The sequence below is a fragment of the Shewanella carassii genome, assembly GCF_019670705.1.
GTDB lineage: Bacteria > Pseudomonadota > Gammaproteobacteria > Enterobacterales > Shewanellaceae > Shewanella > Shewanella carassii.
In genome coordinates this window covers 4,405,590-4,454,556 of record NZ_AP024618.1, presented here as the reverse complement: position 1 = coordinate 4,454,556, position 48,967 = coordinate 4,405,590, and the positions used below count along the sequence as shown (strand labels likewise).

The following is a 48,967-nucleotide window of genomic DNA, read 5'->3' as shown; positions in this document are numbered from 1 at the left end:
GTACTTATCCCCAAAAGATCGCCTCGAAAGGAGGGTATTCTATAGCGAGATCTGAATAATCGCTATCCTTTAAGTGTAATTATCCCCAGGCAGATCCCAATCACTGGATCCTCCTGATCCGGATCGATCGAACCGGATCAGCTATTTGCACACCCGGTTAAAATCCCGCTTTATAAAGCGATCTACCCTGATCTATAATCAGCGACCGCCGATCTGCAAAGAGATCCATGGATCCACAAGATATAGTGTCCGTACACAGAGTTATCCACATCTTGTGGTGACCTCAACTCAGCAGATCGCGAAAATGCTGAGAGAAATTACCTTGAGAGGGGCTGCACGTGTTGACTGCCCTGACTAAAGTGATTACAATTCGGCCTCTTTTTTGCCCTTACCTCACTCCAGAGATAAGGTAAATTCACTAACAAAGACGGATTGCCATCATGAGTAAACGTACTTTTCAACCTAGCAACCTGAAGCGCAAGCGTTCTCACGGCTTCCGCGCTCGTATGGCTACAGCGAACGGCCGTAAGGTACTGGCTCGTCGCCGTGCCAAAGGTCGCGCTCGTCTGTCAGCTTAATTGCGAGTAGACAACTAGGTGACTCGTTACACCTTTACGCGGGAGTTACGCTTGCTAACTCCCGCGCAATTCAAAACCGTATTTACCAACCCCATTAAAGCCTCCTCAGCTGAAATAACCCTGCTTGCTGTACCCAATGAGATGCAACATCCGCGTCTGGGACTCACTGTGGCCAAACGCCACGTAAAGAGAGCCAATCAACGCAATCGTATCAAGCGGGTGATCCGGGATAGCTTCCGCCTAAATCAACATGATTTACCACCACTGGACATAGTGGTGCTGGTTCGCGGCGGTGTGCTGGATATGGATAATGAACAGCTCAGAAAGCTGGTAGAAAAGTTATGGCGCAAGCTCAGTCGCCGTTTCAATGGCTGATAATCAAGGCTATCAGAGCCTATCAACTCCTTATCAGCCCTCTGCTGGGGCCTCGCTGTCGCTTTAATCCAACCTGCTCTCACTACGCCATAGAAGCGGTGCGAGTGCACGGAACGATTAAAGGGAGTTGGTTTGCAATCAAACGCATATTAAAATGTCACCCTTTACATCCGGGCGGCAGTGATCCCGTCCCCCCTAAAAATGACAGGTGTAATAAATAGGCTATGGAATCTCAACGCAATTTACTGCTTATCGGCCTGCTGTTTGTCAGCTTTCTGCTGTGGCAACAGTGGCAAACCGATAAAGCACCCAAACCCGCTGTAACTGAAACAACAGTTGCCACTTCCGTTCAAGAGACAACTCACAGCGCTGACGTTCCGGTCGCCGATTCAGGCATGCCAGAAGAAACAGCAGTGGCGTCCAAAGATCTTATCAGAGTCACCACAGATCAACTGGATGTGCTGATCAATCCTGTCGGTGGTGACATAGTGCATGCCGCTTTGGTTGCTCACAAACTGGAGCTGAACAAAGACGAGCCTTTCGTTCTGTTGGAACAGAAACCTGGTTTCGTATACATAGCCCAGAGTGGCCTGATGGGCAGCGGCGGCACTGACAGTACCAAGGGGCGTGCCACCTACTCAGCCAACGCCAAGGAATTTACCCTGGCTGCAGGCGAAGATACTCTGACAGTACCTTTGAGCTACACAGCAGCAAACGGTGCCAAGTACACTAAGATCTACACCTTCCACAAAGGTCAGTTTGCCGTAGACGTTGAGTACAAGATTGACAACACCACATCTGAGCCACTGCAGGTTCAGATGTACGGTCAGATAAAACAGACCATCAAACCTTCAGACAGCAGCATGATGATGCCAACTTATCGTGGTGCCGCCTTCTCGACTGCCGATATCCGCTACGAAAAGTATAACTTTGAAGATATCCAGGAAAAGGATCTGGAGAAGAAGACTGAAGGTGGCTGGGCCGCCATGCTGCAACACTACTTTGTGTCAGCCTGGGTTCCGCCAAAAAATGAAACCAACATCATATTCACCAGAGATAGCTCAGGTACCGCCAACATTGGCTTCATGGGCGAGAAAAAGACAGTAGCCCCGGGCACTGAAATGACCCTGAGCGCCGACTTCTACGTAGGTCCAAAGGATCAAGCCGCCCTGTCCGAGCTGTCTGACACCCTTAACCTGGTTGTGGATTATGGCTTCCTCTGGTGGCTGGCAGTGCCTATCTACAAGCTGCTGATGTTCTTCCAATCCATCGTGGGTAACTGGGGTGTGGCCATCATACTAATCACCCTGACGGTGCGCGGTATTCTGTTCCCGCTGACCAAGGCGCAATACACCTCTATGGCCAAGATGCGAAACCTGCAACCTAAATTGCAGGAGCTGAAGGACAGATTCGGTGATGATCGCCAGAAGATGGGCCAAGCCATGATGGAGCTGTACAAGAAGGAAAAAGTGAACCCTATGGGTGGCTGTCTGCCTATCTTGCTGCAAATGCCTATCTTTATTGCCCTTTACTGGGTACTGATGGAAGGCGTGGAACTGCGTCATGCGCCATTCATGCTGTGGATTGACGATCTGTCGGTACAGGATCCTTACTACATTCTGCCGCTGCTGATGGGTGTCTCCATGTTCCTGATGCAAAAAATGCAGCCAATGGCACCGACCATGGATCCTATGCAACAGAAGATGATGCAATGGATGCCAGTAATCTTTACCGTATTCTTCCTCTGGTTCCCATCCGGTCTGGTACTCTACTGGTTGGTGGGTAACATAGTTGCCATTATCCAGCAGAAGATTATCTATGCCGGCCTGGAGAAAAAAGGCTTAAAATAAGCCGATTTCGGGTCAAATGATCAAGGGCGGCCTAAGGGTCGCCTTTTGTTTTTTATAAATACGTTTTCAAGGGTTAATGCAGTGACAACAGATACTATCGTGGCGCAGGCCACCGCTCCAGGCCGCGGTGGTGTAGGCATAGTCAGAGTTTCGGGGCCCAAGGCCCAAGCCGTTGCACAGGCATTGCTGGGCCATCAGCCCAAGCCAAGATATGCCGATTACTGTGACTTCAAGGGAAGTCAGGGAGAAGTGCTGGATCAGGGTATCGCCCTGTTCTTCAAAGGCCCCAATTCTTTTACCGGTGAAGATGTGCTGGAACTTCAGGGCCATGGTGGTCAAATCGTCATGGACATGCTGATCAAACGAGTCCTGGAAGTCGAAGGACTCCGCTTGGCACGCCCGGGGGAATTCAGCGAACAGGCCTTTATGAATGACAAGCTGGATCTGACTCAGGCTGAAGCGATAGCCGATCTCATCGATGCCACCAGCGAACAGGCCGCCAAGAGCGCCCTGCAATCACTTCAGGGCGAGTTTTCCCGGGAAGTGCATGAGCTGGTGGAACAGGTTACCAACCTGCGCCTCTATGTCGAGGCCGCCATCGACTTTCCCGATGAAGAGGTGGATTTTCTCTCCGACGGTAAGATTGCCAATGCCCTTTATCGCATCATAGATAAACTGGACTTGGTACAGGCCAGTGCCAAACAGGGCGCCATCATCCGCGAAGGGATGAAAGTGGTGATAGCCGGCCGCCCCAACGCCGGTAAGTCCAGTCTGCTCAACGCCCTGGCGGGAAAAGAGTCGGCGATTGTCACCGAAATAGCCGGCACCACAAGAGATGTATTGCGGGAGCATATCCACTTGGATGGCATGCCGCTGCATGTCATAGACACCGCCGGCCTGCGCGACACCACTGACACAGTAGAACAGATAGGCATAGAAAGAGCTTGGGCCGAAATCGCTACCGCCGACAGAGTGTTATTTATGGTCGATGGCACAGAAACCCAAGCCGTTGACCCTCATGAAATCTGGCCTGACTTTATTGATCGCCTGCCGGAAAACCTCGGCGTCACTGTGGTACGCAATAAGGCGGATCTGACCGGTGAATCGCTGAGCCCCAGCGAAGAGAAAGGCTATGACGTCTTTAGGATCTCAGCCAAAACCGGGCTCGGGGTCGATGCGCTGAAACAGCACCTCAAAAACTTGATGGGCTATCAGAGTAACCTGGAAGGCGGTTTTATCGCCCGTCGCCGTCACCTGGAAGCCTTGGAAGTCGCCGGAGAACATCTACAGCAGGGCAAAGTACAGCTGGAAGTCTATCAGGCAGGTGAGCTGCTGGCCGAAGAACTGCGCATGACTCAACAGGCTCTGGCCGAAATCACCGGCCAATTCACCTCGGACGATCTGCTGGGAAGAATTTTTTCCAGTTTCTGTATCGGAAAGTAAAGCGGGCAAATAACGGAAAACAACAGCAAACGATAGCAGATAACCAACTGATTTTATTAGTTCGTCATTTTCCGTTTGTTGCCAAATCTAGTCCCAGTTGGGCCCCATGACATGCTACTCGCACTGATTGGGGCCCAAGTAGAGTCTAAATAGAAAAAAATCACGACGTCCCCCAAACACCCACCCAGCGCCAACACAACAAAGAACATATGCTTCTCGCCGAAACCATTAAGAGTAAACGACTGGTTGAGTGGCAATCCCAAAAGAATATATTTGAGAATAGAACCAAGGACTTTCACCTGAATCGTCAAACTGAAATTTTCACCGAACACTGTGAAAATGCATCTCCAACATATTTACCGAAAACAACCTTAAAGGGTTAATTCAACTGAGGCCGCCATACCAATCACCTAATCTTTCAGGGTGTAATTCCTAGGCTATTTTATTCTCAGGAGCAATTGAATCATTGAAGGATTGATCTAATAATGACCGCAAAATGATTATCAATAGCTTCAAGTGGTTTAAGCTATATACCACGAAATTTTTACGTTCACGGTATGACTTGGTATATCGAAATTGTTGCTCTAATTGCCATTGCTGCCAAATCAACAAACCGTGAGGCAGAGCACTGCCGAGGCCGGAGGCTTGAACGATTACAACAAGACGGCTTTAAAGGCCTGTACTCATAAGTAACCTGCACAAGCAAGGATAAAGGGCATTGTTATAAATGGCCTATTCCTGTTTAGGGATAAAATAACTTAGTTCTTCAGGGAGGTAGAATGTCATTTCACTTAATGCCATCGATTTTAAATTCAGCTTGCGCCAGCGTTACACTCTGTATCTTCCTTATAGGAACTCCCTCCATTTTGATGGCAAACGAGAGTGGCGAACCAGCGCAATTGCTGATGGACAGGTTCCCAAAGCCGCATGAAATTGAACTGGCGCGCAAAGGTATAGCCGAAACAAATATCGATAAGCCTTGGGACAGATCTTGCCCCTATCGAGAGCTAACAGGCACTGCTGAGGCTGAGGACGAGTATTTCTTTCGCTGCCAACGTTGGGACGACTGTGTGTCTGCGGGCGCTTCGGCCAGCATCTACAGCGAGGCGTTCTTCCATAATCATCAACGACGACCTAACGATCAGATGCCCTGGGAGTCTTACAGGGATGGCAGCATATTTCTTCTCGAACCATCCGATTTTGAGAGGGTCACAGGTCACTTGAGACAGTATGCCCTGAAATCTGCGGAGGAAAATTGGCACTTATTTGAGGGGCGGGAGGCAGCAGAGGCAAGCGACTTGGTTGAGAAGAAATTCTGGCAATGGTGCTCTGCCGAACCTTTGACTTTGTGGAAGGCAGAATATCAGTAGCCGACGTACCTACTCACACCCAAACAACAAATTTAATTTGAATAAAGGCTAAGAATTTAAGCATAGCCGTCGACTTTTCCATGCACTCGATATCGGAAGAGTTAACGACGAGCACCACTTGAAGGACAAACCACGACCAAGGATTGAGCCATGCAAGTGTTCTATCGCTACCTGTTATACAGAATCGCCGCAAAAGCGAATTTAAGTAGGTTATCTCAGCAGCAGACTGGGTATGCCAGTGTTCTTTTTCTGGCGATATTTGCCGCAATTGGTTTGGCGGTATTTTCTTTGTATGACTCTGGTGTGGTCGCAACAGAAGTGGAGCAATACTGAGGCATTTATGTCTTTGATGAACCCACCGCTGACCTGAATATGACCGATGTAGAGTAGCTGCTTGAGCTGTTTACCTTACTCGCAGATCAAGGAAAAACAGTGATAATCATCGAGCATATTCTTCAGATGACAGTCATGCCGCCCACTTACTAGTAATGGGCCCGGGTGCCGGAGATGTGGCGAAAAAAACAATCTGCCAGGGCCCTCCGTTAAGTATGCTGACTTCGGTCACAGGCCCTTTGTTGCGGTACAGGAGTCAGGGAAACATGAGTGACCTAAGGCCTAGCGCTCGGCAATCACAAAGTTGGCGATAATGGGATTGTGATCAGACACTTCAGTTTCCGGTACATACAGCTCTTTGGGTTTCAGTCCCCGATAAAAGAGATGATCTAGGGGATATCCCAGCACTCTCACCCTGTTATCCTCAACAAAATGAGCTTCTTTCAACCCTAAAGAAGACACCAATCGAGCCAGCAGTTGGCTGCGCTCTTCACTCCAGGTGTTGAAATCACCTGCCAGAATAATGGGATCTGTGATCTTTTCCCCGGCTAGCGCTTCGGTTAACGATTTGAGTTGCTGTCGATATTCCTCAATCCCAACGCTGAAATTAATTCCGTGAACATTGACCACCGTCAGGGAGGTGCCATTGGACAAAAGATATTTGGCAACCAAAGCCGTCTTAGGCAACCGCAACCAGGGCTCAAGGGTACGGTAACCACAACTGCTCAAGGGAGCACTGCGGGAGAGGTTCATCACCCCAGCAGGGGTATCCAATACGCTAAAAGCATTGACGAAACGCCAGAACCACTTTGCTGAGATCAAATAATGGTACATGCCGGGATCCAGGCTGGCTTCTTGCAATAATACCAACTGCCGAGCTTCAGCAAACTCATCGAGACGAGAACGCCACAGGCCATTCTGCTGCTTCTGAATATTCCAGATCAACACGCCAAACTCGCCATGCTTATCCAGTGCCCTTGTCGTCGACGTCTGGATACAGGTAACGTTGGAATCGGCGTTAACCCTGTCAGATTGCAATTGAACATTTGTCGGGACAGTAAACAACCAATGCCATCCCCCGAGTAACACCAGCAAAGAAAGCAACGGGAAGATCAGCAACCACTTCAGTTTCATATCAGCCTCAAGCGCAGAAAGAGCCTACAACAGGATCAATGCAATAGTACTCAAACTCAGGTTACCCAAGGCTGTCTGTCACCGCAAATTGGATTAATATGGGCCATTGAAATAAAGGCGCCAGGCGCTCACTAACAGAGGATTATTCATGGCAAAAGTCGAAGTATTGGTCGGAACCACCTTGGGGGGCGCTGAATATGTTGCCGAAGAACTCATCAATAAGCTTGAACAAAACGGCCACCAGACAAACCTGTATTTGAACCCACAGTTGGATCAACTGGATCCCAAAGCCCTTTGGTTGATCGTTTCTTCCACCCATGGGGCCGGCGATCTTCCGGACAACTTACAGCCTTTCTATCAGGAGTTACTCCTGTCAGAACTCAATTTACAGGATTGCCGGTATGCTTTATGTGCGATCGGTGACTCGAGTTACGATACCTTCTGCCAAGGACCGGAGAAGCTGTTGCAACAACTGATCGCAAAAGGTGCCAAACCCTATGTGGATAAGATCCAGATCGATGTTCAGTATGATCCAATTCCGGAAGATCCTGCCACAGCTTGGCTTGATGAATGGTTGGACGATCTCGAAAACTCATTTCAACCTGAATAAAGCATAAAATACTCACAATCTAGATCTAACTTACCCACAGAGTGTGTTTTAAAAAGATAAGTCTGTGGATAATACTTTATTTTGATCTGATCAAACTTTGCATGAATCAGATCTCCCATTGGTGTTAGATCCTCCTTGTGGATAAGATCGCGATCTATCCCCAGCTTTAATGGAGTTAGATCGCTAACAGATCACAGGATCGCTTTACCGCAACATGTTGTTTATATTGAATTATATCCATTACCCACAGAAAAACACGATCCTAATAGTAAACATAATAAGAAGATCTATATAAAGATCTTAAGATCTATAAGTCCGATCCTCTACGATCCATCAGCATAAAATAGAGCATTCACCTGCATCCATACAGGTGCTAAAATGATCGGCTGATATTCCTTTTTCATCCCTTACCCAGCCAAAGGTAAATCTATGCGTTTTCATGAACGGTTTGATGTAATTGTTGTAGGTGGTGGTCATGCCGGAACTGAAGCCGCATTGGCTGCTGCCAGAATGGGAGTCAAGACCTTACTCCTGACCCATAATATTGACACTTTGGGTCAGATGTCCTGCAATCCAGCTATTGGTGGAATAGGTAAAGGACATCTAGTTAAAGAGATTGATGCCTTGGGTGGTGCCATGGCCGTAGCAACCGACTATGCGGGGATCCAGTTCAGGACTTTGAATTCAAGTAAAGGACCTGCGGTAAGAGCAACCCGAGCTCAAGCGGATCGCGCCTTGTATAGGCAAAAGATCCAACAGATATTGCAAAACCAACCTAACTTAAAGATCTTTCAACAGGCCGTTGACGATTTGGTTGTTGAAAATAACAGAGTCATAGGTGTCGTTACCCAAATGGGACTGGCTTTTGAAGCTCCAACAGTGGTGTTGACAGCCGGCACTTTCCTGGGAGGCAAGATCCATATCGGATTGGAAAATTACAGTGGTGGGCGTGCTGGCGATCCTCCAGCGATCGCTTTAGCTCATAGACTCAGAGAGTTGCCTATTCGAGTTGGCCGCCTCAAAACGGGTACACCACCACGTATCGATGCCCGCAGTGTCGACTTCCAACAGATGACAGAACAGCAAGGAGATAATCCTCTTCCTGTGATGTCTTTTATTGGTGATGTAAGCCAACATCCACAGCAAATTTCTTGCTATATCACTCATACTAATGAGAAAACCCATGAAATTATTCGTGGTGGCTTGGATAGAAGCCCTATGTATTCTGGCGTTATCGAAGGCATAGGTCCGAGATACTGTCCGTCAATTGAAGACAAGATCCATCGTTTTGCCGATAAGAGTTCGCATCAGATCTTTATTGAACCCGAGGGGCTAAATACCAATGAGTTATACCCCAACGGTATCTCAACTAGTCTGCCATTCGATGTACAAATTGCCTTGGTCCGCTCGATAAAAGGGATGGAGAATGCCGAGATCATGCGTCCTGGTTATGCCATCGAATATGATTACTTCGATCCCAGAGATCTGAAAAACTCACTGGAAACCAAAACCATAAATGGGTTGTTCTTTGCAGGTCAAATCAACGGCACCACAGGTTATGAAGAGGCCGGGGCTCAAGGCCTGTTGGCCGGTATGAACGCGGCCTTACAGGTGCAAGGTAAAGACGCTTGGGCGCCTAGAAGGGATCAGGCTTATCTTGGCGTGCTGGTGGATGATCTGTCGACGTTAGGCACTAAAGAGCCCTATCGTATGTTTACCAGCCGCGCCGAATATCGCTTGTTGCTGCGCGAAGACAATGCCGATCTGCGCCTGACCGAGAAAGGCCGCGAGCTGGGATTGGTTGATGATCAGCGCTGGGCCAAGTTCTCAGCCAAGGTTGAGGCGATAGAATCTGAACTGCAACGCCTGCGCAGTCAGTGGATCCATGTGAATTCCCCTCTGGTTGAAGCGCTGAATCCGCATCTCAATACGCCAATATCTCGTGAAGCTTCGTTTGAAGAGTTGCTGCGTCGCCCTGAGTTGGATTATGACAAGCTTATGGGGATCGAAGGTTTTGGACCGGGTCTCGAGGATCGTCAAGCGGCCGAACAGGTGCAGATCCAGGTTAAATATGCCGGTTATATTCAGCGTCAGCAGGAAGAGATTGCCAAGGCGCAGCGCAACGAAAATACTGGCCTGCCGCTGGAGCTCGATTATAACGAAGTGCCTGGCTTGTCCAACGAGGTGATTGCCAAGCTCAATGCCCATAAACCGGAAACCATAGGCCAGGCCTCCAGGATCTCCGGGGTGACACCTGCGGCCATCTCCATTTTGCTGGTGCATCTGAAAAAACGGGGATTACTGCGCCGTACGGCCTGATACAGTAAACCATTCCAGAGCCGGGGAAGCTGTAGATGCTTCCCTTGGCCGTTTTGGGGCCGCATAATAGCCCCGCAGTATCTTTCTGGGGAGAATACCCGTGCTTGCAGCACAGTTAAAAACATATTTGGCAGAGACAGGTCTCAATGCATCAGATGAGCAACAGCAACAACTGCTCGGTTTTGTCGCTATGCTCAACAAATGGAACAAAGCCTATAACCTGACCTCGGTGCGTGAACCTGAGCAGATGCTTATCCGGCATATCATGGATAGTCTGGTCGTCTCTCCTCATCTCACGGGGCAGCGTTTTATTGACGTGGGCACCGGCCCTGGATTGCCCGGTATCCCGCTGGCGATTTTGAATCCGGAAAAAGAGTTTGTGTTGCTCGATAGCCTTGGCAAGCGGATCCGTTTTCAAAAACAGGTTCAGATTGAACTCAAATTGCAAAATATACAGTCGGTAGAAAGCCGAGTGGAAGCCTTTCAGGATCCACAAGGGTTTGATGGCGTGCTTAGCCGCGCCTTTGCCTCAGTAGCCGACATGTTAAGCTGGTGTCAGCATCTACCGGCGAAAAATGGGGTATTCTATGCCCTCAAAGGACAGTTGAATCCAGAGGAGTTGACCGGGATCCCTGAGGGATACAGCATCAGGGAATCTATTGAACTCAAGGTTCCTCAATTGGATGAACAGAGACATCTGCTGATTATCGCCCCCCAGGTTTGAATGCCTTGCAATTGGCTGGCGTATCAAGCAACTTGATGCAAACGGAACCGGGCATCAATAACAAAATTGACAGACAAGGTGACAGTGTGGCGAGAATTATTGCCGTAGCCAACCAGAAAGGTGGCGTTGGAAAAACAACAACTTGCGTTAATTTGGCTGCCTCTTTGGCGGCTACCAAGCGGCGGGTGCTGTTGATCGATCTGGATCCCCAGGGCAATGCCACCATGGGGAGTGGTGTCGACAAGTACGAAGTTGAAAACACCGCCTATGAATTGTTGGTGGAAGAAAAGAGTTTTGACGAAGTCGTCGTGCGGAACACCGCTGGGAAATATGATCTCATTGCCGCCAACGGTGACGTAACCGCCGCCGAAATCAAATTGATGGAGTTCTTTGCCAGGGAGATTCGCTTGCGTAACGCCTTGGCAAAGGTGCAGGATGAGTATGACTTCATCTTTATCGATTGCCCTCCTTCGCTGAATATGTTGACGGTGAATGCCATGTCGGCGGCCGACTCAGTGCTGGTTCCCATGCAGTGTGAATACTATGCCCTGGAAGGTTTGACTGCGCTGATGGACACTATTTCCAAATTAGCGGCCATGGTTAATCCCAAACTCGGGATCGAGGGGATACTCAGAACCATGTACGATCCCCGCAACCGCTTGGCTAACGATGTTTCCGATCAGCTTAAGCAGCACTTTGGGGACAAGGTTTATCGCACTGTGATCCCAAGAAATATTCGCTTGGCCGAGGCCCCGAGTTTTGGCGCACCGGCTATGTACTACGACAAGAGCAGCGCTGGTGCCAAGGCCTATCTGGCTTTAGCTGGCGAAATTATTCGTCGCTCCGAGCAGAATCAGCAAGCGAAACTGGCATAAAGGAATGAGCATGACATTGAAAAAACGGGGTCTGGGCAAGGGCCTGGACGCACTTTTGAGTACCAGCCATGCGGCGAGCAAGAAGCGTGATGATGCCGAGCAATCCAAGGTTGATGCCGGCGAAACCCTGCTGACTCTGGATGTGGATCTGCTGCAGCCAGGCAAGTATCAACCCCGTAAAGACATGTCGCCCGAGGCTCTGGAAGAACTGGCTGAATCCATCAAGGCTCAAGGAGTCATTCAACCCATAGTGGTACGTAAGATCAGCGATGACAAGTACGAAATCATCGCCGGTGAACGTCGCTGGCGTGCCGCACAGTTGGCCAAGCTGGATAAGGTACCCTGCATAGTCAAACAGGTTGCTGACGAGGCGGCTGTGGCTATTGCCCTGATAGAAAACATTCAGCGGGAAGATCTCAATGCCATGGAAGAAGCCATTGCGCTTAACCGCTTGATCGAAGAATTTGATCTTACTCACCAACAAATAGCTGATGCTGTGGGAAAATCTAGGGCTACTGTTTCGAACCTACTGCGACTCAATGGTCTGAATGAACCGGTAAAACGCTTGTTGGAGTACGGTGATATCGAAATGGGTCATGCTCGAGCCTTGCTGGCCTTGCAAGGCGAAGAACAAACTTCGGTTGCCCGATTGGTGGTAGCGAAGGAATTGACTGTTCGTGAAACCGAACGATTGGTGAATAAGGTCTTAAATCCTGCCAAAGAGTCCGAAAAACCTGTAAAAGATGCCGATGTTGCCCGTCTTGAGAGTCAGTTAATTGAAAGGTTAGGTGCAAAAGTTTCCATATCCCATGGTAGTAAGGGAAAGGGGAAAATTGTAATTAACTATCAGAATCTGGCTGAATTAGACGGAATTCTTGCCAAAATCCATTAAAAAAATGTGGTTAACACCATTTAATGTAAATTTGTGACATATGTTAATGTTGCACTTTTACTTATTTGGCGCTGTATCACGTTAAAAGGTGAGATTTTTACTTATCTCAAAGTTGCAAAGAAGACTTGAAACGGTATACTTTCGCAAGCTTTTTGTGCCTCGACTTCATACGGGTTTTTGTAGTCCGGTCATCGAAACAAAAAGTAGGAATGCGGAGAAGAATGATTGAGTAAGGTTTTAGCGCGTCGTGGCCGTTGGTCAGCCTATAAATTGGTGATGATGCAGGCGGCGATAGCTGGGGGTGCTTCAATTATCTTTTTCGCCGTGTGGGGAGCTCGGTTTGGCTATTCTGCTCTGGCAGGAACTGCCATAGCTGTGCTCCCTAATTTTGTATTCGCGACCCTAGCTTTTTCCCATATGGGAGCAAGCGCTGCCGGTAAGGTCCTCAAAGGCTTTTACTGGGGGGAAGCGGTAAAGTTGCTGTTAACAATAGCATTGTTTTCGTTGGTATTTATCAATTTAGAGGTCGCATTTTTGCCCCTTTTTATCTGTTATGTACTGGCGTTGATAGTGCATTGGGCAGCTCCTTTGTACTTCAAGCAAAGTTAAGTGGGATGAATCATGGCTGCATCTGGTGAAGCATTAACACCGCAGGGCTATATCCAGCACCACCTTACCAACTTAGCCGTTGGTGAAGGTTTCTGGACGTGGCACATTGATTCATTGCTCTTTTCGGTTGGTCTTGGCGTGCTGTTTCTGTGGTTGTTCCGCAGCGTTGGCAAAAAGGCAACCTCTGGCGTTCCCGGTAAGCTTCAATGCTTTATCGAAATGATCGTCGAGTTTGTCGACAACAGCGTTAAAGATACATTCCATGGTCGCAATGCCTTGATAGCACCTCTTGCTCTGACTATTTTCATGTGGGTATTCATGATGAACCTCATGGATATGGTACCCGTTGACTGGGTTCCACATGCGGCCGCTTTGGCTGGTGTGCCTTATCTGAAGATAGTTCCGACTACTGACCTTAACATCACTTTCAGCCTTGCGTTGGGCGTGTTTGTGCTGATTATTTACTACAGCATCAAGGTCAAAGGTGTGTCAGGGTTTGCGAAAGAACTGACGCTACAGCCCTTCAACCACTGGGCAATGATACCCGTCAACTTCCTGCTCGAAACAGTTACCTTGATAGCTAAGCCCATTTCATTGGGGTTACGTCTCTTCGGTAACTTGTATGCAGGTGAGTTGATCTTCATCCTTATTGCGCTGATGTATGGTGCCAACATGGCGATTGCCGCTCTGGGTGTGACTCTGCAACTGGGCTGGCTGATCTTCCATATTCTGGTTATCACGCTGCAAGCGTTTATTTTCATGATGCTGACTATCGTTTACCTAAGCATGGCACATGAAGATCATTAAGGACTGCTGAAGAAATTTTTTAACTAAATCATCAACTAACATAGATTTAGATACTGGAGATACAGATGGAAACGATTCTGGGCTTTACTGCAATTGCTGTTGCTCTGCTCATTGGTTTGGGTGCACTGGGTACCGCTATCGGTTTCGGCCTTTTGGGTGGTAAGTTCCTGGAAGGCGCTGCGCGTCAACCAGAAATGGCTCCTATGCTGCAAGTTAAGATGTTCATCGTAGCGGGTCTGCTCGACGCCGTAACCATGATCGGTGTAGGTATTGCACTTTACATGCTGTTTACTAACCCACTGGGTGCAATGCTGTAATAAACGCTTCTGTCTTAACTCTAAATAGGAGGCTGTTGTGAATATCAACGCTACCCTAATCGGTCAGACGGTCGCCTTTATTATCTTCGTGTGGTTCTGCATGAAGTTTGTATGGCCCCCTTTGATGAATGCCATCGAAGCGCGCCAGAAAAGGATTGCTGATGGTCTTGCTGACGCTGACCGTGCAGCAAAAGACCTGGAGTTGGCTCAAGCGAAAGCGACTGACCAACTGAAAGAAGCCAAGGCTACAGCCAACGAAATCATCGAGTCTGCCAACAAGCGCAAGGCTCAGATTATTGATGAAGCCAAAGCTGAAGCAGACGCTGAGCGTGCGAAAATCATTGCTCAGGGTAAAGCAGAAATTGAAGCTGAACGTAATCGCGTGAAAGAGGAACTGCGTAAGCAGGTTGCGACTCTTGCCATCACTGGTGCAGAGAAGATCCTCGAGCGTTCGATTGATGAAGCCGCCCAAAGCGACATAGTTAATAAACTTGTTGCTGAAATTTGATAAGGGAGTTGAGTTATGGCTGAGTTAACCACCATTGCTCGCCCTTACGCTAAGGCAGCTTTTGACTTTGCTGTTGAACATCAAGCAGTAGAAAACTGGGCAGAAATGCTCGATTTCGCGGCAATGGTGAGTGAAAACGAATCCATGAAGCCACTGCTGGCTGGATCTATGTCCAGCATTAAGCTAGCTGCACTCTTTATCAATATCTGTGGCGAGCAAATTGATGAGCACGGTCAAAATCTGATCAAGGTAATGGCTGAAAACGGTCGCTTGGAGGTACTGCCTGCTGTATCTCAGCTCTATGCTGAGTTTCGCCACGAATGGGCTAAGGAAATCGAAGCCAGCGTGGTGTCTGCTACTGAGCTCAGCTCTGAGCAGCAACAGCAGATCAGTGTTTCTTTAGAGAAACGTCTCGCACGCAAAGTTAAGCTGAATTGCAGCGTCAACGCCGAGCTTATCGCCGGTGTAATTATCAAGGCAGGGGATCTGGTGATAGATGGATCCGTCCGCGGCAAATTGAACCGCCTGTCTGATAAGCTGCAGTCGTAATTGGGAGTTTGAGCATGCAACTGAATTCCACTGAAATCAGCGATCTGATTAAGCAGCGGATCGAGCAGTTCGAAGTCGTCAGTGAAGCCCGCAACGAAGGTACTATCGTTTCGGTCAGTGACGGCATCATCCGCATTCACGGCCTGGCCGATGTAATGCAGGGTGAGATGATCGAACTGCCTGGCAACCGTTATGCAATCGCGTTGAACCTTGAACGTGATTCTGTAGGTGCCGTAGTTATGGGTCCTTATGCCGGTTTGGCTGAGGGCGTAAAAGTTAAAACCACCGGCCGTATTCTGGAAGTCCCAGTGGGTCGAGGTTTGCTGGGACGTGTTGTTAACACCCTGGGTGAGCCAATCGACGGTAAAGGACCTATCGACAACGATGGTTTCGCACCTGTTGAAATGATTGCTCCTGGTGTTATTGAGCGTCAATCCGTATCTCAACCGGTACAAACCGGTTATAAGGCGGTTGATGCCATGATCCCTATCGGTCGTGGTCAGCGTGAGCTGATCATCGGTGACCGTCAAACTGGTAAAACTGCGATGGCTATCGACGCCATCATCAACCAGAAAGATTCCGGCATCAAGTGTGTGTACGTTGCAGTAGGCCAGAAGGCTTCTACTATTGCCAACGTAGTTCGCAAGCTGGAAGAGCATGGTGCTCTGGCCAACACTATTGTTGTGGTTGCTACTGCTTCTGAAGCGGCTGCCCTGCAATATCTGGCACCATACTCTGGTTGTACCATGGGTGAATATTTCCGTGACCGCGGTGAAGATGCACTGATCGTTTACGATGACCTGTCTAAGCAGGCCGTTGCTTACCGTCAGATCTCACTGCTGCTGAAGCGTCCACCAGGCCGTGAAGCTTACCCAGGTGACGTATTCTATCTGCACTCTCGTCTGCTGGAACGTGCTTCCCGCGTGAACGAAGAGTACGTTGAGAAGTTCACTAATGGTGAAGTAAAAGGTAAGACCGGTTCTTTGACCGCTCTGCCAATTATTGAAACCCAGGCAGGTGACGTATCTGCGTTCGTACCGACCAACGTAATTTCTATTACCGATGGTCAGATCTTCCTTGAAACCGACCTGTTCAACTCTGGCCTGCGTCCAGCAGTTAACCCAGGTATCTCTGTTTCTCGTGTAGGTGGTGCGGCTCAGACCAAGATCATCAAGAAACTGTCCGGCGGTATCCGTACTGCGCTGGCACAGTATCGAGAGCTTGCTGCGTTCTCACAGTTTGCGTCTGACCTTGACGATGCAACTCGTGCCCAGCTGGAGCACGGTGAGCGTGTAACCGAACTGATGAAGCAAAAGCAATACGCTCCTATGAGCGTAGCTGACCAAGCTGTATCTATTTTTGCAGCTGAAAAAGGCTACCTGAAAGGTATTGAGCTGAAGAAGATCGGTGACTTCGAAGCCGCTCTGCTCTCTTTCATGAACGGCGAGCATGCTGAGCTGATGAAGCTGATCAACGATAGCGGCGATTACAATGCCGAAATCGAAGCTGAGCTGAAGGCTGGTCTCGACAAGTTCGTGGCAACCCAAACCTGGTAAATACATGCGAGGTGTCATAAGGCACCTCAGGTCCAGATTGGAGAGTAGAGATGGCCGGCGCTAAAGAGATTAAAACCAAGATCGCGAGTGTGAAAAACACTCAGAAGATCACGTCCGCCATGGAAATGGTGGCAGCCAGCAAAATGCGCAAGGCGCAGGATCGCATGGCTGCGAGCCGTCCATATGCGGAGAGCATGCGTAAGGTGATCGGTCACGTCGCTCAAGGTTCTCTGGAGTACAAACACCCCTACTTGGAGGTGAGAGAACCCAAGCGGGTTGGTTACATAGTAGTGGCAACCGACCGTGGCCTTTGTGGTGGTCTGAACGTCAACCTGTTTAAAAAGGTTGTCGCAGACGTGAAAAGCTGGAAAGAGCAAGGTGCAGAAGTTGAATTCTGCCCTATCGGTGCTCGTAGTGTTCAGTTTTTCAAGAGCTTTGGTGGCAATGTACAGGCCCAGGCTTCAGGTTTAGGTGATGCTCCCAAGCTCGCTGACCTGATTGGTACTGTGCGGGTAATGCTCCAGGCTTACAACGAAGGCAAGCTGGATCGTCTGTACGTGGTATTCAACAAGTTTGTTAATACCATGACGCAGACTCCTGTGATCGAGCAGCTGCTACCTTTGCCTAAATCAGACGAAGATGACGTAGCGCATCGCTGGGACTACATCTATGAGCCAGATCCAAAGGTCTTGTTGGACAAGCTTTTGGTTCGTTATGTGGAGTCTCAGGTGTATCAGGGTGTCGTTGAAAACATTGCTTCCGAGCAGGCTGCCCGTATGGTGGCCATGAAGGCAGCAACAGACAACGCCGGCACGCTGATCGATGATCTGCAACTGGTATACAACAAGGCCCGTCAGGCGGCGATTACGCAAGAGCTGTCGGAAATTGTGTCAGGTGCAGCCGCGGTTTAGGCTGGGTAACGAATACAAGTTTTAGAGGATTAATCATGAGCACAGGTACTGTTGTCCAAGTGATTGGCGCGGTTGTGGACGTTGAGTTTCCACAAGATGCCGTACCTCAGGTATATGACGCTCTGAAGATCACAGGCGAAGGCGCCTGTAAAGGCCTGGTGCTGGAAGTTCAGCAACAGCTGGGTGGTGGTGTAGTTCGTACCATCGCCATGGGTTCTTCCGATGGTCTGCGTCGTGGTATCGAGGTAGAAAACTCTGGTTCACCAATTTCCGTTCCGGTTGGGGCTGCGACCCTTGGCCGTATCATGAACGTTCTGGGTGAGCCTGTGGATGAAGCGGGCGCTATCGGTGAAGATGAGCGTTATATCATCCACCGTGATGCTCCTTCTTATGAAGAGCAATCTAACACCACTGAATTGCTGGAAACCGGCATCAAGGTTATTGACCTGGTATGTCCGTTCGCCAAGGGTGGTAAAGTAGGTCTGTTCGGTGGTGCGGGTGTTGGTAAGACAGTTAACATGATGGAACTGATCAACAACATCGCTAAAGCCCACTCAGGTCTGTCCGTATTCGCCGGTGTAGGTGAGCGTACCCGTGAAGGTAACGACTTCTACTACGAGATGAAAGACTCAGGCGTACTGGACAAGGTAGCCATGGTGTACGGTCAGATGAACGAGCCACCAGGTAACCGTCTGCGTGTTGCTCTGACCGGTCTGACTATGGCCGAGAAGTTCCGTGACGAAGGTCGTGACGTACTGTTGTTCGTTGACAACATCTACCGTTACACCCTGGCAGGTACTGAAGTATCGGCACTGCTGGGTCGTATGCCTTCTGCTGTGGGTTATCAGCCAACACTGGCTGAAGAGATGGGTGTTCTGCAAGAACGTATTACTTCTACCAAAGTGGGTTCTATCACTTCGGTACAAGCGGTATACGTACCTGCGGATGACTTGACTGACCCAAGCCCTGCAACCACCTTCGCCCACTTGGATGCGACTGTGGTACTGTCTCGTCAAATCGCTTCTCTGGGTATCTACCCAGCGGTTGACCCACTGGATTCCACCTCTCGTCAGCTGGATCCACAGGTTGTTGGCCAAGAGCACTATGACGTGGCAAACGGTGTACAGACAGTTCTGCAGCGTTACAAAGAGCTGAAAGACATCATCGCTATTCTGGGTATGGACGAGTTGTCAGATGACGACAAGATGACAGTATCCCGCGCCCGTAAGATCGAGCGTTTCCTGTCTCAGCCATTCCACGTAGCTGAAGTCTTTACCGGTTCTCCAGGTAAGTACGTGCCCCTGAAAGACACCATCCGTGGCTTCAAGGGAATTCTGGACGGTGAGTTCGATCACCTGCCAGAGCAAGCGTTCTACATGGTTGGTTCTATCGACGAAGCCGTTGAGAAAGCCAACAAGAAATAACTAGGCAATATTGCATAGTTTGGTAAGGAGAACGGGATGGCAGCCATGACAGTACAGCTTGATATCGTCAGTGCAGAGAGCAAAATTTTCTCAGGCCTTGTTGCCCATTTACAGGTAACAGGTTCTGAGGGTGAACTGGGTGTTATGCCTGGTCACACTCCGCTGCTGACCAATATCAAACCTGGCATGGCGCGCATCGTCAAACAAAATGGTCAGGAAGAGGTGTTTTACCTTTCAGGTGGTTTACTGGAAGTTCAACCCAACTCCGTGTCCGTATTGGCTGATGTTGTAATGCGTGCCGATGAGATTGACGAGCAGGCTGCAGTAGAAGCCAAGCGTCGTGCAGAGGCCCACATGGCCGATGCCGGTGCTGACTTCGATTATGCTGCGGCAGCAATTGAACTGGCTAAGGCCGTGGCTCAGTTGCGGGTCGTTGAGACCATCAAGAAGAACATTGCCAGATAACAGCACTGCTGAAAAAAGGCGCCTCAGGGCGCCTTTTTTGTGTCTGTTATTCCTGCTTTCCTCAAGCAGATTTGCAAGCTTCCAAGCTGCTTGAGCGCTGCATTTTTACTGTGATTCCGGTACACTTGCGCCAGCCTATAGAAAAGGAATCTCCCATGTCATTGAATGTTGTAATTCTCGCCGCCGGGAAAGGGACCCGGATGCGTTCCGATTTGCCTAAAGTCCTGCATAAGGTTGCCCATAAGCCTATGGTGCAGCATGTGATTGATACGGCTCATTCACTTAATGCCGACAAGATCAATCTGGTTTACGGTTATGGCGGTGACAAGCTGATGACAGAACTGGGCGAGCAACCGCTTAACTTTGTGCTGCAGGCTGAACAGCTGGGCACCGGCCACGCGGTAGCTCAGGCTATTCCCCATATAGATGACAATGACACTGTATTGGTGCTCTATGGTGACGTTCCACTCACTCGCAAGGAAACTCTGGAAGCCCTGCTTGCTGCCAGACAAAACGATGGCGTAGCCGTACTGACAGTACATCTAGATGATCCAAGCGGTTATGGCCGTATCGTGCGCGAGCAGGGCAAGGTAGTGGGCATAGTCGAACAGAAAGATGCTACTGCCGAGCAACTCAAGATTAATGAGATCAACAGCGGCATCATGGCATTGCCGGGCAAACAATTGAAAAACTGGCTCGGACGCTTGGAAAACAACAATGCTCAGGGCGAGTACTACCTTACCGATGTGATCGCCATGGCTCACGCCGATGGGGTGGCCATAGACACGGCTCATCCAGTTAACTCCATAGAGACAGAAGGCGCCAACAACAGGGTGCAGCTAGCGGCGTTGGAACGTGCTTATCAGCAGCGCTGTGCTGAAGCCTTGATGCTGGATGGTGCCAATCTTAGAGATCCGGCACGTATCGATGTTCGCGGTGAAGTGACTGTCGGCATGGATGTGATGATCGATATCAATGTGATCTTCGAAGGTAAAGTGGTGCTGGGTAATAACGTGACTGTAGGCGCCGGGGCTATCCTTATCGATTGTGAGATTGCCGACAATGCCGAGATTAAGCCTTACAGCATAGTCGAGGGCGCCAAGTTGGGTGATGGCGCTAGTGCCGGCCCGTTTGCTCGTCTGCGTCCGGGCGCTGAACTTAAGCAAGATGCCCACATAGGCAATTTTGTTGAGATGAAGAAAGCCGTACTCGGTGTGGGCTCCAAAGCCGGACATCTGGCTTACCTCGGAGATGCGCAAATTGGCCAAGGGGTAAACATAGGGGCCGGTACCATTACCTGCAATTATGATGGCGCCAACAAACATCTGACCGTTATTGAAGATGAGGTGTTTGTCGGCAGTGACACCCAGTTGGTTGCTCCTGTCACCATAGGTAAGGGAGCCACTCTGGGAGCCGGTTCCACTGTAACCCGTGATGTCGGCGCTGGTGAGTTGGTGATAACCCGGGTCAAGCAGAGACACATCAAGGACTGGAAGCGTCCGCAAAAACAGAAAAAATAACTTTTTTCTATGGAAGCATCCTGATGGGTGCTTCCTACCTCGCAAAGCCATCATTAGGTTTGAACTGAATCATAGTTAATTGTAAATATCCGTAAAGAAACTTAAATACTAATTCTTCTCATTTATATTTGCTCGCAAAAGTAGATCAGATTGCCGGTCCGGCATCGAGAATGAGGTGATTATGAGGTTTAAGTTTTCCTGTGTAGGTATGGCAGTGGTTGCTGCTATCTCTTCAATGCCGTTGGCGGCAGCGCAAGCGCCAGAAGATATTGAACGTATCAGTGTTACCGGTCGTAGCTTCAATGATTATAAGACCGGCGTCGCTTCTGGTGCGATGCGTGGTGATATCAATCTGATGGATACACCTCAATCCGTTACCGTTATCCCCGATTTTGTTACCGATGAACAGCTGGCAACCAACCTGGCTGAAGTCTTGGTGAATGACTCAAGCGTGACCAGTGGCAGTGAAAAATGGAATCGCCAGGTATTTAATATTCGTGGTTTTGAGTTGGACTCAGGGTCTGGGTACTTGATCAATGGCCAGCAGCAGTGGTCACACTATGTACAACCTATTGAAACTCTGCAGCAAGTAGAAGTGCTTAAGGGGCCGTCAAGTATGCTCTACGGCCAGTCCGGCCCTGGTGGCTTGATCAACATGGTGACCAAGAAGCCGACCTACGACACACTGTTTAACTTAGGGTTTGATACAGATGACAACGGCTCTACCCGCTTTCAACTGGATGCCGGTGGTAGTCTAAACGAAGCTCAGACTATCCGTTATCGCACTGTGCTGGTTAAACAGGATACCCAGTATTGGCGTGAGTATCAGAATGGTGAAAATCAGGAAAGAGATCGCTGGTTGGGCTACCTGAATCTGGAGTTTGATATTACCGATGATCTTTTGCTGTCACTTAAATATGACCGTACCCAAGATAAAACCGGAATAGATCGTGGCGGTTGGTTGAACAGCAAGGGTGAGCTTATTGGTGGTCGGGATATTATCTGGGATATGCCATGGGCGTTTACTGACAATACCATCGAAAATTTAGGGGCCGAACTCACTTACTTTATCAGCGACAACTGGAAAGTGAAGGCCGGCTACAATGATCAGCAGTTCAACCGCCAACGGTTGGACTCTCTTCCAAGCTTGATCAAAGGTTCTGAGGATCCATTTACTGATGGCTACACTGTGAGTCCATTCGATCGTTATGATGATTGGCAACATAAAACAGGATTCATTGATATTACCGGTAACTTCAGTACCGGCGTTTTGGAACATCAGTTCCTGATCGGTGCCAATATGTTGGACTACTACTATGGGCAGTTGCGCGAAAAAGGCGAAAGTGTTTCTGTTATGCCTGGCCAGCCCATCGCAAATCCAGGTTTGGACTATCATAACGATACTTCACTCTATGAAAGCGACTATAAGCACTATGGTTTCTATATTCAGGACCTGGTTACTATCAATGAACAGTGGAAACTGTTGGCCGGTGTTCGTTATGACGAACAAAAGAAAGATGGTGCCGGGAACAACAGTTATGCCGTTTCACCTAAATTTGGGGTGATCTATTCGCCGATGGATAACGGCAGTATCTATGTCAATTACTCAAAGAGCTTCAGTCCCCAAGGGAGCGTTAATGATCCTAATGATGTTAATGACAAGATGAATCTGGATCCTGAGTATGGGGAACAGTATGAAATAGGCACCAAGTGGGAACTGTTCGATGGTGGGTTATTACTGACAGGCGCCGTGTTTGATATAACTGTCTCCAATGTTACCGTGACTCAAGACCTGGGTGCTGGTGAATCAATAACCACTCAGAGTGGTGAACAACGTCATAAAGGGTTTGAGATGGGCGCTCAGGGACGACTCAGTGATAAGTGGTTTATGACAGGTTCCATGATGTATCTGGATGCAGAGTATGATCGCCCTGCAGAAGATAGTCTCAATGGTAAAACGCCGATAGATGCGCCTGAATGGTCGGCCAATATCTGGACCCGTTATGAGATGACAGAAGCGTTGGCTCTGAATTTTGGTGCCGTCTATGTTGGTGAACGCTTTGCCGATAAAGAGAACATGATCACCAAAGATGGTTATGTACGTTTTGACCTAGGCGCCGCCTATACCATGGATGTGATGGGAACAGATGTCAGCGTAAGGGTTAACATGAAGAATCTGTTTGATAAAGAATATCTTGCCGGCGGTACCAATACAGATGTGACTGTGGGTGAAGGTCGTCATGTGAGCCTGGCGCTGGAAGCCAAGTTTTAATCGCCAATAGATAACATGCTAACAGCAATGCCGGTCACACCAGTGGCTGGCATTTTTTATGGATGAAATCTAATTCTTTCGGCTTCTAGGGGCGTGCCTAGACTCGTGCCGCCTTTAAGGCATGCCTGTATATCGGCTGAACTACTAACGGGCTTTTTTCACTCTGCAATTGCGTTTAGGTTTCGAAGTTATATAATTCGCCTTTCGAATCGAAACTTATTCAGTCTGGAATGACCAAACGCAACACTCAACAAAGGCGTCACGCCATAGTTACCCTGCTGCAGCAGCAGGGTGAAGTCAGTGTAGATGCCTTGGCGCTGAAGTTTGAAACTTCGGAAGTGACCATACGTAAAGATTTGGCAGCCCTGGAGAAAACCGGTTTGCTGCTGCGTCGTTATGGTGGCGCCGTCGTCGTTCCTCAAGAGATGACCCAGACCTTGTCTGAACCGCCTTCCCGCAATAAGTTGGCCATAGCTCAGGCTGCTGCCGGGCTTATCAAAGATCATAACCGCATCATCATAGATTGTGGCAGCACCACTTTGGGGCTTATACCTGAGCTCAATGATAAGCGCGGGCTGGTGGTTATGACCAACTCCCTGCAACTGGCCAATGCGATACATGAATTGGAAAACGAGCCCACACTCTTGATGACAGGGGGCACTTGGGATCCTCACTCCGAATCTTTTCAAGGACAGGTGGCTGAGCAAGTACTGCGTTCCTACAACTTTGACCAGCTTTTTATCGGCGCCGATGGCATTGACTTGCAGCGAGGCACCACCACTTTCAATGAGTTAATTGGACTCAGCCGGGTGATGGCGGAAGTCTCCCGAGATGTGGTGGTGTTGCTCGAATCGGAAAAGGTGGGTCGCAGAATTCCTAATCTTGAGTTGCCCTGGGAGTTGGTCACTACCCTGGTGACAGATGACAGGCTGCCTGATGCAGCCGCTGAAAGTATTTCAAATCAAGGGGTAAAGCTGATCTTAGCCCCTTTTACAGCATAAACTTTTAAATTAAGCGGATATTGATATGTGTGGAATTGTTGGCGCAGTAGCGCAGCGGGATGTAGCTGAAATCTTGATAGAGGGGCTGAAACGCCTGGAATATCGTGGCTATGATTCGGCCGGTGTGGCTGTCATTCACCAAGGTGAACTGACCCGTACCCGCAGAGTTGGCAAGGTGCAGGAGTTGGCCGATGCTTTGCAAACGGCTCCTTTGGCCGGTGGTACCGGCATCGCCCATACCCGTTGGGCGACCCATGGTGAGCCCAGTGAACGCAACGCGCATCCACATCAATCCGGCAGCGACATAGCCGTGGTGCACAACGGGATTATTGAAAATCACGCTAAATTGCGGGAGATGCTCAAGGGCTTGGGGTATCAGTTCAACTCAGATACAGATACAGAAGTCATTTGTCATCTGGTCGACCATGAGCTTAAGTCTGCCCCCAGTTTGCTGGCGGCGGTACAAGCCACGGTGAAACAACTGGAAGGTGCCTATGGCACTGTGGTCATCGACCGCCGTGACCCTGAACGGCTGGTGGTCGCTCGCAGTGGCAGCCCATTGGTGATAGGTTTTGGTCTGGGAGAAAACTTCGTCGCCTCGGATCAACTGGCACTGCTGCCGGTGACTCGTACTTTTGCCTTCCTGGAAGAGGGTGATGTTGCCGAAGTGACTCGCCGTGAGGTCCATATTTATGATCTTGACGGTAACCCGGTTGTACGTGAAAAGAAAGAGTCTGAAATCACCCATGATGCCGGTGACAAGGGCGAGTATCGTCACTATATGCTTAAAGAGATCTATGAGCAGCCCATGGCGCTGGCCCGTACTCTCGAAGGCCGAATTGCCCAGCAACAGGTGCTGGATACTGCCTTTGGTGATAATGCAGCCGAGCTTCTCAAAGATATCAAACACGTACAGATCATTGCCTGTGGTACCAGTTACCATGCCGGTATGGCGGCACGTTATTGGTTGGAAGATTGGGCCGGCGTTTCCTGTAATGTGGAAATTGCCTCTGAATTCCGCTACCGCAAGTCGCATCTGTTCCCCAACAGCCTGTTGGTCACCATTTCTCAATCCGGTGAAACGGCCGATACCCTGGCGGCAATGCGTTTGGCCAAAGAGATGGGGTATAAGGCAACCTTGACCATATGTAACGCCCCTGGATCCTCGCTGGTTCGCGAGTCCGATATGGCATATATGATGAAAGCCGGTGCCGAGATAGGTGTGGCTTCCACCAAGGCCTTTACCGTGCAGTTGGCCGGTTTGTTGATGCTGACGGCGGCACTGGGACGTTATAACAACATGAGTGTGGAAATGCAGGCGGCAATCGCCCAGAGTCTACAGTCTATGCCGGCTAAAGTGGAGCAGGCTCTGGGGTTGGATGATGCCATTGCCGAGTTGGCAGAAGACTTTGCCGATAAGAGCCATGCCCTGTTCCTGGGACGTGGCGATCAGTACCCCATAGCGATGGAAGGCGCGCTGAAGCTGAAGGAGATTTCCTATATTCATGCCGAGGCTTATGCATCCGGAGAGCTGAAACATGGGCCATTGGCGCTGATCGATGCCGACATGCCTGTGATAGTGGTGGCACCCAATAATGAACTGCTTGAAAAGCTCAAGTCGAATGTGGAAGAAGTACGTGCCCGTGGTGGCTTGATGTATGTGTTTGCCGATGTTGATGCTGAATTTGCATCCGATGACACCATGAAGGTAATACCTGTGCCACATTGTGATGAGTTTATGGCACCGCTTATTTACACCATTCCGCTGCAGTTGCTGTCATACCATGTTGCCCTGATCAAAGGGACTGATGTGGATCAGCCAAGAAACTTGGCCAAGTCGGTTACTGTGGAGTAATTGGCCGGAATCAAGCGCAAGCCTGAAAGTGTTGCCACTAATCGCCTGAGTGTATGCTCAGGCGGTTAATTGCGTCAGCCGCTGCTGCTTTTTTGCTTCGTATCTCTTCCAGACTTTTTCGTGGAAGTAGAAAACAACAGTGTTGATGCTGGGTTCTACCAGGGCCACGGCACCACCGATAAGTGCACTGCCGGTAAGCAGATAAGTGATGGTAAAGGCTACGCTGAAGTGCAGTATGGCAAAGGTCATTGTCTTAATCATGGCGGTTCTCCTCTCCTGATAATTTAATGATAATAATTCTCATTAATAATTAAAAGAGGGTTTAACAGATTAATTTGACCGTTTTTATCTATTAAAAAGGCCGCTTATGCGGCCTTTAATCGTCTAAGACTATCAGTAATGCCAAGGGAAGCTGGAAAAGTCCTGATCGCGTTTTTCAAGAAAGGCGTCTCGGCCTTCCTGGGCCTCGGCTGTGCCATAGGCCAAACGGGTCGCTTCTCCGGCAAACAGTTGCTGGCCAACCAAACCATCATCAGGCAGGTTAAAGCCATATTTGAGCATGCGCATTGCAGTTGGGGACTTGGAATTGATCTCCTTGGCCCAGCGCAGAGCTTCGGTTTCAAGTTCTGCATGAGGAACCGAACGGTTAACCATGCCCATGGCAAAGGCTTCATCGGCACTGTAGTTAAAGCCACAGAAAAATATTTCTCTTGCCCGCTTCTGACCTATCATCTTCGCCAGATAAGCACTGCCATAGCCGGAATCAAAGCTGGCTACATCCGGGTCTGTCTGTTTGAAAACGGCGTGTTCTTTCGATGCCAGTGTCAGATCGCACACCACATGCAGGCTGTGACCGCCACCAACCGCCCAACCGGGAACAACGGCTATGACGACCTTGGGCATAAAGCGGATCAAGCGCTGCACTTCGAGAATATGCAGGCGGCCCATGCGAGCCAAATCGGCCTTGCCGGCTTCCTCACCTTCATATTTGTAGCCGTCTTTGCCGCGAATACGCTGATCGCCACCGGAGGAGAAGGAATATTGCCCTTTGGCCGATGGACCATTACCTGTTAACAGCACACAACCTACATCAGACCATTGCCGGGCGTGGTCCAGAGCTATGTAAAGTTCATCAACTGTCTTGGGACGAAAAGCGTTCAGGCAGTCGGGACGGTTAATGGCAATTCGCACCGTACCTTGGGATTTGGCTCTGTGGTAAGTGATGTCTTCAAAAGCGAACCCGGCAACCTCTTCCCACAATTCAGGTTCAAAAGTATCGGAAACAAAAGATGTCATAACAAACAGCCCCTATATTGATAATGGCTCAAAGGCTAGGTGGATTGGCGTGGGAGGTCAATGATTTCAGGTGCGGGTTTTGCAACAGTCGACAAAACCCGGTGCTTTATTCAGAGGTTATCGCAGATGAATAACAGATTATCTTTGCTGAAAACTGGATGAGATATGACATTGCCACGACAATACTCGTCTTTGAAGTCCATCAGGGTATCTGGCGTGGTCAGTATGCCGTCCAGCTCCTGCAGCTCAGAAGCCGACAAGCGCTCGGCAATATCGGCCTTGAGGCGGGCCTTTTTCTGATCGAGACGAATGATCTGCGTGCCCGTCATGGCATCCAGCTTGCGTTCAATTTTCTTTACTAATGCTTCGGTTTGGGCAATGGGCTCATCGAGCTTATCCGTCTGAGTGACCAGGTAATAAAGCACTCCGGCCAATATTGCCAAAATAATCCAGCCTTTCATCATTTAGTCCAACTAAGGTTAATAACCCTTGTGTTACAAGGTATAATACGCCATTTTTTATACAATAAGCAGTAAAAGGCTGTAAAGATGAGTGAAGAGTCGAGCAATAAGGATTATTCGAAAGCCAATCGAATCAAGATTCACCAGCCTGATGCGAGTAAAGCAGACCGCTTTAATCCTCGCAATCGAATTTACGTTCGTGCGGTTGACGGTCTATGGAGTACTTTAAGGCGGCGTATGGGATGGATAGCCATGCTGTTTTTCCTCATCCTGCCCTGGCTTCCATGGGGGGATAGGCAGGCAGTCTGGTTTAACCTGGCGGAGCAGAAGTTTCATGTATTTGGCCTGACTATCTGGCCTCAGGATCTAACGTTGCTGGCGGCCTTGTTTATGATTGCCGCCTTCGCACTGTTTTTTGTCACTACCTACTTGGGAAGGGTCTGGTGCGGCTACACCTGCCCGCAGACAGTGTGGACCTTCATCTTTATCTGGTTTGAAGAAAAGCTCGAAGGGGCACGCAACAAAAGGATGAAGTTGGATCAGATGCCCTGGAGTTTTGACAAGCTCTGGCGCAAAACGGCCAAGCATACTGCCTGGTTGCTGATCTCCCTGCTGACGGCCATGACCTTTGTGTCTTACTTTGTGCCCTCCAGAGAAGTATACCTAGAGGTGTTTACCTTACAGGCCAGCGGCGCCGTGTACTTCTGGGTCATTCTCTTCACTCTGGCTACCTATGGTAATGCCGGCTGGATGCGGGAAATCATGTGTATTCACATGTGTCCCTATGCGCGTTTCCAGGCGGCCATGTTCGATAAGAACACCTATATTGTTGGCTATGACACCAAGCGTGGTGAAACTCGCGGTCCCCGCTCCCGTAAGGCTGATCCCAAAGCTTTAGGGCTGGGCGACTGTATCGATTGCGATCTCTGTGTCCAGGTCTGTCCGACAGGGATTGATATCCGTAATGGCCTGCAGTACGAATGTATCAACTGCGGCGCCTGTATCGATGCTTGTGACTCCACCATGGAGCGTATGGGATATGCCAAAGGCCTTATCAGTTACACCACGGAAAACAAACTGGAAGGGATCAAGGAAAAAGTGCTGCGTCCCAAGCTGGTGGGCTATGGTGTTGTGCTTACTGCGATGATTTTGGTGTTTATCTACGCCAGTGCCAATATCGCCCCTGTGCGCATCGATATCATTCGTGACCGGAATCAGCTCTATACCGAGAATACTCAGGGGATGACAGAGAATACCTTCACTTTGAAGATATTGAACAAAACGGAAACGGCTCACGAGTACCAGATGCACATAGATGGGTTGAATAACTATAAGTGGTATGGCCCACAAACAGTGCAGGTTGCGGCTGGTGAAGTATTGACGCTGCCTATCAGTGTGGCGGTCGACCCTGTGGAGCTGAAACGTCCCATTACCAAGATAGACTTTATTGTCACAACCGAAGTCAATGGTGAGACGGTTGAAGCCAAACAGGAGTCCCGCTTCTTCGGACCTTAAGCCTTAAGAAACGATGCTAGATAGATAAAAAGGGGCGTGAGCCCCTTTTTTCATCAAAAAGTATCGCTTTTTTGGCCGTTTGGCTGCTTTTATGAGCGAACGATAAATTAATCCTGTTTTTCTTAGATTTAGCCCTTGCACAAAAGTTCAGGCTCCCTATAATGCGCTCCCACTGACACGGCACAGCGGCAACGCGAAAGACGTGACAGGGTCGAAGAAAAGAGGCTCTTGAGTCCTTTCAACAACAGGCGAAAAAAGATGGTAAATACCTCTTGACGCCGCAGCAGGAAAGCGTAGAATACGCAGCCCTGACCCGATGGCCGCAGCGCCTAAGGGATTGCTCTTTAACAAGATAAACAAGCAAATCTGTGTGGACACTCACAGGCATTGAGAAATCGACAAAACGATTTAACTCGATGAAGAGTGTTCATACGAACAGAATTCATTGAGTCGAACCTTCGGGTTCAACCAAAACTTTAATTGAAGAGTTTGATCATGGCTCAGATTGAACGCTGGCGGCAGGCCTAACACATGCAAGTCGAGCGGTAACATTTCAAAAGCTTGCTTTTGAAGATGACGAGCGGCGGACGGGTGAGTAATGCCTGGGAATTTGCCCATTTGTGGGGGATAACAGTTGGAAACGACTGCTAATACCGCATACGCCCTACGGGGGAAAGCAGGGGACCTTCGGGCCTTGCGCTGATGGATAAGCCCAGGTGGGATTAGCTAGTAGGTGAGGTAAAGGCTCACCTAGGCGACGATCCCTAGCTGGTCTGAGAGGATGATCAGCCACACTGGGACTGAGACACGGCCCAGACTCCTACGGGAGGCAGCAGTGGGGAATATTGCACAATGGGGGAAACCCTGATGCAGCCATGCCGCGTGTGTGAAGAAGGCCTTCGGGTTGTAAAGCACTTTCAGCGAGGAGGAAAGGTTAGTAGTTAATACCTGCTAGCTGTGACGTTACTCGCAGAAGAAGCACCGGCTAACTCCGTGCCAGCAGCCGCGGTAATACGGAGGGTGCGAGCGTTAATCGGAATTACTGGGCGTAAAGCGTGCGCAGGCGGTTTGTTAAGCGAGATGTGAAAGCCCCGGGCTCAACCTGGGAACCGCATTTCGAACTGGCAAACTAGAGTCTTGTAGAGGGGGGTAGAATTCCAGGTGTAGCGGTGAAATGCGTAGAGATCTGGAGGAATACCGGTGGCGAAGGCGGCCCCCTGGACAAAGACTGACGCTCAGGCACGAAAGCGTGGGGAGCAAACAGGATTAGATACCCTGGTAGTCCACGCCGTAAACGATGTCTACTCGGAGTTTGGTGTCTTGAACACTGGGCTCTCAAGCTAACGCATTAAGTAGACCGCCTGGGGAGTACGGCCGCAAGGTTAAAACTCAAATGAATTGACGGGGGCCCGCACAAGCGGTGGAGCATGTGGTTTAATTCGATGCAACGCGAAGAACCTTACCTACTCTTGACATCCAGAGAACTTTCCAGAGATGGATTGGTGCCTTCGGGAACTCTGAGACAGGTGCTGCATGGCTGTCGTCAGCTCGTGTTGTGAAATGTTGGGTTAAGTCCCGCAACGAGCGCAACCCCTATCCTTACTTGCCAGCGGGTAATGCCGGGAACTTTAGGGAGACTGCCGGTGATAAACCGGAGGAAGGTGGGGACGACGTCAAGTCATCATGGCCCTTACGAGTAGGGCTACACACGTGCTACAATGGTCGGTACAGAGGGTTGCGAAGCCGCGAGGTGGAGCTAATCTCATAAAGCCGGTCGTAGTCCGGATTGGAGTCTGCAACTCGACTCCATGAAGTCGGAATCGCTAGTAATCGTGGATCAGAATGCCACGGTGAATACGTTCCCGGGCCTTGTACACACCGCCCGTCACACCATGGGAGTGGGCTGCACCAGAAGTAGATAGCTTAACCTTCGGGAGGGCGTTTACCACGGTGTGGTTCATGACTGGGGTGAAGTCGTAACAAGGTAGCCCTAGGGGAACCTGGGGCTGGATCACCTCCTTACCTAAGCGATAATTGGTGTTTGTTGAGTGTTCACACAGATTGCTTGTTCATAGAGCAGGCCGTTGACCCTGGTAGGTCAATGAGTTCTTTAACAATTTGGAAAGCTGATAGTAGACATCAAAACCACTCTTAGGAGTTGGAATTGATGCATACAAATTGAGTTCTCAAACACTTCAATCAAGTGTTTTGGAAATTCTTCAAGGCGAGTCCACTTCCTTAACCCGGAGGTGAGACAAGTAAACCTAAGCTGGTTGCAATACAAACCGATGAAAACTCATCCGGGTTGTATGGTTAAGCGACCAAGCGTATACGGTGGATGCCTTGGCAGTCAGAGGCGATGAAGGACGTAGTAACTTGCGAAAAGCGTTGGTGAGCTAGTAACAAGCATTTGAGCCAGCGATGTCCGAATGGGGAAACCCGGCACCATAAGGTGTCATCAATACGTGAATACATAGCGTATTGAGGCGAACGAGGGGAACTGAAACATCTAAGTACCCTTAGGAAAAGAAATCAACCGAGATTCCCCAAGTAGCGGCGAGCGAACGGGGATTAGCCCTTAAGTCTTTGGGGTGTTAGTGGAATGTGTTGGAAAGCACAGCGGCACAGGGTGATAGCCCCGTACATGTAAACTAACCAGAGATGAAAACGAGTAAGGCGGCACACGTGATATGTTGTCTGAATATGGGGGGACCATCCTCCAAGGCTAAATACTCCTGACTGACCGATAGTGAACCAGTACCGTGAGGGAAAGGCGAAAAGAACCCCTGTGAGGGGAGTGAAATAGAACCTGAAACCGTATACGTACAAGCAGTGGAAGCGGTACTTGAGACCGTGACTGCGTACCTTTTGTATAATGGGTCAGCGACTTACATTTAGTAGCGAGGTTAAGCGAATAGCGGAGCCGTAGGGAAACCGAGTGTTAACTGCGCGTTTAGTTGCTAGGTGTAGACCCGAAACCCGGTGATCTAGCCATGGGCAGGTTGAAGGTTGAGTAACATCAACTGGAGGACCGAACCGACTAATGTTGAAAAATTAGCGGATGACTTGTGGCTGGGGGTGAAAGGCCAATCAAACCGGGAGATATCTGGTTCTCCTCGAAAGCTATTTAGGTAGCGCCTCGGACGAACACCTTTGGGGGTAGAGCACTGTTAAGGCTAGGGGGTCATCCCGACTTACCAACCCTTTGCAAACTCCGAATACCAAAGAGTGCTATCCGGGAGACAGACGGCGGGTGCTAACGTCCGTCGTCAAAAGGGAAACAACCCAGACCGTCAGCTAAGGTCCCAAAGTAATTGCTAAGTGGGAAACGATGTGGGAAGGCTTAGACAGCTAGGATGTTGGCTTAGAAGCAGCCATCATTTAAAGAAAGCGTAATAGCTCACTAGTCGAGTCGGCCTGCGCGGAAGATGTAACGGGGCTAAGCAATTCACCGAAGCTACGGGTACTGATGCTTGCATCAGTGCGGTAGAGGAGCGTTCTGTAAGCCGTTGAAGGCGAAGGGGTAACCCACGCTGGAGGTATCAGAAGTGCGAATGCTGACATGAGTAACGATAAAGGGGGTGAAAAACCCCCTCGCCGAAAGACCAAGGGTTCCTGTCCAACGTTAATCGGGGCAGGGTGAGTCGACCCCTAAGGCGAGGCTGAAAGGCGTAGTCGATGGGAAACGGGTTAATATTCCCGTACTTCTGCTAACTGCGATGGAGAGACGGAGAAGGCTAGGCCAGCGCGGCGTTGGTTGTCCGCGTTTAAGGTAGTAGGTGGTGTGCTTAGGCAAATCCGGGCACACATACACTGAGAGCTGATGACGAGTCCCTACGGGGATGAAGTGGTTGATGCCATGCTTCCAGGAAAATCTTCTAAGCTTCAGGTTAGCAGGAATCGTACCCCAAACCGACACAGGTGGTCGGGTAGAGAATACCAAGGCGCTTGAGAGAACTCGGCTGAAGGAACTAGGCAAAATGGTACCGTAACTTCGGGAGAAGGTACGCTGCCGGCGGTGAAGACCTCGCGTCGTAAGCTGCTGGCAGTCGCAGATACCAGGTGGCTGCAACTGTTTATCAAAAACACAGCACTGTGCAAAATCGCAAGATGACGTATACGGTGTGACGCCTGCCCGGTGCCGGAAGGTTAATTGATTGGGTTATCTTCGGAGAAGCTCATGATCGAAGCCCCGGTAAACGGCGGCCGTAACTATAACGGTCCTAAGGTAGCGAAATTCCTTGTCGGGTAAGTTCCGACCTGCACGAATGGCGTAATGATGGCCACGCTGTCTCCAGCCGAGACTCAGTGAAGTTGAAATTGCGGTGAAGATGCCGTATACCCGCGGCTAGACGGAAAGACCCCGTGAACCTTTACTATAGCTTGGCACTGAACATTGACCCTACATGTGTAGGATAGGTGGGAGACTATGAAGATGAGACGCCAGTCTTGTTGGAGTCAACCTTGAAATACCACCCTTGTAGTGTTGATGTTCTAACCTGGGCCCCTAATCGGGGTTAGGGACAGTGCCTGGTGGGTAGTTTGACTGGGGCGGTCTCCTCCCAAAGAGTAACGGAGGAGCACGAAGGTTGGCTAAGTACGGTCGGACATCGTACGGTTAGTGTAATGGCATAAGCCAGCTTAACTGCGAGACAGACACGTCGAGCAGGTGCGAAAGCAGGTCATAGTGATCCGGTGGTTCTGAATGGAAGGGCCATCGCTCAACGGATAAAAGGTACTCCGGGGATAACAGGCTGATACCGCCCAAGAGTTCATATCGACGGCGGTGTTTGGCACCTCGATGTCGGCTCATCACATCCTGGGGCTGAAGTCGGTCCCAAGGGTATGGCTGTTCGCCATTTAAAGTGGTACGCGAGCTGGGTTCAGAACGTCGTGAGACAGTTCGGTCCCTATCTGCCGTGGGCGTTGGATGATTGAGGGGAGCTGCTCCTAGTACGAGAGGACCGGAGTGGACGAACCGCTGGTGTTCGGGTTGTCATGCCAATGGCATTGCCCGGTAGCTACGTTCGGAATCGATAACCGCTGAAAGCATCTAAGCGGGAAGCGAGCCCCAAGATGAGTCATCCCTAGGTCCTAGAGACCTCTGAAGAGCCGTTCGAGACCAGGACGTTGATAGGCAGGGTGTGTAAGCGTTGCGAGGCGTTGAGCTAACCTGTACTAATGACTCGAGAGGCTTAACCATACAACCCAGATGGGTTTTACGGACTTGAAGAAGTCGATACTTGATTGAAGTTTGAACTCAAGCTCTGAAAAGAGCACAGCTTTCCAGATTACCAAATTTGTCTGGTGACAATAGCATTGTGGTCCCACCTGATCCCATCCCGAACTCAGAAGTGAAACGCAATCGCGCCGATGGTAGTGTGGGGTCTCCCCATGTGAGAGTAGGTCATCGCCAGACGCCCAATTTTAGTAGTGCGCCAAGGCGTAATACTAAAGGAGCGGTAGTTCAGTTGGTTAGAATACCGGCCTGTCACGCCGGGGGTCGCGGGTTCGAGTCCCGTCCGCTCCGCCAACTTAAAGAGAAAGCCTCATCGAAAGATGAGGCTTTTTTCGTTTTAGCTCTTCCTCCATGATTTGCATTGAGTTGCTGCCGTTGTTTGGGTTGTTTCGGGTCTTGATATTGACTAAAGCGAACAGACAAGCAATATGAGACTATATTCGCTTTGACTGGGATTCGCTCGAGTCTGTGACTTGAACACTTACCCGAAACATTTTTGTCGTTATAATGGCCATATTCTATTACAGGTGGTGATTGTGGATTGTCGTATCGGTTGCGGTGCCTGTTGTATAGCTCCCTCCATCAGTAGTGCTATACCTGGAATGCCACAGGGTAAACCCGCTGGGGTTCGCTGTGTGCAGCTGGATGACAACAATCTATGCCGCCTCTTTGGTTCCTCTGAACGTCCCGATGTGTGTAGTGAATTTTCGGCGTCAGTTGATGTATGTGGTAACAACAACGAAGAGGCGCTCTGGCTGATAGGCTCTTTAGAGGTGGAAACCTCTTCCTGAAGGTGAAAGATGCAGTTAACGCGGTATACGGATTTTGGAATAAGAACTCTGATGTATCTGGCTATTCAACCGGAGCGTGAGACTCTGTTTCGAATCGCAGAGATCACTGAAGTTTTTGATCTTTCACCTAATCATGTCTCCAAGATAGTGCATCACTTGGGTAAACTGGGGTATTTACAAACGATACGCGGCAAGAGTGGTGGTTTTCGTTTGGGGATGGCTCCTGAGCAGATCAATGTCGGTGAACTAGTGCGGGCTCTGGAAAACTCTCTGGCGCCTATTGATTGCAGCAAGCCTTATTGTCGACTGACCCCAGCTTGTCAGCTGAAGGGCGTTCTGGCTCAAGCCGTGAATGCCTATCTGGCTGTGCTTGACCGTTATACGCTGGCAGACATTGTCAGTAACCAACAAGAGTTGCGAGCCTTGCTGCCGGATCTGGAAATCCCTGTACTGCAAATCTGATTAAAGTTTTTTGCCAGCCGTATTCTGCTTTTGAGCCAATGTGATTGGTAATAAGCTGGAGGCTGGCACTAGAGTGACCCCTATCTTTGCCAGCTCTGGCAACCTCTTCTTGAGGAATTGTATACTCTCTGGGTAAGGGTGGGCTATCATCAAGGCTTCGCCTTCACTTTGGGCCTTGGCTATTGCCAAGTCCAACTGTCTTTCGAAAGCCTGCTCGGTTAGCTGATTATCCAAGAATACCTGACGTCTCAGCAGCGGAACACCCAAGGCATCTGCCTTCTCGCCAGCTTTAGTGTATCGGGTAGTAACACTGTCGATAAAGAAGTGCTCTTCCTGTTGCAATACTTCCATTAACCAGCCCATAGGTTGCTCGAGTTGAGTCAACAAACTCCCCATATGGTTGTTACTTCCCCTAGCGAAAGGCACGCTCTGCAAGGCTTGTTTGAGAGTTGCTTTAAACTCGGTTTCTGACATCTGGTTGTTGAGTCCACCAGGCCCCATGGTCTTGCCGTTAAGCGCCTGCATAGGGAGGTGCACCATAATTTCGTGGCCCTTGCTGTGAGCCTGGCGAGCCAGTTGTTGCCCGAGTGGGGTATGTGGCAATACAGACAAGGTCACGGCTGAAGGCAAGGACAGGGCGGCCTCATCTGTATGGCGGTAGCCAATATCATCGATGACGATTGCCAGTCTGGCTCCCCACGCGGGAGAGCAACTTACGACCAGCAGTAGTAAGTAGAAACAATAGCGCACGTTTTATATTAATTTTATTTATTTGATTGTATCCATGCCACCGCCGAGTTGATGGCTCTATCGCTGGCGGTATCTGCATGGGGAGATATGAGGTCGATTATAGGCACAGTTTTGTTATCGGAAACAGTATTGGGTGCGATTTTTATATCGGGTTCTACCCCTTTGGCGTTGATATCCTGGCCTTTTGGGGTGGTATAGCGGGCAATGGTCAGCTTGATGGCATTACCATCGACAAGTGTTGGGATCAGGCTTTGTACAGTGCCTTTACCGAAGCTGGTTTCACCTATCACCTTGGCACGGTTGTTCTCCTGCAACGCCGCCGCCAGCACTTCGGAAGCCGAGGCTGAACCGCGATTGATCAGCACTAATATGGGCACGCCGGCTAGCATGGTTTGCGGAGATGCATAATAATCTGAGTTGGCATCGAAGAAGCGTCCTTCGGTAGCGACTATGCGGCCCTCATGGAGAAACAGATCGGCAATTCGAATCGCCTGATCCAGTAAACCGCCGGGATTGTTACGTAAATCCAAAATCAAACCATTTAGTGGCTGCTGTTGCCACTCGCTCAACAGGCGGACCATGTCGCGGGTAGAATCTTCTTGAAAACTTGCCAAACGAATATAACCAATGTCGTTGCTGAGCATCTTTCCAAGCACAGAGTGGATGCTGATAGTGGCCGGTTTGAGGCTGACTTCAAAGCTGACATCCGAGTGAGCATGATGCAGTTGCAGCGATAACTCACGGTTGCTGCTGCTGAATTGCTTTATTTGGCTCAGTACTTGTTCCAGAGACTGTTTGGAAATGAGCTGACCGTTGACTGCGGTAACAATATCGCCGGCCATGATCCCGGCTTGTTCGGCCGGAGAACCGGGAAAAGGCGCGATAATTCTGAGCTTTTCCCCTTCAGTGGACACTTCAAAGCCGTAGCCGAAGTATTCCCCACGGTTGCTGTCTCTGAGGCTGTTCATCTGCTCCGGTTTCAGAAAGCTGGAATAAGGGTCGAGATGTTGGAATATGCCTTCAATGGCGGCATCGACAAGCTCTTTGCGGCTGATATCCCTGACGTAGTAGGTTTCCACTGTATCCATCACATCCAGCAATAATGAAAGCTCGTGGGTGTGACTGGGCTTTGGAAAGTTTTCGTGGCTGGCCAGGCTGAGAGAGACTCCCATGATGATACCCAAGCCAATATACATCAGGTTGCGAATAGAGTTGCCCATGTAGCCCCCTTTGAAGTGGCGGGGGCTGATGATTAGCGCCGACAGTAATTTGCCGGATCGACAGCTTGCCCCTTATGCCTTATTTCAAAGTATAGGCCAGGCTCAGTTTGTCCTCCTGAACGTCCTACCAGTGCCACGGCTTCGCCGGCCTTGACTGAATCGCCTGCGTCTTTCAGCAATGCTTGGGCGTGGCCATAGAGGCTCATATAACCTTTGCCGTGATCGACGACCAGCACCATACCAAAGCCGCGCAACCAATCGGCATAGATCACCTTACCTGCGGCTACAGCACTGACAGACTGGCCCTCCGGAGCGGACAGCATGACGCCTTTCCAGCGCACACTGCCGGAACGCTGACTACCAAAGCTGTTTTTGATCCTGCCCTTGGTGGGCCAGTTGAGGGCGCCACGGGACTTGGCCAATCCTTCCATGCTGGGGCTATCGCGCATGGCAGTCAGGGCTTGCTCGACAACCCGCTTCAGTGAGGCTTCTTCTATCTGCAGTTGCTCCAGCTCCGAGGCCTTACTGCTGATGGTGCGTTGCAGTTCCTTCAGCGTTTGCTGTCGCTGATCCTGTTCTTGATTGAGGCGCTTGGATTGAGCCTTCTGATCCAATACCAGCTGGTTGAGTCGATTGCGTTCCTGTTGCTCGCTCTGCTGCACTGCCGACAATTCCTGGCGGGTCTGTTTCAGTTGTTCTATGGCCTGCATTCTGGCCTTGTTGAGGTAGTCATAGTAAGCCAGCATTCGCTCTATGGTGGCTGGATCCTGCTGATTAAGCAGCATCTTGCTGTAGTCATGATTCCCGGCGAGATAAGCACTGGTCAGCTGCTTGGCCAGGGTTTGCTGTTGGCTTTCTTTGAGCTTGTCCAGCTGTGCGGCTCTTTGCTTTAGCTCGGAGAGACGCTTTTCGGCGTTGCGGAGGGCATTTTCAGTTTGGTTGACCTTGCGGGCGGCATCGGCGATAGCCTGCTCGTCTTTTTTCAGCAGTTGCAGCAGTTTTTCCCGCTGCTTGCCTGTGTCTCTCAGGGCATTTTGCTGAGCGGTGATCTGAGATTGCAGTGCCTTTAACTCGGACTGACGCCGCTCCAGATCGGATGCCTGCAGCTGAGAGGAAAACACGAGAAAGCCAGCAAGTATGCTGGCTTTGGCTAAAATACGCTTCTGCACCGGGTCAGTGTTACTCTTTTGTATGGATTAACGGACGCCCTGTCATTTCGTCAGGAATGCTCTGTCCCATCAGTGTCAGCATGGTTGGTGCGATATCACTCAGGCGGCCACCTTCATCAATTGTGGCCTCGCGACCGACATAGATAAAGGGCACCAGCTCACTGGTGTGGGCAGTATGAGCCTGACCTGTGATTTCATCCACCATCTGCTCGGCGTTGCCATGGTCGGCAGTGATAATGCACTCACCATCCACCTTGGCCAGTGCGTCTACGACTCGGCCTATACAGGCATCCACGGCTTCACAAGCCTTAACCGCGGCATCAAACTTGCCGGTATGGCCAACCATGTCACCGTTGGGATAGTTACAGATAATGACATCATATTTAGTTGATTCAATAGCTTCAACCAACTTATCTGTCAGTTCTGTCGAGCTCATCTCGGGTTGCAAGTCGTAGGTGGCGACTTTGGGCGAGTTGATCAGAATACGGTCTTCACCCTCGAATGGCTGCTCTTTGCCGCCGTTGAAGAAGAAGGTTACGTGGGCGTATTTCTCAGTTTCTGAAATACGCAGCTGGGTCAGACCGCGATTCTGCAGTACCTCGCCGAGGGTGTTGACTAGGTCTTCCGATGGGAAGGCTACCGGAGCCTTGATATCGGCGGCATACTCTGTGAGCATGACAAAGTTGACTTTGGGCGTTACTGCGCGTTCAAAACCATCGAAGTCCTGATTGACGAAGGCGCGGGTGATCTGTCTGGCGCGGTCGGCACGGAAGTTCATGAAAATCAGCGCATCGCCATCGTGCAGTGTTGTGGCCTTACCTTGATCCAGAATCGCAGTTGCGGCAACAAACTCATCGTTTTCATCGCGGCCGTAGGCAGCTTCCAATGCGGCCACGGCAGAGTCGGCACTGTATTTCCCCTGACCTTGAGTGATTAGATCGTAGGCTTGGGAGACTCGGTCCCAACGGTTGTCCCTGTCCATGGCGTAGTAGCGGCCAACGATGGAGGCTATGCGACCTCGGCCTAATTCGGCAAACAGCTTGTCGAAGCGTTCCAGGCTGGCTTTGGCGCTGCGTGGCGGGGTATCACGCCCATCGAGAAAGGCGTGCAGGTAAACCTCCTTGGCACCCCGCTTGACGGCCATGCGGCACATGGCTTCAAGATGATCTTCATGGCTGTGAACACCGCCGGGTGACAGCAGTCCCATGATGTGCACTGCGCCGTCTGCCTTGATGGCGGCGTCGACCGCCTCGATCAGTGCTTGGGTTTGCTCAAATTCGCCATCTTCAATGGCCTTGCTGATGCGGGTCAGTTCCTGATAAACGATGCGGCCGGAACCAATATTGATATGGCCCACTTCAGAGTTGCCCATCTGCCCGTCAGGCAAACCAACATCTTTACCTGAGCCGGAAATCAAACTGTGGGCGTATTCGGCGTTGAGTCTGTCGAGAACCGGAGTATTGGCATGATGGACGGCATTCATATGCGTCCCTTCACGATAACCCCAGCCGTCCAGAATCAGCAGTGCCAAAGGACGTTTGCTTGTGTTCATGTTGATACCTGTAAAGTTGAAAGAATTGGTCAAATCTGAAATTGGTTAAATATTACTACGTCTGCCCTGAGGGCAAAAGCCATTTACCCCGATTGTGACAATAGGGCGGACCGCGGTTTAACGCCGATTCAAGGGGCAAAACTGCAGCGAAACAGCTGCAATCTGCCTGGCCTCTGGGTATACTCTGCGCTTGTCCGAAATGGCCCAATAGATAACAGGCAGTTAAAAATGCAGGAATATGTAGAGTTTTTTAAAGCCCACCCCATGCTAAGCCTGGCCTGGGTGGGTTTGTTTATCGCCGTGATTGTCACCCTGTTCAAATCCGGTTTTTCCAAGGTTAAAAGCGTCGATCATCAGCAGGCGATTTTCCTGATGAATAAGGAAGATGCCAAGGTGATAGATGTGCGAGCCAAAGACGATTTTCGTAAGGGACACATTCTCAATGCCTTGAATGTACCCATGGCCGATATCAAAAATAATCAGGCGTCCAACCTTGAAAAGTACAAAACCACACCCATTATACTGGTATGCAACGCTGGCATGACCTCATCTCAAGCGGCTCAGATTTTGGTTAAGCAAGGCTTTGAAAAAGTCTTTAACCTCAAAGGTGGTATGGGTGATTGGCAGGCAGCAAATATGCCTGTATCCAAAAGCAAAAGATAATGAGTGTCGGCGGTTGTCATTGCATTTGGCGCCGCTCTGTTAGTAGAGTGGCCATACTGAAGTGGCAACCGGCATCCTGAGTTCTGTTCCGGCGCTGAACAGATGAATAGCAGGGATGATGACTGGGAGTCACAATCGACCCGAGTAACATACACCCTAAACACCGGCTCATTGCAAGCCGAGACTAAATGGATAGGTAGGAATTATGGCTGAAGTAGCAAACAACGAACAACAAGCCCCACAGTTCAACATTCAACGTGTGTACATCAAGGACGTTTCTTTCGAAACTCCTAACAGCCCAGCGGTATTCCAGAAAGAGTGGAATCCTGAAGTTAAGCTGGATCTGGATACCCGTAGCGCCAAGTTGGCCGACGACGTTTTTGAAGTGGTACTGTCACTGACTGTGACCGCCAAAAATGGTGAAGAAACAGCTTTCCTGTGTGAAGTACAACAAGCCGGTATCTTCTCTATCTCTGGTCTGAGCGATCCTCAACTGGCTCATTCTCTGGGCGCTTACTGCCCTAACATCCTGTTCCCTTATGCCCGTGAAACTGTGGCCAGCCTAGTATCCCGTGGTACTTTCCCACAGCTGAACCTGGCACCTGTGAACTTCGACGCCCTGTTCGCTCAGTATGTGCAGCAGCGTCAAGCCGCCGCCGAGCAAGCTCCGGCCGAAGAAGCAAACGCGTAATCAGCCGATGAAAGACACTGCCGAAATAACGGTATTGGGGGCGGGCTCTTATGGCACCGCCCTTGCCATTTCTTTGGCCAGCAATGGACACAGTACCCTGTTGTGGGGGCATGAACCCGAGCATGTGGCTAAACTCGCTGCCGAGCGCAGTAACCAAGCCTTTCTTCCCGGAATAGCCTTTCCCGACTCCCTGGTGATGGAGGCCGATCTGGCCAAAGCATTGGCGGCGTCGCGAAATATTCTGGTGGTGGTGCCAAGTCATGTCTTCGCCGAAGTGCTGGCTCAGGCCAAGCCTCTGCTGCGTGATGATGCCCGCATCATTTGGGCTACCAAGGGGCTGGAGCCGGAAAGTGGCCGCCTGTTGCAGGATGTTGCCCGCGATGTGCTGGGGGAGAAATATCCGCTGGCGGTATTGTCCGGACCGACTTTTGCCAAAGAGCTGGCGGCAGGGTTACCAACCGCCATTTCAGTGGCCGGTACCGATGCCGAGTTTACCGAGGATCTGGTGGAGCTGTTGCACAGCCCCAAACGTCTGAGAGTGTATGCCAATGACGATTTTATCGGCCTGCAACTCGGTGGCGCGGTCAAGAATGTCATCGCCATAGGTGCCGGTATGTCCGATGGTATTGGCTTTGGTGCCAATGCCCGTACTGCCCTGATCACCCGTGGTTTGGTGGAGTTGAGCCGTCTGGGGGAGGCCTTGGGCGCTCATGCTTCTACCTTTATGGGAATGGCGGGTCTTGGGGACCTGGTGTTGACCTGTACCGATAACCAATCGCGCAACCGTCGCTTTGGTTTGGCATTGGGTAAGGGTTGTGATGTCAATACTGCCCAGGCCGAAATCGGTCAGGTGGTTGAAGGTTACCGCAACACCAAAGAGGTCTACACCCTGGCCAAGCGCTTGGGAGTCGAGATGCCGATCACCGAGCAGATCTATCAGGTGTTGTATCAGGGCAAATCGCCTATTGATGCGGCCAAAGAACTACTGGCCAGAGAGAAGAAGTCGGAAACCTCAGCAGACTGAGCCATCTCCAATCCCGGAAAAGGATGCTAGAATAGCGTCCTTTTTTATTGCCCTTGTTGGGCCTGAGAGTGAGCGTTATGTCAGTTAAACAGCATCAGGTGATCATTATCGGCGCTGGCGCCGCAGGGTTAATGTGTGCCCTCACTGCCGGGTATCGGGGCCGGGATGTCCTCTTGCTGGATAACGCTAAACAACTGGGGCGCAAAATTCTGATCAGTGGCGGCGGTCGCTGCAACTTCACCAATCAGAACATTGAACCGGGCGCCTATCTCTGCAGTAACCCACACTTCGTTAAGTCGGCGCTGGCTCGTTTCAGCCAGTGGGACTTTATCGCCATGGTCGAGCGGCACGGCATCGATTATCACGAGAAGACCCTGGGACAGCTGTTTTGTGATGACTCGGCCAAAGATATCGTCGATATGCTGACCACAGAGTGCGATTGGGCCGGGGTTAAGATTCAGCTGCGTACCGAAATTCTGGCTGTGGCAGCCACAGATGGCAGTTACTGCCTGCAAACCAGTGAAGGGGAATATCGCTGTGAGTCACTAGTGATAGCCACAGGGGGCCTGTCCATGCCGAAGCTCGGGGCTACGCCGTTTGGATTCCGTATCGCCGAGCAGTTTGCCATCAAGGTGCTGCCGACCACTGCCGGGCTGGTTCCCTTTACCTTACAGCCTGAAGACAAGGCCAGGTTTGAAGGCCTGTCCGGCATCAGCTTGCCGGTTATCGCCAAAGCCGAATGCGGCAGGCAGTTTAGAGAGGCCATGCTATTCACCCACAGAGGTTTGTCCGGGCCGGCTGTGCTGCAGATCTCCTCCTACTGGCAGCCAGGCCAGAGTGTGCTGTTTGATTTACTGCCGGACCTGGATTTTGTCGACTGGTGCAAAACAATTACTGCTGAATCACCAAAATTGTCGCTTAAGAATGGATTATCTCGGTTGTTACCTAAGCGCTTGGTTGAGAGGCTGCTGGAGCTGGGTGAATTACCCAACAAGAACCTTAACCAACTGTCCAAGGCTGATATAGCTGCGCTGGACAGTTATTTCCACTGCTGGCAGATCCAACCCGGCGGCACCGAGGGTTATCGTACCGCCGAGGTGACTCTGGGCGGAGTGGATACCGATGAGTTATCCTCCAAGACCATGGAGGCCAAGCGTCATCCCGGGCTCTATTTTATCGGTGAAGTGGTGGATGTCAGTGGCTGGCTCGGCGGCTATAACTTCCAGTGGGCCTGGAGTTCCGGCTACGCCGCCGGTGAAGTGGTGTAACTGAGATCAATCCAATAAAAAACGGCTGCATTGGCAGCCGTTTTTGCGAGCATCAGTTTGCTTATTCAGCCTTAGGCTTGCTCAAGTGACGACGGTAGATCAGCAGATAGAGCGCCGGCAGCACAAAGAGCGACAGCACCGGGGCGGTAACCATACCACCGACCATGGGCGCGGCAATCTTCTGCATCACGTCGTTGCCCGAACCTGCGCCCCACATAATCGGGAGCAGACCGAAGAAGATGGTCGCCACCGTCATCGCCTTGGGGCGGATCCGCATTACTGCACCTTCAATCAGGGCGTCCTTGAGGTCTTCCACTCTGTGGTATTCGCCTCTGTCCTGCTTATGCTTGATGGCATTGTTGAGATACACCAGCATGACCACACCAAACTCGGCGGCGACCCCGGCGAGGGCTATCATGCCCACCGCGACAGCGACCGACATGTTGTAGTCCAGCAGATACAACAACCAGGTACTGCCCACCAAGGCGAACGGCAGCGACAGCATTATGATGCTGGCCTGCATGGATGAGCCAAAGGTCATCATCAGCAGAATGAAGATCACCGCCAGTGCCATGGGGATCACTTGCTGCAGTTTGGCATCGACCCGCTGCATATATTCATATTGACCGGCAAAGCTATAGCTGTACCTGGCCGGCAGATCCAGTTCCTGCTCCAATACCGGCTTGACCGCTTCGATATACTCACCGATGGACGTGCCGCCGATATCGACAAATACCCAGGAGATCAAACGACCATTCTCGCTCTTGAGCATAGGCGCGCCATCAGTGATTTCGATGTCGGCCAGATTGCGCAATGGCAGATAGTGGCCACTCTTGGTGATCACCGGCAGCTCTCTGAGCTTTTCGATATTGTCACGCAACTCTCTTGGATAGCGCAGGTTGATGGGATAGCGCTCGGCACCTTGAACCGACTCACCGATATTCATGCCGCCTATTGCGTAACGTACTACGTCCTGAATATCGCTCAGGGTCATGCCATATCTGGAGGTCACCTCGAGTTTCGGTGTGATGTCTATGTAGCGGCCGCCACCCACCCGCTCGGCATAGGCCGACTTGGTATGAGGCTGCGCCGATAGAATCGCTTCTATCTGGGCCCCTATCTCCTGCAGTTGATTGACATCGGCGCCGGTGATCTTAATCCCTACCGGAGTCTTAATACCGGTAGACAGCATGTCGATACGGGTCTTGATCGGTTGCACCCAGGCGTTGGTGAGACCGGGCACTTTTACCGTACTTTGCAGCTGAGCAATAATGCCGTCGAGATCCATGCCTTCGCGCCACAGCTCTTTGGGTTTGAGCATTATGGTGGTTTCCAGCATGGTCAATGGCGCAGGATCCGTGGCGGTTTCGGCGCGACCAACCTTACCAAACACCCGCGCCACTTCCGGAACGGTTTTGATCAGCCGGTCGGTTTGCTGCAGCACTTCGGCGGCCTTGCTGGCGCTGATGCCAGGCAAAGCTGTTGGCATGTACAGAAGATCCCCTTCCTCTAGCTCTGGCATAAACTCGCTGCCCATATGGCTCACTGGATACCAGGCACTGGCCAGCGCCACCAGAGCCGCCAGCAGGGTCAACTTGGGGAAGCGCAGCACGGCATTGAGCATAGGTTTGTAGATGGCTATCAACACCCGGCTCAATGGGTTGCTGCTTTCCGAGGGGATCTTGCCGCGGATAAAGAAGCCCATCAGGATAGGCACCAAGGTGATCGACAACACAGCCGCGGCCGCCATGGCAAAGGTTTTGGTATAAGCCAGAGGGCTGAACAGCCTGCCTTCCTGGGCTTCGAGGGCAAATACCGGCACAAAGCTCAGAGTAATGATCAGCAAGGAGAAGAAGAGTGCCGGGCCCACCTCAATGGAGGCCTCGGCGACAATTTTCCAGTGCTCTTTGGCGTCGGGTTGACGCTGATGGTCCTGTTTGAAATGCTCGAGGTGCTTGTGCATATTCTCGATCATCACAATGGCGCCATCTACCACGGCCCCGATGGCGATGGCGATACCGCCAAGGCTCATGATATTGGCGTTAACCCCCATCTTGTTCATCACAATAAAGGCGATCAGTATCGACAGTGGCAGGGTGATGACGGCCACCAGGGTCGAGCGGGCGTGCAGCAGAAACAGCAAGCAAACAATGCTCACCACTACCATCTCTTCCAGCACCTTGTGCAGCAGGTTGTCGACTGAGTTTTCAATCAGTTGCGATCTGTCGTAGGTGGGGACTATCTCCACGCCTTCGGGGAGACCCGCCTTGAGTTCTTCCAGCTTGGTTTTCACCGCCTCAATAGTCGCCAGGGCATTTTCCCCATAGCGCATGACTATGATGCCACCGACGACTTCGCCCTCACCATCGAGCTCGGCTATGCCACGGCGAGATGCCGGGCCCTTACGTACGGTGGCAACGTCTTTCAGCAGCAGCGGTGTGCCTGAGGGGCTGGTGATCCCCAGTGGGATTTCACGAAAGTCCTCCAGTGTTTGACGATAGCCCTTGGCGCGCACCATGTACTCGGCTTCGGCCATCTCCACTACAGAGCCACCGGCCTCGTTGTTGGCCTTGGTAATCGCCTGCTTGACCGAGGCGATGTCCAGCTTGTAAATCGCCAGCTTGTCCGGTTCCATCACTATCTGATAGGTCTGTTCCATGCCACCGACTGTGGCGACTTCCGATACCCCGGCAACACTCTGCAGTTCCAGCTTCAAATACCAGTCCTGCAAACTCTTGAGTTGCGAAAGGTCCAGATTACCGCTGCGGTCTACCAGGGCATATTCATAGATCCAGCCTACCCCGGAGGCATCGGGCCCCAGTGAGGGTTGCACCCCTTCGGGTAAACGACTGCTTATCTGGCTCAGGTACTCCAATACCCGGGAGCGGGCCCAATAGATGTCGGTGCCATCTTCAAAGATCACATAGACATAGGAGTCACCGAACATGGAATAGCCGCGCACCGTCTTGGCCCCGGGCACGGCCAGCATGGCGGTGGACAGGGGATAGGTCACCTGTTCCTCTACCAGCTTGGGCGCCTGTCCCGGATAGGCGGTTTTGATGATGACCTGCACATCGGACAGATCCGGCAGGGCGTCGAGCGGCGTGGTACGCAGTGCCTGAATCCCCCAAACCGTGACCATCAGGGTGACAATCAGCACCATCACCCTCTGTTTGATGGAGGCTTCAATGATTTTTTTCAGCATGTTGCCTCCTAGTGCTGGTGGCCTGAGCTCAGGCGCATCAGGCTACCCTTGAGACTGGCTTCTGAATCCAGCAGGAATTGCCCGGAAATCACTACGTTTTCGCCTTCATGCAGGCCTTCGAGGATCTCTGCCTTACCCTGACTCAACATGCCGACAGTGACCTTTCTGGCACTGAAACTGGCATCATCCTGTTTGACTATGACCCGGTTTTCCTTGCCTGTTTGGATCAATGCTTCCTGAGGGATCACCAAAGTATCGCGTTTCGGGCCACCATAGAGGGAAACCTTGGCCAAGGTCTTGGGCCTGAGCTCCATTGCTTGATCATTGTTGAGTACCACTCTGACTCTCAGGCTGCGGGTGATGGGATCCAGCTCGGGATAGATGTAATCAATCTTGCCTTCTATGCCCTTGAGTCCCATGGCGGGGATATTGACCTCGGCGGTCTGGCCCACTTCCAGCCAGCTCTGCTCGTTTTCAAACACATCGGCAATGACCCAGACCTTGGAGAGGTCAACCAGTGACATGACCTCGGTCTGAGGTTGTATATACATGCCGTCACGCACCGCGAGTTGTTTGACTACGCCGCTTTCGCGGGCGTAGAAAGGAACCCGGTATTGGGTCTTGCCTGTCTTGGCCAGCTGTTTGATCTGCTCTTGGTTCATGCCCAGTAGTTCGAGGCGTAGCCCGGCCTTGCGCAATAGCTCTTGGTAGTTGGCACTGTTGCCTGAGCGTTTCAGCGTCTCCTGGGCCAACAGATAGTCGTCCTGGGCATTGACCAGGTCTGGTGAATAGATCTCGTACAGCAATTGACCTTTCTCGACCCTGTCACCGACAGACTCTACTTTAAGTTTTTCAATCCAGCCGTTGACCCTGGCATGGATATGATTGATTTGACTCTCGTCATAGTCTATCTGGCCGACTGTTTTGACAAACTTCCACAGCGTGTCCCTTTCCACCTTGGCTACCTTGAGGGCCAAGGCTTGTTGCATCTGGCCTGAGACATCAATCTCAACGGTTTCCGAGTGGCCGCCCATCTCGACTTTTTCCAGATTCATGCCGCAGATGGGGCAGGTGCCGGGCACATCGCTGATGATATGCGAATGCATGGGGCAAACATATTTGATGTTACTGCCCTGATCCAGAGGAGCAGGTTTAATCTCCAACGCGGGCTTGGTCTGCTGCATGGCGTGCTGGCTATGGTCATTAGCCTGGTTTTCCGCGGCTTTGGTTTCTGTAACCTGGGTTTTTGTAGCCTGGGTTTCTATAGTCTGGGCGTGACCGGCATGGGAACCTGGCTCCGCTTCCTCCTCTTCGACCAGGAACATATTGCATTTGGGGCAACGTCCCGGCTCGTGACTGGTCAC

The 48,967-nt window shown here is 50.7% G+C and carries 42 protein-coding genes, 1 tRNA gene and 3 rRNA genes (1 of these 46 running past the window's edge); 36 read left to right on the top strand and 10 right to left on the bottom strand.

All coding sequences use genetic code 11. The features are described from left to right. Positions 1-440 precede the first annotated feature (440 nt). The 7 genes from rpmH to K5621_RS19940 all read left to right on the top strand — a co-directional run bounded on the left by rpmH (position 441) and on the right by K5621_RS19940 (position 5,949). Positions 441-578: a 50S ribosomal protein L34 gene (rpmH, locus tag K5621_RS19970; protein WP_011758135.1), complete on the top strand. Its 138-nt coding sequence runs from the start codon at positions 441-443 to the stop codon at positions 576-578. 18 nt (positions 579-596) lie between these two features. Next, positions 597-953, top strand: coding sequence for a ribonuclease P protein component (gene rnpA / locus K5621_RS19965; RefSeq protein WP_025889662.1), 357 nt, complete (start codon positions 597-599; stop codon positions 951-953). Then, positions 920-1,174, top strand: coding sequence for a membrane protein insertion efficiency factor YidD (yidD, locus tag K5621_RS19960; RefSeq protein WP_100143521.1), 255 nt, complete (start codon positions 920-922; stop codon positions 1,172-1,174). Before rnpA ends, yidD begins: the two co-directional genes overlap by 34 nt. A gap of 3 nt (positions 1,175-1,177) precedes the next feature. Then, the gene (yidC, locus tag K5621_RS19955) at positions 1,178-2,803 is read left to right on the top strand and encodes a membrane protein insertase YidC (protein WP_100143520.1); all 1,626 of its coding nucleotides are present in this window, start codon (positions 1,178-1,180) and stop codon (positions 2,801-2,803) included. A gap of 81 nt (positions 2,804-2,884) precedes the next feature. Next, entirely contained in the window at positions 2,885-4,246 is a 1,362-nt protein-coding gene (gene mnmE / locus K5621_RS19950) for a tRNA uridine-5-carboxymethylaminomethyl(34) synthesis GTPase MnmE (protein WP_039035676.1), read from the top strand. A gap of 779 nt (positions 4,247-5,025) precedes the next feature. Then, the gene (locus tag K5621_RS19945; protein ID WP_188726047.1) at positions 5,026-5,616 is read left to right on the top strand and encodes a hypothetical protein; all 591 of its coding nucleotides are present in this window, start codon (positions 5,026-5,028) and stop codon (positions 5,614-5,616) included. 150 nt (positions 5,617-5,766) lie between these two features. Continuing rightward, positions 5,767-5,949: a hypothetical protein gene (locus K5621_RS19940; RefSeq protein ID WP_221050124.1), complete on the top strand. Its 183-nt coding sequence runs from the start codon at positions 5,767-5,769 to the stop codon at positions 5,947-5,949. 282 nt (positions 5,950-6,231) lie between these two features. Here the strand turns inward: K5621_RS19940 and K5621_RS19935 are convergent, their stop codons facing one another. Next, the gene (locus K5621_RS19935) at positions 6,232-7,083 is read right to left on the bottom strand and encodes an endonuclease/exonuclease/phosphatase family protein (RefSeq protein ID WP_221050123.1); all 852 of its coding nucleotides are present in this window, start codon (positions 7,081-7,083) and stop codon (positions 6,232-6,234) included. Between the two features lie 148 nt (positions 7,084-7,231). On the opposite strand from K5621_RS19935, the gene mioC reads away from it, so the two are divergent. From mioC to glmS, 18 genes are all read left to right on the top strand, one after another. After that, entirely contained in the window at positions 7,232-7,693 is a 462-nt protein-coding gene (gene mioC / locus K5621_RS19930) for an FMN-binding protein MioC (RefSeq protein ID WP_100143516.1), read from the top strand. 429 nt (positions 7,694-8,122) lie between these two features. Next, positions 8,123-10,012 carry a tRNA uridine-5-carboxymethylaminomethyl(34) synthesis enzyme MnmG gene (gene mnmG, locus K5621_RS19925; RefSeq protein ID WP_100143515.1) on the top strand — a complete coding sequence of 630 codons (1,890 nt, stop codon included), beginning with the start codon at positions 8,123-8,125 and terminating at the stop codon, positions 10,010-10,012. A gap of 100 nt (positions 10,013-10,112) precedes the next feature. Then, on the top strand, positions 10,113-10,736 hold the full coding sequence (gene rsmG / locus K5621_RS19920) for a 16S rRNA (guanine(527)-N(7))-methyltransferase RsmG (protein ID WP_221050122.1): 624 nt from the start codon (positions 10,113-10,115) through the stop codon (positions 10,734-10,736). Between the two features lie 86 nt (positions 10,737-10,822). Next, positions 10,823-11,611 carry a ParA family protein gene (locus tag K5621_RS19915; RefSeq protein ID WP_100143547.1) on the top strand — a complete coding sequence of 263 codons (789 nt, stop codon included), beginning with the start codon at positions 10,823-10,825 and terminating at the stop codon, positions 11,609-11,611. A gap of 10 nt (positions 11,612-11,621) precedes the next feature. Further along, on the top strand, positions 11,622-12,503 hold the full coding sequence (locus tag K5621_RS19910; protein WP_100143513.1) for a ParB/RepB/Spo0J family partition protein: 882 nt from the start codon (positions 11,622-11,624) through the stop codon (positions 12,501-12,503). A 225-nt stretch (positions 12,504-12,728) separates the two neighbouring features. Beyond that, positions 12,729-13,112, top strand: coding sequence for an ATP synthase subunit I (locus K5621_RS19905; RefSeq protein ID WP_100143512.1), 384 nt, complete (start codon positions 12,729-12,731; stop codon positions 13,110-13,112). 12 nt (positions 13,113-13,124) lie between these two features. Continuing rightward, positions 13,125-13,919: a F0F1 ATP synthase subunit A gene (atpB, locus tag K5621_RS19900; RefSeq protein ID WP_100143511.1), complete on the top strand. Its 795-nt coding sequence runs from the start codon at positions 13,125-13,127 to the stop codon at positions 13,917-13,919. A gap of 65 nt (positions 13,920-13,984) precedes the next feature. Continuing rightward, positions 13,985-14,236 (top strand): F0F1 ATP synthase subunit C, encoded by a 252-nt coding sequence (atpE, locus tag K5621_RS19895; protein ID WP_025011729.1) that lies wholly within the window; start codon positions 13,985-13,987, stop codon positions 14,234-14,236. A 37-nt stretch (positions 14,237-14,273) separates the two neighbouring features. Further along, positions 14,274-14,744 (top strand): F0F1 ATP synthase subunit B, encoded by a 471-nt coding sequence (gene atpF / locus K5621_RS19890; protein ID WP_100143510.1) that lies wholly within the window; start codon positions 14,274-14,276, stop codon positions 14,742-14,744. A 15-nt stretch (positions 14,745-14,759) separates the two neighbouring features. Then, positions 14,760-15,293 carry a F0F1 ATP synthase subunit delta gene (atpH, locus tag K5621_RS19885; protein ID WP_100143509.1) on the top strand — a complete coding sequence of 178 codons (534 nt, stop codon included), beginning with the start codon at positions 14,760-14,762 and terminating at the stop codon, positions 15,291-15,293. A 14-nt stretch (positions 15,294-15,307) separates the two neighbouring features. Next, positions 15,308-16,849, top strand: a complete 1,542-nt coding sequence (atpA, locus tag K5621_RS19880; RefSeq protein ID WP_039035952.1) for a F0F1 ATP synthase subunit alpha — start codon at positions 15,308-15,310, stop codon at positions 16,847-16,849. Positions 16,850-16,899: 50 nt separating this feature from the next. Next, positions 16,900-17,760, top strand: coding sequence for a F0F1 ATP synthase subunit gamma (atpG, locus tag K5621_RS19875; protein WP_100143508.1), 861 nt, complete (start codon positions 16,900-16,902; stop codon positions 17,758-17,760). A gap of 35 nt (positions 17,761-17,795) precedes the next feature. Beyond that, a complete protein-coding gene (gene atpD / locus K5621_RS19870; RefSeq protein WP_100143507.1) occupies positions 17,796-19,184 on the top strand; it encodes a F0F1 ATP synthase subunit beta in 1,389 nt (462 codons plus the stop codon). Between the two features lie 36 nt (positions 19,185-19,220). Beyond that, the gene (locus K5621_RS19865) at positions 19,221-19,649 is read left to right on the top strand and encodes a F0F1 ATP synthase subunit epsilon (protein ID WP_100143506.1); all 429 of its coding nucleotides are present in this window, start codon (positions 19,221-19,223) and stop codon (positions 19,647-19,649) included. 155 nt (positions 19,650-19,804) lie between these two features. Continuing rightward, on the top strand, positions 19,805-21,169 hold the full coding sequence (glmU, locus tag K5621_RS19860; protein ID WP_100143505.1) for a bifunctional UDP-N-acetylglucosamine diphosphorylase/glucosamine-1-phosphate N-acetyltransferase GlmU: 1,365 nt from the start codon (positions 19,805-19,807) through the stop codon (positions 21,167-21,169). Positions 21,170-21,350: 181 nt separating this feature from the next. After that, a complete protein-coding gene (locus K5621_RS19855) occupies positions 21,351-23,441 on the top strand; it encodes a TonB-dependent siderophore receptor (RefSeq protein ID WP_100143504.1) in 2,091 nt (696 codons plus the stop codon). A gap of 230 nt (positions 23,442-23,671) precedes the next feature. Further along, positions 23,672-24,442, top strand: a complete 771-nt coding sequence (locus K5621_RS19850) for a DeoR/GlpR family DNA-binding transcription regulator (protein WP_025011733.1) — start codon at positions 23,672-23,674, stop codon at positions 24,440-24,442. Between the two features lie 25 nt (positions 24,443-24,467). Next, positions 24,468-26,297, top strand: a complete 1,830-nt coding sequence (glmS, locus tag K5621_RS19845; protein WP_221050121.1) for a glutamine--fructose-6-phosphate transaminase (isomerizing) — start codon at positions 24,468-24,470, stop codon at positions 26,295-26,297. A 57-nt stretch (positions 26,298-26,354) separates the two neighbouring features. Here the strand turns inward: glmS and K5621_RS19840 are convergent, their stop codons facing one another. The 3 genes from K5621_RS19840 to K5621_RS19830 form a co-directional block, all read right to left on the bottom strand. Then, positions 26,355-26,558, bottom strand: coding sequence for a DUF2061 domain-containing protein (locus K5621_RS19840; RefSeq protein WP_100143501.1), 204 nt, complete (start codon positions 26,556-26,558; stop codon positions 26,355-26,357). 132 nt (positions 26,559-26,690) lie between these two features. After that, complete coding sequence (locus tag K5621_RS19835; protein ID WP_028780956.1) at positions 26,691-27,593, bottom strand: 1,4-dihydroxy-2-naphthoyl-CoA synthase; 903 nt, start codon at positions 27,591-27,593, stop codon at positions 26,691-26,693. Positions 27,594-27,703: 110 nt separating this feature from the next. Beyond that, positions 27,704-28,054, bottom strand: coding sequence for a hypothetical protein (locus K5621_RS19830; protein WP_100143500.1), 351 nt, complete (start codon positions 28,052-28,054; stop codon positions 27,704-27,706). Positions 28,055-28,141: 87 nt separating this feature from the next. Between K5621_RS19830 and ccoG the strand changes: the two genes are divergently transcribed. The 7 genes from ccoG to K5621_RS19795 all read left to right on the top strand — a co-directional run bounded on the left by ccoG (position 28,142) and on the right by K5621_RS19795 (position 36,061). Next, positions 28,142-29,569, top strand: a complete 1,428-nt coding sequence (ccoG, locus tag K5621_RS19825; protein WP_221050120.1) for a cytochrome c oxidase accessory protein CcoG — start codon at positions 28,142-28,144, stop codon at positions 29,567-29,569. 477 nt (positions 29,570-30,046) lie between these two features. Then, positions 30,047-31,591 (top strand): 16S ribosomal RNA (locus tag K5621_RS19820). A 289-nt stretch (positions 31,592-31,880) separates the two neighbouring features. Beyond that, a 23S ribosomal RNA gene (locus K5621_RS19815) occupies positions 31,881-34,772 on the top strand. Between the two features lie 100 nt (positions 34,773-34,872). Then, a 5S ribosomal RNA gene (gene rrf, locus K5621_RS19810) occupies positions 34,873-34,988 on the top strand. The 16S, 23S and 5S rRNA genes sit together here with 1 tRNA gene alongside, the layout of an rRNA operon. Positions 34,989-35,025: 37 nt before the next feature. Beyond that, a tRNA-Asp gene (locus tag K5621_RS19805) sits at positions 35,026-35,102 on the top strand. Positions 35,103-35,344: 242 nt separating this feature from the next. Next, a complete protein-coding gene (locus K5621_RS19800; RefSeq protein ID WP_221050119.1) occupies positions 35,345-35,599 on the top strand; it encodes a YkgJ family cysteine cluster protein in 255 nt (84 codons plus the stop codon). Between the two features lie 9 nt (positions 35,600-35,608). Then, positions 35,609-36,061 carry an Rrf2 family transcriptional regulator gene (locus K5621_RS19795; RefSeq protein WP_221050118.1) on the top strand — a complete coding sequence of 151 codons (453 nt, stop codon included), beginning with the start codon at positions 35,609-35,611 and terminating at the stop codon, positions 36,059-36,061. Here K5621_RS19795 and K5621_RS19790 read toward each other — a convergent pair whose 3' ends face one another. The 4 genes from K5621_RS19790 to gpmM are packed head-to-tail and all read right to left on the bottom strand — an operon-like array spanning position 36,062 to position 40,752. Then, the gene (locus K5621_RS19790; RefSeq protein ID WP_221050117.1) at positions 36,062-36,811 is read right to left on the bottom strand and encodes a divergent polysaccharide deacetylase family protein; all 750 of its coding nucleotides are present in this window, start codon (positions 36,809-36,811) and stop codon (positions 36,062-36,064) included. A gap of 14 nt (positions 36,812-36,825) precedes the next feature. Further along, positions 36,826-38,031 carry a S41 family peptidase gene (locus tag K5621_RS19785; RefSeq protein WP_221050116.1) on the bottom strand — a complete coding sequence of 402 codons (1,206 nt, stop codon included), beginning with the start codon at positions 38,029-38,031 and terminating at the stop codon, positions 36,826-36,828. Positions 38,032-38,063: 32 nt separating this feature from the next. Beyond that, positions 38,064-39,200: a murein hydrolase activator EnvC family protein gene (locus K5621_RS19780; protein ID WP_100143187.1), complete on the bottom strand. Its 1,137-nt coding sequence runs from the start codon at positions 39,198-39,200 to the stop codon at positions 38,064-38,066. 10 nt (positions 39,201-39,210) lie between these two features. Continuing rightward, complete coding sequence (gpmM, locus tag K5621_RS19775) at positions 39,211-40,752, bottom strand: 2,3-bisphosphoglycerate-independent phosphoglycerate mutase (protein ID WP_221050115.1); 1,542 nt, start codon at positions 40,750-40,752, stop codon at positions 39,211-39,213. Positions 40,753-40,980: 228 nt separating this feature from the next. Between gpmM and K5621_RS19770 the strand changes: the two genes are divergently transcribed. The 4 genes from K5621_RS19770 to K5621_RS19755 all read left to right on the top strand — a co-directional run bounded on the left by K5621_RS19770 (position 40,981) and on the right by K5621_RS19755 (position 44,398). Then, on the top strand, positions 40,981-41,415 hold the full coding sequence (locus tag K5621_RS19770; RefSeq protein WP_221050114.1) for a rhodanese-like domain-containing protein: 435 nt from the start codon (positions 40,981-40,983) through the stop codon (positions 41,413-41,415). 205 nt (positions 41,416-41,620) lie between these two features. Further along, positions 41,621-42,106 (top strand): protein-export chaperone SecB, encoded by a 486-nt coding sequence (gene secB, locus K5621_RS19765; RefSeq protein WP_025010842.1) that lies wholly within the window; start codon positions 41,621-41,623, stop codon positions 42,104-42,106. Positions 42,107-42,113: 7 nt separating this feature from the next. Further along, positions 42,114-43,130, top strand: coding sequence for an NAD(P)H-dependent glycerol-3-phosphate dehydrogenase (gene gpsA, locus K5621_RS19760; protein WP_100143190.1), 1,017 nt, complete (start codon positions 42,114-42,116; stop codon positions 43,128-43,130). Between the two features lie 77 nt (positions 43,131-43,207). Continuing rightward, positions 43,208-44,398, top strand: coding sequence for a BaiN/RdsA family NAD(P)/FAD-dependent oxidoreductase (locus K5621_RS19755; protein WP_221050113.1), 1,191 nt, complete (start codon positions 43,208-43,210; stop codon positions 44,396-44,398). A 61-nt stretch (positions 44,399-44,459) separates the two neighbouring features. Here the strand turns inward: K5621_RS19755 and K5621_RS19750 are convergent, their stop codons facing one another. Together K5621_RS19750 and K5621_RS19745 are read right to left on the bottom strand one after the other, a co-directional pair. Next, positions 44,460-47,603 (bottom strand): efflux RND transporter permease subunit, encoded by a 3,144-nt coding sequence (locus tag K5621_RS19750; protein ID WP_221050112.1) that lies wholly within the window; start codon positions 47,601-47,603, stop codon positions 44,460-44,462. Between the two features lie 8 nt (positions 47,604-47,611). Beyond that, positions 47,612-48,967, bottom strand: partial view of an efflux RND transporter periplasmic adaptor subunit gene (locus K5621_RS19745; RefSeq protein WP_245003192.1) — the 3' portion only. It continues 141 nt past the right edge of the window; only the last 1,356 of its 1,497 coding nucleotides appear in the window; its start codon lies off the right edge, out of view; the stop codon is at positions 47,612-47,614.

What these genes read in the sequence shown, in the direction of transcription:
- rpmH (WP_011758135.1), top strand. Translation starts at nt 441, where the DNA reads ATGAGTAAACGTACTTTTCAACCTAGCAACCTGAAGCGCAAGCGTTCT.
- yidD (WP_100143521.1), top strand. Translation starts at nt 920, where the DNA reads ATGGCGCAAGCTCAGTCGCCGTTTCAATGGCTGATAATCAAGGCTATC.
- yidC (WP_100143520.1), top strand. Translation starts at nt 1,178, where the DNA reads ATGGAATCTCAACGCAATTTACTGCTTATCGGCCTGCTGTTTGTCAGC.
- K5621_RS19945 (WP_188726047.1), top strand. Translation starts at nt 5,026, where the DNA reads ATGTCATTTCACTTAATGCCATCGATTTTAAATTCAGCTTGCGCCAGC.
- K5621_RS19940 (WP_221050124.1), top strand. Translation starts at nt 5,767, where the DNA reads ATGCAAGTGTTCTATCGCTACCTGTTATACAGAATCGCCGCAAAAGCG.
- K5621_RS19935 (WP_221050123.1), bottom strand. Translation starts at nt 7,083, where the DNA reads ATGAAACTGAAGTGGTTGCTGATCTTCCCGTTGCTTTCTTTGCTGGTG.
- mioC (WP_100143516.1), top strand. Translation starts at nt 7,232, where the DNA reads ATGGCAAAAGTCGAAGTATTGGTCGGAACCACCTTGGGGGGCGCTGAA.
- mnmG (WP_100143515.1), top strand. Translation starts at nt 8,123, where the DNA reads ATGCGTTTTCATGAACGGTTTGATGTAATTGTTGTAGGTGGTGGTCAT.
- K5621_RS19910 (WP_100143513.1), top strand. Translation starts at nt 11,622, where the DNA reads ATGACATTGAAAAAACGGGGTCTGGGCAAGGGCCTGGACGCACTTTTG.
- atpB (WP_100143511.1), top strand. Translation starts at nt 13,125, where the DNA reads ATGGCTGCATCTGGTGAAGCATTAACACCGCAGGGCTATATCCAGCAC.
- atpE (WP_025011729.1), top strand. Translation starts at nt 13,985, where the DNA reads ATGGAAACGATTCTGGGCTTTACTGCAATTGCTGTTGCTCTGCTCATT.
- atpH (WP_100143509.1), top strand. Translation starts at nt 14,760, where the DNA reads ATGGCTGAGTTAACCACCATTGCTCGCCCTTACGCTAAGGCAGCTTTT.
- atpA (WP_039035952.1), top strand. Translation starts at nt 15,308, where the DNA reads ATGCAACTGAATTCCACTGAAATCAGCGATCTGATTAAGCAGCGGATC.
- atpG (WP_100143508.1), top strand. Translation starts at nt 16,900, where the DNA reads ATGGCCGGCGCTAAAGAGATTAAAACCAAGATCGCGAGTGTGAAAAAC.
- atpD (WP_100143507.1), top strand. Translation starts at nt 17,796, where the DNA reads ATGAGCACAGGTACTGTTGTCCAAGTGATTGGCGCGGTTGTGGACGTT.
- K5621_RS19865 (WP_100143506.1), top strand. Translation starts at nt 19,221, where the DNA reads ATGGCAGCCATGACAGTACAGCTTGATATCGTCAGTGCAGAGAGCAAA.
- glmU (WP_100143505.1), top strand. Translation starts at nt 19,805, where the DNA reads ATGTCATTGAATGTTGTAATTCTCGCCGCCGGGAAAGGGACCCGGATG.
- K5621_RS19855 (WP_100143504.1), top strand. Translation starts at nt 21,351, where the DNA reads ATGAGGTTTAAGTTTTCCTGTGTAGGTATGGCAGTGGTTGCTGCTATC.
- K5621_RS19850 (WP_025011733.1), top strand. Translation starts at nt 23,672, where the DNA reads ATGACCAAACGCAACACTCAACAAAGGCGTCACGCCATAGTTACCCTG.
- glmS (WP_221050121.1), top strand. Translation starts at nt 24,468, where the DNA reads ATGTGTGGAATTGTTGGCGCAGTAGCGCAGCGGGATGTAGCTGAAATC.
- K5621_RS19840 (WP_100143501.1), bottom strand. Translation starts at nt 26,558, where the DNA reads ATGATTAAGACAATGACCTTTGCCATACTGCACTTCAGCGTAGCCTTT.
- K5621_RS19835 (WP_028780956.1), bottom strand. Translation starts at nt 27,593, where the DNA reads ATGACATCTTTTGTTTCCGATACTTTTGAACCTGAATTGTGGGAAGAG.
- K5621_RS19830 (WP_100143500.1), bottom strand. Translation starts at nt 28,054, where the DNA reads ATGAAAGGCTGGATTATTTTGGCAATATTGGCCGGAGTGCTTTATTAC.
- ccoG (WP_221050120.1), top strand. Translation starts at nt 28,142, where the DNA reads ATGAGTGAAGAGTCGAGCAATAAGGATTATTCGAAAGCCAATCGAATC.
- K5621_RS19795 (WP_221050118.1), top strand. Translation starts at nt 35,609, where the DNA reads ATGCAGTTAACGCGGTATACGGATTTTGGAATAAGAACTCTGATGTAT.
- K5621_RS19785 (WP_221050116.1), bottom strand. Translation starts at nt 38,031, where the DNA reads ATGGGCAACTCTATTCGCAACCTGATGTATATTGGCTTGGGTATCATC.
- gpmM (WP_221050115.1), bottom strand. Translation starts at nt 40,752, where the DNA reads ATGAACACAAGCAAACGTCCTTTGGCACTGCTGATTCTGGACGGCTGG.
- K5621_RS19770 (WP_221050114.1), top strand. Translation starts at nt 40,981, where the DNA reads ATGCAGGAATATGTAGAGTTTTTTAAAGCCCACCCCATGCTAAGCCTG.
- secB (WP_025010842.1), top strand. Translation starts at nt 41,621, where the DNA reads ATGGCTGAAGTAGCAAACAACGAACAACAAGCCCCACAGTTCAACATT.
- gpsA (WP_100143190.1), top strand. Translation starts at nt 42,114, where the DNA reads ATGAAAGACACTGCCGAAATAACGGTATTGGGGGCGGGCTCTTATGGC.
- K5621_RS19755 (WP_221050113.1), top strand. Translation starts at nt 43,208, where the DNA reads ATGTCAGTTAAACAGCATCAGGTGATCATTATCGGCGCTGGCGCCGCA.
- K5621_RS19750 (WP_221050112.1), bottom strand. Translation starts at nt 47,603, where the DNA reads ATGCTGAAAAAAATCATTGAAGCCTCCATCAAACAGAGGGTGATGGTG.